Genomic DNA, 57,671 nt, shown 5'->3' with positions numbered 1-57,671 from the left:
ATCATTATGTTACGCAAATTTAAAATTTCAATTGATGGGAAAGAATATTTAGTCGAGATGGAAGAAATCGGTGGCGTCCCACAACCAGCACCTGTTGCGCCACAACCAACAGCGCCAGTTGCTACGACAGAAACACCAGCCCCTGCTGTTGAAGAAGCCCCAGCGCCAGCAGCACAGCCAGCCGCCCCAGCAGGAGCAGATGCAATGCCTGCGCCAATGCCAGGAACTGTGTTAAAAGTATTAGTCAATGTTGGTGATACGGTGTCTGAGAACCAACCATTGTTAATTTTAGAAGCAATGAAGATGGAAAATGAAATCGTTGCAGGAAAAGCAGGTACGGTAACAGGAATTCATGTTACCCAAGGCCAAATTGTGAATCCAGGGGAACCATTAATAACAATTAACTAGAATTAATTTAAGAAGAGGAAGTGATTTGTGTGGAGACACTGATTCAAGGTGTTATAGGAATGGGCCAAGAACCAGGACGCATTGTGATGATGCTGATTGGTGGACTATTAATGTATTTAGGAATAAAAAAAGAGTATGAACCAACACTTTTAGTGCCGATGGGTTTAGGAACGATTTTAGTGAACTTTCCTAATTCCGGCGTATTGAGCGCTGGCGGCGAGCCAGGTCCGTTTAATGTTCTTTTTGATTTTGGAATAAAAACAGAATTATTCCCGTTATTATTATTTATTGGGATTGGGGCAATGATTGATTTCGGTCCATTGTTACAAAATCCGTTTATGTTGATGTTTGGTGCCGCTGCACAGTTTGGGATTTTCTTTACAGTTATTATGGCTGTTTTATTAGGTTTTGATTTAAACGATGCTGCTTCGATTGGGATTATTGGTGCCGCTGATGGTCCAACGTCTATTTTCGTAGCAAATACCTTACATTCAAAATACATGGGGGCCATAATGGTTGCCGCTTACTCCTACATGGCGTTAGTTCCGATTATTCAACCAGTAGCGATTAAAGCAGTGACGACGAAAGCCGAACGTCGTATCCGTATGACTTATCGGGCCGGTGAAGTTTCTCAAACAGCGAAAATTCTTTTCCCGGTTGTTATTACGATTGTCGCAGGGTTAATTGCGCCGGTGTCATTACCATTAGTTGGTTTCTTAATGTTTGGGAACTTATTAAGAGAATGTGGCGTTTTGGATCGTTTATCCATTACAGCTCAAAATGAATTGGTAAATATTATTAGTATCTTGCTAGGACTATCTATTTCCGTTAGCATGAACTATGCAGAGTTCTTAAAAGTCGATACATTGATGGTTATTGGCTTAGGGTTAGTCGCCTTTATTATGGACTCAGTCGGCGGCGTGCTTTTTGCTAAATTCTTGAATTTATTTAGAAAAGAAAAAATCAATCCCATGATTGGTGCTGCGGGTATTTCCGCTTTCCCAATGTCTAGTCGGGTCATTCAAAAAATGGCTACAGATGAAGACCCACAAAACTTTATTTTAATGCATGCTGCTGGTGCCAACGTTTCAGGACAAATCGCTTCTGTAATTGCTGGTGGCTTACTATTAGCCTTTTTAACATAGGACAGAAAGGAGAACGAATACATGTCTGTTAACATGGAAGATTTAAAAATTGCTTTTGAACTGTTAGGTTTTGGTTGGGGCGGCGTTTTCGTTGTTTTATTTATCATTTATCTAGCATCTAAATTACTAACAAAATTATTTCCAATTAAAAAATAAAGGAGGTTATTGCTGTGAGCAGCGTATATACAATGAAAAGAATCTGGTTGCAAAAAGATAAAAAAGCTTATCAAGCTTGGCGCGAATTAATGGAAAAAGCCGAATTGCAAACGACAGAAGCACTTGATTACACCGTTGGCATATATGATGACACAGCATTAATAGCCTCTGGCTCGCTTTCAGGCAAAACGATTAAGTGCGTGGCCGTTTGTAAAAAATATCAATCTGAAAATTTGTTAACCCAATTGGTGGTTCATCTACTTGAAAAACTGAGAGAAGAAAACCAATTACACAGTTTTTTGTATACAAAACCAAAAAATGAACAAATTTTTCAGTCGCTAGGCTTTCAAAAAGTGGTTGCGAATCAAGAGGTGCTATTTATGGAGCAAGGCAAACCAGATTTTGCCGATTATCTTGATTACCTGACACAGCATAAAAAAGCAGGGCCAGCCAGTAGCATTGTCATGAATGCAAATCCTTTTACGAAAGGCCATCAGTACTTAGTCGAAAAAGCAGCCAAAGAAAGTCCGCACGTTTATGTGTTTGTTTTATCTGAAGATAAATCGCTGTTTTCAAAAGAAGCACGTTTCGCAATGGTGCAAAAAGGGGTAGCCCATTTACCCAATGTGACAGTCCTATCTACAGAAGATTACTTAGTTTCGTCTGCGACTTTTCCTACCTATTTTTTGAAAGAAAAAGCGCCATTAGAGGTAGCTGCAATTCAAGCAACGCTTGATGCAACGTTATTTAAAGAAAGAATTGCGCCAATACTTGAAATTCAGCAACGTTATGTGGGAGAAGAGCCTTATTCAGAAGTGACCGATGTCTACAATCAAGCAATGCAACAAGTTTTCGGAAAAACGATAACGCTAACCATTGTCCCGCGATTAGCGATTGGTGGAGAGCTGATTAGTGCGACGAAAGTTCGCAAAGCGATGGCTGAAGGCGACAAAGAGACACTCAAGAAGTTTTTACCAGCAACAAGTTATCAATACTTAGTAGAACACAAGAAACTAATGAGGTGAAGAAAGTGAAGATTATCAAAAATGCTACTGCAGGGACAGTAGAATCAAGTGATATTATGATTACCGTCCAACCCATTGAATCAACAGAAAATACCATTGAATTAGAAAGTAGTGTCGAAAAACAATTTGGCAATCAAATTCGTCAGGTGATTACGACAACTTTGGAACATTTAGATGTCCAAGGCGTTGCGGTCAAGGCGATTGATAAAGGGGCATTAGATTGTACGATCAAAGCTCGGATGATTACAGTTTTACATCGAGGCGCTGAAAAAGAAACATATGATTGGAAGGAGTTGGACTCATGGAACGTTTAAGAAGAACAATGATGTTTGTCCCTGGAGCGAACGCAGCAATGCTAAGAGATGCACCTTTGTATGGGGCAGATTCAATCATGTTTGATTTAGAAGATGCAGTTTCATTAAAAGAAAAAGACTCTGCCCGTGTTTTAGTCCATTCTGCTTTGAAAACTTTCGATTATGGCAATATTGAAATTGTTGTTCGGATCAATGCTTTAGAGGCCGGTGGCGCAGAAGATATTGAAGCAATGGTCTTAGCTGGTGTTGATGTGATTCGTTTACCAAAAACAGAAACAGCCCAAGATATCATTGATGTCGAGGCAGTCATTACAGAAGTAGAACAGCAAAATGACATTCCCGTAGGAACAACGAAAATGATGGCTGCTATCGAATCGGCTGAAGGTGTTCTAAATGCGCCCGCGATTGCCAAAAGTTCAACTCGCTTGATTGGCATCGCGTTAGGCGCCGAAGACTATGTTACCAATATGAAAACACGGCGCCATCCAGATGGCCAAGAACTATTCTTTGCTCGTAGCATGATTTTACATGCCGCTCGAGCAGCTGGGATTGCGGCTATTGATACGGTCTATTCAGATGTAGACAATACGGAAGGCTTTGAAGCCGAAGTTCGTTTGATTAAACAGCTAGGTTTCGATGGGAAATCGGTGATTAACCCTCGTCAAATCCCATTGGTTAATAATATTTATGCGCCAACAGAAAAAGAAATCCAGAATGCTAAGGAAGTAATCTGGGGCATTCGGGAAGCCGAAGCAAAAGGTTCCGGTGTTATCTCCGTAAATGGAAAAATGGTTGATAAACCAATTGTTGAACGAGCTGAACGGGTCATTGCGTTAGCATTGGCGGCTAAATTAATTACCGAGGAGGAAATATAGACATGGTAGTAAATAAAGTAGGCAAAGACATTCCTCAATCTTATGCAGAGCAATACGGCATTTATGAAGGAGAATTAGCACACATTGATGCTTATCAAGAAGCGAGCCGAGCAATTAAACCAGTGAAACCTCGGGAGACAAAACTTTTAGGAAGTATTCGTGAAGCAATTGAAAAAACAGGGTTGAAAGATGGCATGACCATCTCTTTCCATCACCATTTCCGTGAAGGAGACTATGTGATGAATTTAGTTTTAGCCGAGATTGCCGCCATGGGGCTGAAAAACATTTCGATTGCACCTAGTTCAATTGCAAATGTTCATGAACCTTTGATCGAACACATTAAAAATGGAGTAGTCACCAACATTACTTCTTCAGGTTTGAGAGATAAAGTAGGCGCCGCTATTTCAGCAGGTATCATGGAAAATCCTGTGGTGATTCGTTCACATGGTGGCCGGGCACGGGCAGTAGCAGCAGGTGATATCCATATTGATGTAGCTTTCTTAGGTGCACCAAGTTCAGACGCTTATGGAAATGCGAATGGAACCAAAGGAAAAGCTACCTGTGGTTCTCTTGGATATGCGATGGTCGATGCAAAATATGCGGATCAAGTGGTCATCATTACTGACACATTAGTACCATATCCTAATACCCCTATTAGTATTCCACAAACAGATGTTGATTATGTGGTAGAAATTGATGCAATTGGTGATCCAGATGGAATTGCCAAAGGCGCGACACGTTTTACAAAGAATCCTAAAGAATTATTGATTGCTGAATATGCCGCAAAAATAATTACACATTCTCCTTACTACAAAGAAGGCTTCTCATTCCAAACAGGAACAGGTGGCTCTTCACTAGCAGTTACGCGGTTCATGAGAGAACAAATGCTTAAAGATGGCATTAAAGCAAGTTTCGCTTTAGGCGGAATTACGAATGCAATGGTGGAACTTTTGGAAGAAGGCTTAGTAGAAAAAATTATTGACGTCCAAGACTTTGATCATCCATCAGCTATTTCTTTAGGGGAAAATGCCAATCATTATGAAATTGATGCCAATATGTATGCTTCACCGCTTAGCAAAGGGGCGGTTATTAATCAATTAGACACAGCTATTTTATCTGCTTTAGAAGTGGACACAGATTTTAATGTAAATGTCATTACTGGTTCAGATGGTGTCATCCGTGGTGCTTCTGGCGGACATTCCGATACAAGTATGGCTTGTAAAATGAGTCTAGTGATTGCACCACTTGTTCGTGGACGGATTCCAACAATCGTTGAGCAAGTAAATACAGTCGTTACACCAGGTACGAGTGTCGATGTCGTAGTAACGGAAGTCGGCATTGCAATCAATCCCAAAAGAACAGACTTAATTGATTGTTTTAAAACCTTAGATGTTCCTCAGTTTACGTTAGAAGAGTTGAAAGACAAAGCCTACAACATTGTTGGCACCCCGGAACCAATTAAATATGGAGACAAAGTTGTTGCGTTAATTGAATACCGAGATGGTAGTCTAATTGATGTGGTACGCAATGTTTAATGGGGAAAAAGTAACACTTTTAGAGATGTTGGATGCTCGCGAACAAAGAGCTGCCACACAGAAGGAGTTGTTAGAAACAGCACCAGAAGCTAGTCTCTTATCTGCCACAATGAATATTCCTGGAGAAGTAAAAAATTCGCCCACCTTAACGGCTGTTTTTTTAGAAGTAATTGACGAAGTCGAGCAACAATTGCTGGATCAAGTACCGATTGTTAATTTTTACCGGAATGAAAAGACAGGGCCTGAATATTATTTGGCGGTTTCGTTAGCCCCGCAAGAGTTAAAACAAAGAATGGTCAAAATTGAAGAAACACATCCTTATGGTCGTTTAGTGGACCTAGATGTTTTATGGGGAAATGAGGAGCTAAAAAGCTTTCATCGAGGAGATTTAGGCTTGCCACCACGGCGCTGTTTTATTTGCCAAGAAGAGGCGAAAGTCTGTGGACGAAATCGACGTCACAGTCTTGAAGCAATGCAAGAAAAAATAACAGAAATAATTTTGACACGAAAGGAGCAGCCAAGTGAGTAAAAAAATTCGTTTTACAGAAACGGTGCTACGGGATGGACAACAAAGTTTAATTGCAACACGGATGCCAACCTCAGATATGCTGCCGATTATTAAAACAATGGACGAGGCAGGATTTCATGCATTAGAAATGTGGGGCGGGGCAACGTTTGATTCCTGTGTCCGCTATTTAAACGAGGATCCTTGGGAACGTCTTCGCCAAATTCGCAAAGAAGTTAAAAATACCAAACTTCAAATGTTATTACGAGGACAAAATTTACTAGGATATCGTCATTACGCTGATGATGTGGTTCGGGCCTTTGTCGAAAAATCAGTTGAAAATGGGATTGATATTATTCGTATTTTCGATGCCTTGAATGATGTCCGTAATTTACAAACAGCAATTCAAACAACAAAAGAAGCTGGCGGATACTGTCAAGCAGCGATTTCTTATACTACGAGTGAAATTCATACCATCGATTACTTTGTAAAATTAGCCAAAGAATTAAGTCAAACAGGAGCGGACTCCATTTGTATTAAGGATATGGCAGGCGTTTTGACGCCACAAACTGGTTTTGAATTAGTGAGCAAAATGAAAGATGCCATTGATTTACCTTTAGAGGTGCATACGCATGCGACTAGTGGTATTTCTGAGATGACCTATTTAAAAGTCGCTGAAGCAGGTGCGGATATCATCGATACAGCTATTTCTTCTTTCGCTGGCGGTACGAGTCAACCAGCCACAGAATCTGTAGCCATTGCGTTAGAAGATTTAGGCTTTGAAACAGGTTTAAATATGGAAAAAGTAACAGAGATTGCTGACTATTTCAATCCGATTCGTGATCGTTTTAGAAGTGAAGGCATTTTAAACCCTAAAGTTAAAGATACGGAACCGAAAACCTTGATTTATCAAGTGCCTGGTGGTATGTTATCAAACTTATTAAGTCAATTAACGGAGCAAGGTTTGCAAGACAAATATGAAGAAGTTTTAGCTGAAGTACCTAAAGTAAGAGCGGATTTAGGGTATCCACCACTAGTTACACCGCTTTCACAAATGGTCGGAACACAAGCCTTAATGAATGTGATTTCTGGGGAAAGATATTCCTTAATACCGAATGAAATCAAAGATTATGTGCGCGGAGAATATGGCAAATCACCAGCACCTATCGCAGAAGAGATTAAGCAAAAAATCATTGGGGATGAAGAGGTAATCACTTGTCGACCAGCGGATTTATTGAAACCAGAGTTGCATAGTTTAGAAAAGGAAATCCAACAATATGCAAAATCTGAAGAGGATGTCCTATTATATGCGATGTTCCCACAACAAGGAAAAGACTTTTTAGGACGTCGTGAAGATCCTTTTTACGATGTACCGTTACAGAAAGTGACAGTCAAACTTGACTTGCCAGAATAGAACGGGCAAGTGCTCCGCAAATGTATAAAGAAGCAAGGGTTTGAGCGACGATAACGGTTGTTCAAACCCTTGCTTCATCAAATAGAAAAAAGGCAGCCCGTGAAAGGAAGTGACAATGTGTTAGAAGAAGTTCTAGCAATTCATCAAAAAAATATTGGTGTGCTAAGTCTTGAAGCAACAGAAGCGGTATTAAACCATCATGATTTAGCCAAAATGTATACACCTGGTGTCGCAGAATTGAGTTTAATGATTGCCCAAAATCATGAATTAGCGCGCGAGTGGACCATTAGTGGTAAGTTAATTGCGGTTATTACAGATGGATCAGCTGTTCTGGGTCTCGGCAATATGGGCACGCAAGCGGGCTTGCCAATTGTTGAAGGCAAAGCTTTACTTTATAAAAATTTGGCGGGGGTCGATGCTATTCCTTTAGCACTGGAACAAAAATCAGTTGACGAGATGGTTCAAACAATTGAAAATTTACAAAATAGTTTTGCAGGAATCCATTTAGAAGATATTTCTGCACCAAAATGTTTTGAAATTGAAGAAAAACTTCAACAACGTTTGAACATTCCTGTGTATCATGATGACCAAGAAGGAACAGCCATCGTCGTTTTAGCTGGACTAATTAACGCAGCTAAAATTAAAGGAAAACCTTTAAATGAATTACGTGTGGTGATTAACGGAGTTGGTGCTTCTGGTGTAGCGACCGCTAAGTTATGTATTCAAGCGGGGATTACGCATCTCACCTTAGTAGATCGCCAAGGTGTTTTAAGAGAAGAAGACCCGACATTGAATCCTTACCAACGTGCTTTGCTTCGACAGGTAATAAAACCATCAGTAGAAAATAAAGATTTAGCCACAGCTGTCGTCAATCAGGATGTTTTTTTAGGCTTATCAGAAGCGGATGTGCTAACGCCAGCCCTGATTAAATCAATGAACCAAGACCCAATTATCTTTGCTTTAGCAAATCCTAAACCAGAAATTGAACCAGCCCTCGCCCAAGCCAATGGCGTCCGTTTATTAGCAACTGGTTCTTCCAAATATCTGAATCAAGTGAACAACATTTTAGCTTTTCCAGGTCTTTTTAAAGGGTTATTGGCAGCGAAAGGCAGAAAAGTCGATGTCGGTTTGCAAATGACAGTAGCACGAAGCTTGGCCGCTATGATTTCAGAACCCACAGCAGAAAAATTCATACCTAATGTATTTGATGGCGGCGTAGTTGACACGGTTTTTAATGCTGTACTAGACTATATAAAACAAGAAAAGACCACGGCAGAAGAAGGGACGTAAAAGGCAATGACAAAGCAAGCAAGGAGTAAATTAGCGCAGCAAGCACAATTGGCACTACTCTATGAAGTGACCTGTTTAAATAAACCAGGCTTGGTGGATCCAGTCGATGCAGGCGCCCATCAAGATATGGATGTTTTCACTTTTTTAGAAAGTAGTGTGGTTTTGACTCCTTATTTTGAAACCTTCGTTCAAGCTGGGACAGAGCTACGTCATTTGCCGATTGAGGCAACATTTCGCGCAATTCGACAAGTTGGTTTAGAAGCAGAACGAGCGATGTTTGAGGCAACAGAAGGTATCAATACACATAAAGGAGCGATTTTTTCTCTAGGTATTTTTTTAGCTATCTGTGGTCGTTTAATGATTTGGGAGACCCCTTGCACCTTACAATTGTTTCAACAAACGCTTCAAACAATGACGCAAGACTTATTGGCTGACTTTGAAAACCTCGCTACGAATGAGCTAGAAAAACTAACTTGGGGTGAACGACTATTTGTTCAGCATGGCTTGACTGGAATCCGTGGTGAGGCGCAACAAGGTTATCCCGCTGTCTTTGAACAGGGAGTGCCTTATTATCAAAAACATCAAGGCACACAACAACAAAAACTCATTGATACGCTCCTTTATTTATCGCTCTATGTTGAGGATACGAATTTGATTAAACGAAGTCAAAATGTCCAAATTTTTGAAATATATCAACCGTTAATTCAGGAATATTTTGCTTTAGGGGGGACACAAACGTTACGGGGAACCCTTTGTTTAGAAAGATTGAATCACTTATTCAAAGAAAAAAATTGGAGTATTGGTGGCAGTGCAGATGCTTTAATTTTGGTGGTGTTTTTAGATAAACTCATGAAATTAAATTGGCTGACGCCTTAATTAAAAAGATAGTTACAACGCTGATTTGGTCAGTTGTTTTGACCTTATATGCTTATGGAAAGGTCTCAAGAGAATTCAAGAAAGCGATTGACAAATACCACGAAACACAGTATATTTTATTACGAAATCATTCTTATCAGAGTATACAAATACGATGATAAACAGTTGAAGCGAATCTTGATTTGCTTTTCCTAAACCTGATTCTTTTAGAATCAGGTTTTTGTTTATCTAAAAGGCGGCATTCGTTCAAAAACGGCTGGCGCCTTTTTTTATGAAATTTTTTTAATATAAAAAATTTCATAAAAAAAATCTTAAAAACAGAAAAAATTGTTATAGATTAGAGTCATTTTTTTGATGTAAAGTTTTTATGACTTACAGCCATAAAATTGATAAAAACAGTCAAAGAAGCAGAAAAAATAATAGTGGAATTTCTCAAAAAAATAAAAAAATTTTCCGTTATTTAATTATCGATTTATCAAACGATAAGTTATAATAAAATAATTTATTTATCTTTAATGATTGGGGAGAAATGTATAAACTTCCTCATTTTCCTCTCATTGTATAATAACTCACTAATGAATTAGTGAGTTTTTTAACATATCCAGGATGCTTGTTATCAAATGAATTTTTATATAAAAATTCACAGCATTATATTTTGAAAAGCTGAGGAAATGTACTAAACTGCAGGTGTTAAATCCATTTAAATCGCTAAAGGGGGAGATGAACAACTAGGGGAAGCTAATGATCTTGGTATTTATCGTTTATTTTAAAGAAAAGAGGGACGATCAGATGAAAAAGAAAATTGTTGAGGATTTTAATCGGAAAAGTCAGCATAAAAAATGGACAAAACGCAAGATGCTTAATTTAGCAATATCAAGTGGTTTATTATTTACGTCATTAGCAATCCCTGTAAGTATAGCTGTTACCTCTGGCACAATCAGTGCATCAGCAGCGGTCTTGGATATCGAACTATTATCAAATGTTACGTCAAATAATGACAGTGGCACTTCAACGAGTAATCGTTGGACAGCCGCAAACCAAAATCAACCAGTTAATTTCACGGTTTCTGGTGGCGCTTTAGCAGATGCTTCCGCTGTGTTTAGTGGACAAAAACAAGCGGTGTTAGTGGTTCCTCCTGAGTTAAGAGGAAATGTAGCTGCAGCAGGCAGCGCAGCAATCAATACCAATGTCACGATTGATCTTTCAAAAGTTACTTTTTTGACCGCCGTTTTGAATGCAGCCAATGATTTAACCAATGTCATTACTCAAATTACCAGTGGAGCGTTAGGGAATTTAACTGGTGTTGATATTGATTTGACGGAAGTGAATCGTCAGTTGGAATTAGTGAATAACATTGAAAACTTAGGTGCTGCTTCATTTACAGCTCCGGAAACATTAGCAGCTGACGGCTCATACATTAGCGCACCAATTAGTGATGGTTTAGGGTTAGTTTTAGCCCAAAATGTTTCAAACATCTTACAAGATTTGAATGCGGCAGTTCAAGCTTTGGAGGCAAAAGGAACCAGTATCCCAAGTAATCTTGTCGCTACAGCCATAAATGCAGCCTTGCTTCCTGTCAAAGGCACGGTAAACGTGGCTGTTTCAGGTGCTTTGCCTTTATTAGCGGTTGGTGGTTCAGGTGTGAATGAGTTAGTGGATGCTTCTTTACTAGGCGCAACTACGGTTACTTTACCAACTACCGTTTCAACACCTCAAAATTTATCCAATAATTTAGATGCTCGTTTTGTAGGAACAGTCGTTCAAACAGATCTTTTAGACGTTAATTTATTAGCAACAGCAGACGGTGTATCCAACATTTATTTTGCTGCAGGTACTACTAGTGAAGTAACCGCACCTACCGTAACAGGAGTAACAGGCAATTCAACAGCAGGTTACGAAGTTAAAGGAACTGCCGATGCCAATGCCACGGTTGAGATCCGAAATGCAGGAGGTGCCGTGATAGGTACAGGTACCGCTGATGGGACAGGAACGTTTACAGTTACCATTCCCGCAGGTGAAGCAGGTGCCAATGAAACGTTAACGGCTGTAGCGAAAAACGCCAGCGGTACAGAAAGTACGCCAACAACGTTCCAAACACCAGCGGATGAAGCAACCGTAACCGCACCTACCGTAACAGGAGTAACAGGCAATTCAACGGCAGGTTACGAAGTTAAAGGAACTGCCGATGCCAATGCCACGGTTGAAATCCGAAATGCAGGAGGCACCGTGATAGGCACAGGGACCGCCGATGGGACAGGGGCATTTACAGTTACCATTCCCGCAGGTGAAGCAGGCGCCAATGAAACGTTAACTGCCGTAGCGAAAAACGCCAGCGGCACAGAAAGTACGCCAACAACGTTCCAAACACCAGCGGATGAGACAACCGTAACCGCACCAACAATCACAGGAGTGACAGGTAATTCAACGGCAGGTTACGAGGTCAAAGGCACCGCCGACGCCAATGCCACGGTTGAAATCCGAAATGCAGGAGGTGCCGTGATAGGTACAGGTACTGCTGATGGGACAGGAGCGTTTACAGTTACCATTCCCGCAGGTGAAGCAGGTGCCAATGAAACGTTAACCGCCGTAGCGAAAAACGCCAGCGGCACAGAAAGCACGCCAACAACGTTCCAAACGCCAGCGGATGAAGCAACCGTAACCGCACCAACAATCACAGGAATGACAGGTAATTCAACGGCAGGTTACGAAGTTAAAGGAACTGCCGATGCCAATGCCACGGTTGAAATCCGAAATGCAGGAGGTGCCGTGATAGGTACAGGTACCGCTGATGGGACAGGGGCATTTACAGTTACCATTCCCGCAGGTGAAGCAGGTGCCAATGAAACATTAACGGCTGTAGCGAAAAACTCCAGCGGCACAGAAAGTACGCCAACAACGTTCCAAACGCCAGCGGATCCTAATACGCCCGTGGCGACGCCAATTGTTGAGACTGTAACAGGTAGTACAACAAAAGGCTATGAGGTCAAAGGGACTGCTGAAGTTGGCACCACCATTGAGGTTCGCGATGCAGCTGGCACGGTCCTTGGTACTGCAACAACTGGAACTGACGGAAAATATACAGTGACTTTAGATCCAGGAACAGCAACAGCAAATCAAACGCTGAGCGTTGTAGCGAAAAACGCTAGTGGCACGGAAAGTCAACCAGCAACGGCGACAACACCAGCTGATGTCACTGCACCAACAGTTGATAACATCACAGGCAACTCTGGTTCGGGTTATGAAATTACAGGAACAGCAGACCCTAACACAACAATCGAAGTTCGTGATCCAGCTGGGGCAGTTATTGGTACAGGTACCTCTGATGCGAATGGTGAGTTTACTGTAACGCTACCAACGGGAACGACCAATCCTGGGGATACGTTAACAGTGATTGGAAAGGATAACGCGGGAAATGAAAGTCAACCGACTGAAGTCCTTGTTCCTGCTGATGCCACGGTTACAGCACCAACTGTAACAGGAGTAATAGGTAATTCAGTTGCTGGTTATCAGGTGACAGGCACCGCTGATCCGAATGCTACCATCGAGATTCGTGATGCAGATGGGAACGTGATTGCAACAGGGACTGCCGATGGAACTGGTTCCTTTGCTGTGAACCTTCCAGCTGGGACGGCAAATGCGAATGAAACTTTGACAGCGTTAGCCAAAGATCCTGCTGGCAATACAAGTACACCGACAACCTTCCAAACACCAGCAGATGAAGTAGTGGCACCGCCAAGTGTCGACAAAGTAACTGGGAATACAACACAAGGATATCAAGTGACAGGTACCGCTGAACTTGGCACCACCATTGAAGTTCGTGCAACAGACGGAACAGTTTTAGGCACCGCAACAACTGGACCGACTGGCCAATATACTGTGACGTTAGCTTCAGGAAAAGCAACAGCGAAACAAACAGTGAATGTAGTTGCTAAAAATGATACTGGACTTGAGAGTCAACCAACTACAGCTATGACACCCGCTGATGTTACCACACCAACAATTGGTGACATTACTGGAGATTCAACAACTGGTTATGAAATCACTGGGACGGCGGACCCTAATACCACCATTGAAGTACGGAACCCAGATGGAACAATTATTGGTACAACGACAACGGATGATCAAGGAAACTTTACTGTGGACCTTCCAGCGGGAGCCGCTAATCCTGGTGATACATTAACAGTTGTTGGAAAAGACGGCGACGGCAATGAAAGTCAACCAACGGAAGTGACGGTCCCTGAAGATGCAACCGTAGCAGCACCAACTGTGACGACTGTTACAGGAACAACTGCCACTGGGTATCAAGTAACCGGCACGGCAGAGCCAAATGTCACCATTAAGATTCACAATGAAGCAGGTTTAGTTATTGCTACGGGAACGACTGATGGTGCTGGCGCCTTTACAATCACTCTTCCGACGGGCATAGCAACAGCCAACGAAGCCTTAACTGCCATTGCGAAAGATGCTGCTGGGAAAGAAAGTAATCCGACTGCTTTCAAAACACCTGCTGATCCAGATGCACCAGTCGCGACACCTACTGTTGACAAAATCACTGGTAGCACGACAAAAGGCTATCAAGTAGTAGGAGCAGCAGAAGTTGGTACAACAGTTGAGGTGCGTGACGCCGATGGCACAGTCCTTGGCATGGCAACTACTGGAACTGATGGCAAATACACAGTGACTTTAGAGCCGGGGAAGGCCTCAGCTAACGAAACAATAACTGTCGTAGCGAAAAATGCAACAGGAAAAGAAAGTCAGCCGGCTACAGCAACTACACCAGCCGACTTAGCCACACCAACCATTGATTCTATTACCGGAAATTCTGGTAAAGGTTACGAAATTACTGGAACGGCGGAGCCCAAAACCACTATTGATGTCCGTGATGCAGACGGAACCATCATTGCTGCTACAACTGCTAGCGAAACCGGCCAATATACGGTGACTCTACCAGCTGGCGTAGTGACACCAGGAGAAACGATTACGATTATTAGCAAAGATGGCGCTGGCAATGAAAGTCAACCAGCTACAGCCGTTATTCCAGCGGATGTTGTTTTAGCGGCGCCAACTATTACGAAGGTTGAAGGAAACAAAGCCAATGGCTATACAGTCACTGGAACTGCTGATCCAAATGTCACGGTTCAATTTTACAATAGCAGTGAAAAATTATTGGCAAGTGGCAATACAACTACTGGAGGCACCTTCTCCGTTCATATTGCAGCAGGGTTAGCAACAGAAAAAGAAACGTTAACCGCACTAACCACAGATACACAAGGAAATGTGAGTCCTAAAACCACATTTATGACGCCAGCCGATATTACGGGAGAACCAGAAATTAAAATTGCGGCGCCAACTGTTTCTTCAGTTTTAGGAACGTCTAAAGCCGGCTACCTCATCAAAGGAACAGCTGAACCAAACCGAATCATTCAAATTAGTAACCGACTATTAAGAAGTGTGATTGCTGTAGGTGCCACCGATGCTGAAGGCAACTTCGCTATCCAATTAACAGCGGGACAAGCGACTGCTCAACAAAGTTTACTTGCGACAGCTACCGATGGCGCAGGACATTACAGTACGGCTACAACCTTCATGACACCAGCCGACCCAACGAATCCTGGAGGAGGCAATGGTAACACTGGCGGAAATAACGGCAATACAGGCGGCAACACAGGAAACAATGGCGCAACTGGCGGGAATAATGGGAATGGTTCAAACACAGGTTCAAATCCAAATGGGGGTTCTGGTTTAGGCACAACAGGTTCTGGCTTAGGTTCACTAGGCAATGGCCTCGGTACAAATGGTAGTGGCTACCACCCTAAACTAAGTACCATCAGTTATGGCACTGGAAATCACGGGAAAACAGGCTACTTACCTAGTACAGGTGAAAAAGAGTCCTCAGCCGTGACAACAAGTTTGTTTGGCGCCTTTGTCGCACTCCTTGCGAGCATGGGAATCATCAAACGCAAACGTAAAAACTAGCTCTCTCCTTTAATTCCTATAGATGAGAAAACGTATTGTTGAGAATTCCCCACTCAATGATACGTTTTCTCGTTCCATTTAATGAAGAAAAATTGCCAAATAGAATAAAATGTGCTATTCTATTTTCAGAAAATCGAAGGAACAAGCAGTGAAAGTGCTAAATCCAACCTGAATTTTTTAATGCAGGAGGAGTGGGCGCTTTTTTTGTTGTTATGAAGAAAGGAAGCTAATTATGCAATCAGCTACAATGGAATTTGATACAATTGCGGCGATTTCTACGCCGCCAGGTGAAGGTGCGATTAGTATTGTTCGTTTAAGTGGCGAGCAAGCAGTTGCTATTGCAAACAAAGTTTATCGGTCAGGCACTAAAGATTTAGCTAAAGTCCCCACGCACACGATTCATTATGGTCATATTGTTGATCCGCAAAACGATCAATTGATTGATGAAGTCATGCTTTCTGTGATGCGGGCGCCGAAAACATTTACACGAGAAGACGTAGTAGAAATTAACTGTCATGGCGGCATTGTCGTGGTGAACCAATTATTGCAATTACTGTTACGTGAAGGCGCACGAATGGCCGAACCTGGGGAATTCACTAAACGTGCTTTTCTAAATGGCCGAATGGATCTTTCACAAGCAGAAGCAGTGATGGACTTAATCCGTGCCAAAACGGATAAAGCGATGAATGTTGCATTGAACCAATTGGATGGTAACTTGTCGACGTTAATTCGTTCATTAAGACAAGAAATTTTAAATACTTTAGCGCAAGTAGAAGTTAATATTGATTATCCAGAGTATGATGATGTCGAAGAATTAACCACGAAATTACTTTTAGAAAAAGCCGAATTTGTGAAAGCGCAGATTCAACAATTATTAACGACCGCTAAACAAGGAAAAATTTTGCGAGAAGGCCTAAGTACAGCAATTATTGGCCGACCAAATGTCGGGAAATCCAGTTTGTTAAACCATCTGTTACGAGAAGAAAAAGCTATCGTTACAGATATTGCTGGAACGACACGTGATGTCATTGAAGAATACGTTAACGTTCGCGGCGTTCCTTTAAAATTAATTGATACAGCGGGGATTCGCGAAACAGAAGACATTGTTGAACGAATTGGTGTCGAACGCAGCCGCAAAGCGTTAGCAGATTCGGATTTAATTTTGTTAGTCTTAAATCAAAGCGAAGAATTGACAGAGGAAGATCGTCAACTGTTGGAAGCAACGAAAGGCTTAAAACGCGTTATTCTTTTAAATAAAATGGACTTACCGACAAAACTAGATCCTAACGAATTACAAGAATTAGTCCCTGCAGAAGAAATTTTATCCGTTTCGGTGTTGTCAAACACAGGCTTAGACCAGTTAGAAGCGAAAATTGCTGATCTTTTCTTTGGCGGCCAAACAGGCGAAAAAGATGCTACCTATATTTCTAATACACGTCATATTGCTTTGCTGGATCAAGCAGCGATTTCGTTACAAGAAGTGATTAACGGCATCGAAGCAGGTATGCCAGTCGATTTAGTTCAAATTGATATGACCCGTTGTTGGGATTATTTAGGGGAAATCGTCGGCGATAGTGTCCAAGATGAATTAATTACACAGTTATTTAGTCAATTTTGTTTAGGAAAATAAGACAAGAGAGGAATTTTTTATGAATCAATATCAAGCAGAATCATATGATGTTATTGTCGTCGGTGCTGGACATGCTGGCTCTGAAGCAGCCTTAGCAGCCGCACGAATGGGCGTTAAAACGTTACTTTTAACGATTAATTTAGATATGGTTGCTTTTATGCCATGTAACCCTTCTGTTGGTGGACCTGCCAAAGGAGTCGTTGTCCGAGAAATTGATGCATTAGGCGGCGAAATGGGTAAAAACATTGATAAAACCTACATCCAAATGCGGATGCTAAATACTGGTAAAGGTCCAGCAGTGCGTGCGTTGCGCGCGCAAGCCGACAAACATGCCTATGCGACAGAAATGAAACATACCATTGAAAAAGAAGAAAATTTAACCCTTCGTCAAGGGATTGTTGAAGAATTAATCGTGGAAGATGGCGTTTGTCGTGGTGTTGTAACTTCAACAGGTGCCGCATACCGTAGTCAAGCAGTGGTGATTACTGCCGGTACTGCCTTGCGTGGCGAAATTATTATTGGTGAATTAAAATATTCATCAGGACCAAACAATTCGCAACCTTCCGTTGGTTTAGCCAATCATTTAAAAGAATTAGGTTTAGAAATCGATCGCTTTAAAACAGGAACGCCGCCACGAGTAAAATCAAGTACGATTGATTATTCTGTGACAGAGGAACAACCAGGCGATAAAGAACCCAACCACTTTAGTTACAGCACGCCAGATAGTGCCTACAATCAAAACCAAGAACCTTGTTGGTTAACTTATACGAATGAAACAACGCATGAAATTATTCAAAAAAATCTACACCGCGCCCCAATGTTTACTGGGATTGTGGAAGGTGTGGGCGCTCGGTATTGCCCATCCATCGAGGACAAAATTGTTCGTTTTGCAGACAAACCAAGACACCAATTGTTCTTGGAACCAGAAGGGTTGAATACCGAAGAAGTTTACGTCCAAGGCTTATCTACTTCTTTACCAGAAGATGTCCAAACAGAAATGCTTCATTCTATTGAAGGATTAGAAAAAGTAGAAATGATGCGTACAGGTTACGCCATTGAATACGATGTGGTAGTCCCTCACCAATTACGCCCAACATTAGAAACAAAGGTCATTGAGAATCTTTATACAGCAGGTCAAACGAACGGAACTAGTGGCTACGAAGAAGCTGCTGGTCAAGGCTTGATGGCAGGAATTAATGCTGCATTGAAAATTCAAGGCAAAGAGCCTCTTGTTTTAAAACGTAGTGATGGCTATATTGGCGTCATGATTGACGATTTAGTTACAAAAGGCACTAACGAACCTTATCGTTTATTAACGTCACGTGCGGAGTATCGTTTGATTTTACGACATGACAATGCGGACTTACGTTTAACAGAAATGGGTCATGAAATTGGCTTAGTCAAAGAAGAACAATATGCCGCCTATCTAGTCAAAAAAGCGGCTGTTGAAGCGGAAATTGCCCGCTTAGGCAAACATCGGATTAAACCAACCAAAGAAGTGCAAGCATTTTTGGAAACCAAAGGCGCTGCTGGCTTAAAAGATGGTATTTTAGCTAGAGATTTTCTGAAACGCCCAGAAATCAGTTATCAAGAAGTCGCTCAATTTATTCCCGCACCTGAAGAGGCGCTCGATCCAAAAGTGATTGAACAAGTAGAAATTCAAATCAAGTACGAAGGCTACATTAAAAAAGCCATGGAAAAAGTTGAGAAACTAAAACGCATGGAAGCAAAACGCATTCCAGAAAACATTGATTACCAAGCGATTAACGGCTTGGCGACAGAAGCAAAACAAAAACTACAAAAAATCCAACCAGAAACGATTGCCCAAGCAAGCCGTATCAGCGGTGTGAACCCCGCTGACATTAGCATTTTGATGGTCTACATCGAACAAGGAAAAATCGCGAAAGTGCAAGGATAATAAGTGGATATGAACGGATTCTTGAGAATAAATGAATCCTTATCGTATCGACTGACTCCGTTTTTGACTCCGTATATCATGCATTCATGTAGGAGTCGAACAATTCAACTGTTTCTTCTTGTCGATTTTTCGATACTTGGATGTAGATGTCCATGGTTGTCTTAGATGAAGAATGTCCTAATCTATCTTGCACATCTTTTACTTGAGCACCTGCTTCAAAAAGCAATGTGGCATGGGTTTTTCTAAAGCCATGCACTTTGATTATTTTCATATCAGGGAACTTCCTAGCTACTTTACTCATTACATGATTAGGGTAGCCCTTATACAGGAAGTCCCTTTTTTTATTTGCTTTAATAGTGCTGATAACAGGTACATCATCTATATTATCGATTCTGATACCTCGAGAAAGATTCTTTTTTATGACGGTACGTTTCCACTTCTTAAGTATGGTCAAAGTCCCGTCGTCTATTGTAATTGTTCTCTTAGATGACTCTGTCTTTGTAGGATTGACACATAGGGAGCCATCAGATAGTTCTATTAGCGTTTTATTGAATTGTACAGTCTTTTTATCAAAGTCGATGTCTTTCCACGTCAACCCCAGTATTTCTCCTTTTCTAGCTCCTGTATAAGCAGCTAATCTAAAGAACGTTAGAGCACGGTCATCTTTTAATTCTTGTAAGCAATCAAAGAATTGTCGAAGCTCTTCTTTCGTGTAAAACTCTTCTTCTATTTCGTTGAAGCTATGGTTAGATTTAGGTGTAATGGTACGTTCCATTGGATTGGTCTTGATTACACCAATCAAAATACCGTAATTGAATACCTGTGAAGTGTAACTCTTTATTTTCTGATAAGAATGATACTTCGTTGACCACTCAGTTAGTATTTTTTGACATATGGCAGGAGTGATAACCTCTAACCTCATTTTTCCAAAAGAGGGAAGAATCTGATTTGTGAAGTGATTCTTAATACGTTGTTCTGTTGTGTTTCGAATATTTTTAACGTGTTGGTCCATCCATAAATCGTATAACTCACTAAATGTCTTGATAGAGTGATGACTTATTCCAGTAAATTCGATTTCTATCTGGAATCGAGCTAAACCTAAAGAGGCTTCTTTTTTTGTTTTGAATCCTCTACGTGTTGTCCGTTTTTCTTTACCTGTCACTGGGTCTTTACCCATATACACTTTGTAAAGCCAAGCTGTGGTACCGTCACTTTTTTTGTACTGTTGTATAGTTGCCATTAATAATTCCTCCTTGAAAAAGCCATAAAAGCCCGCTGAGAGCTTGTCAGCTATAAAGGATTCAACTCATCGTATCCCACCTTTCAAATCAATATTTTAACTAAGTACGGATGGGCTCTAATAAAGAATTTATTCCTTTTTCTGGTAAATTTTCTTAGTGTATTTTTTCCCAATTGATGAAATCGTTTGCTCTAGCTTGTTTATATTATCGAAAATTTCTGTCACAGCTTCTTCGGGATAAGCCATATCTTCCAATTGACTAGGTAGCCATTCATCTACCATTATTTCTAGGTATTCCTCTATACTGCTAGTGAGGAAAAGAATGTCATTGTCAAATTCTTCTACAATAGCATTGATGAATAATTCTTCTATTTTTAAGATATTGAAAAGACTAATTTTTTCATTTTTAACTTTATTACAAGTCTTGTTAGCAATAAATTCTTGCATCTCTGGTTCTAATTTGAAATATCTATCCAGCCATGTATCTAAATCAGAGTGTACTGGTGGGAACTGTTGGCGAAGATGTTGGAACAGGTTTTTATCTGGAAATGTTATACCATCTAGTACAATGCTATCTCTATAAAGAATAATTCCCAAAATATATTCTTCTACATTGCCACAAACTAATTCCTCTATACTCATATTTCCCAAATCAGCAATTCGAGATAATCGCTCTGGTTTTGGTAAATAGGTTCCTTTCTCCCATTCATAGACAGTTTTTTTGTCAATCAATTGACCATTGTTAATCATAAGACCAAATGCTGGTTGTGTTAATTTTTTACTCTTTCTTATAGCTTTTATTTTTGTTCCGAGTATCTTTTTTCGTTCTAAATAATTTATTGGTGGACGCTTTATCATATTGACCACACCTCCTAAAATTAGTATACACCTAAAAAGGGGTGTTGTAAATAATTTTATATAATATATTGACACCCCTTTTTTATCGAGGTATTATGTGTATGTCGATGAACTGGTAATCATTTTTTATTTGATTAATCGGTTAATAACAACAAAATAGTTTTATTTTGAGCAAAGAATATGAAGATAATTCTTAGAAAATTTGTCCAAGTAATCACGAAAGGAGGGGGAAATATGTCTCTACAAATCATTGATAGCATTGTTTCTATACAAGTTGAACAACAAGTGAAAGAGATAATTACAGTGCTAAAGCCTATGCTAGAAGACATTATTTCTGGAGTTACTCTAGAGTATATGGACTATCAGCAGGCAAGTGAATATCTAGGTGTATCAGTAGGAACGATTAGAAAATATGTTTCTCAATACGGGTTACCTGTCATAAAAATTGATACGGTCATTAGATTCAAAAAATCTGATATTGATAGTTTCATGGAACGGTATAAAGGTTGAGTAAACAAATAAGACTAAAACATATAGTAATAAAGAGTTTGTGTTTATTATCTGTATGTTTTAGTCTTTAACAGAATTTTATAAGGAGGAAACACAAATGGAAACATCAATGATTAATATTCCAATCTATGTGGATAAAGAAAAACTATTAGAGAAACCAGTTACAAAAAAGGAAAAAATTGATGTAAGAGATAGGTGTTTAGATAACTACAGAGAAGTTACAAGAGATGAGTTTGTAGAGATACTAAATTCATCACAATCATTTATTCCAAGCAAGACAAAGAATAAAGGCAACAAAAGTGAAGAGTTTTTAGAAACTAGAGTAATTATTCTGGATGTCGATAACACTGTTAAAGATGAGAAGGGAAATGTAGTAGATTTGAGTAAAGATGATTGTAGATACTTAAGCATAGAAAAGGTTTTATCTATCAATTTAGTTCATAATTCTGCGTTTGCGATACAAAAAAGTATTCGGTACTCTGAAAATCTAGAAAAATTCAAGATTGTCTTTCTATTAAAAGAAGCAATTACTGACTATAGTAAAATGGTTGCTGTTTACGAATACTTGAAAAAGAACATCCCCGGGTGTGATGACAATGTAAATGCTTCTAATAGAATGTTTTTTGGAGGGTATAAGTCAGATGCAGTCATGATAATCAATGAAGACAACATGTTAGATATTACTGAGCTTTCGATTGACTTTACCATGACATGTTCTAAAAATTGTCAAAGTGATTCAGGGAGAGAGTATGAACTAGTCAATGAAACCGATTTTGTTAAGTTGATAAAAAATGACGACAAAGAAGAAATGAAGCAGTGGTTTAAAGACTTCCTGTTTGATTCCTCCGACATGTCTTTTAATGAGATTTATGAAAGATTGTTAACCATTGATATGGATAAATTACTTAAGTCAAGTAAAAACTTAAGATGTTTGTTTCACGACGACCATAATCCCTCTGCTAGTATTTTTACCAGTAAAAATAGGCATTCCATTTTTTATTGTCATTCCAGTAATTGTGGTATCAGTGAAAATTTTATTGGAGTTGTTATGCTAATTTTAAAGAAAGACAGTCGGGTAGAGACCTTTAATTGGTTACTAGAGAAATTAGACTTGTATCCTACACATTTTCGAAAATTGAAAGAGGAATCAAAAGTACTTTTTGACACTCTTGAATCGATGGAAGACAAGCTTTTCAGGACAATAAGGAATTATCTAGAGGAAATGGGACATGTCTATGATGTCTTGCTTTCTGATGTTAATTTTTTTGATGATAGTAAGGAAAGTGTAACTTGTATTTTGTCAGGAGAACAGCTAGCTAAAAAAATGAGTTCTTACTATGGTAAAGCTTATGGCATAGATAAATGTAATAAGTTACTATCATTTATGACATTTATAGGATTGATAAAAAAATTAGATGATGAAGATGTTCCTTTGAAGATGCTCGAATACCTAAATAGGTTAAAGGAAGAGAAAGCGTTAGGAAACTTTAATCATAAGAGAAGCAATGTCTATCGATTAGATGTTTTTAATGCAACTTCTGTAATTCAAAAATTGAATGAAGACATCCTTCCACTTCTGAAAAAATTTCATTTTACATATCAATATTTTTCTTATGCTTGGGTTAAGATATGTTTTAACGAAAAAGAGGCTAAAAGAGTATTTCCTCAAAATTTTCGGTCAGAACTCAGCAAGGAAAAACAATTGATTTTAGATGAGGCACATGAAGTTTTACAGGGCTTATCGTGGCAAGGAACATATATAATGACAGAGAAAGAACTTACTAACACTGTTTGTGAACGTCTACGTAATGTTGGGTATAACAGCGTGAAAAATGCTTTAATAGAAAACAGAGGCTACTTTGTTAAACAAGGATTCACTCTTGAACGAGCTTCTAAGGATATTAAGAGATTATACAATGTGAAAGCAAGTAGTAGTTTTTTAGTCTACCTAGCAAAAGGGGCAGGGATAGATGAAGTAATAAAAGAATTGATATTATCAGGAGTTGAATTAGTTCCTCTTTATCAATTTACAAGTGTAACAAGAGATGATGGACGGAGAGTAAGGAAGAAAAAAGACCCAATTGTATTAAACTAGACAGGTTATCCATAGCTCTTGATCTTATTTCATCTCAATACACCCACCGTTAAAGTTCGGTGGGTTATTTATTTTTCAATCTTTCAATAGCTGATTGCGTTCATTTTCTTGCCTTTTTAATAGCTTCATATAATCAATTGTTCGAACTGCATCTTCAGTGCTAAGAGAGCGATAGAGAGCCAAAAACTCTTCCTCATAATCTACGACAACATTGTCTAGAAAATGGCTTACAGGGGTTCCTAGGGCTCTAGAAAGAGCTGTTAAGCTATCAAGGTTAGGTTCTGTTACAGAATTTTCCCATCTTGCTACTGCCTGTTGTGTAGAGAAGATTTTTTCAGCTAATTCTTTTTGTGTCCACCCAAGAGCTTTTCGTTTCTCTTTAATGACTTTTGCATATTGTTTCTGTTTCATTAAGACACCTCCTCTTCTCAGTAGATTACAACAAGTTGTTGTATTTGTAATGACATTTGAAGTTTTTATATATTTTATGAGTTGAAATACATCATATTGTTGTATATAATAAAACAGGAGGGGAGAATCATGAAAAAAGTAAGTAATCTCAGCCGATACAGAAAAGAAAAAGGCTTTTCTCAAATTGAGTTAGCCAAAAAAATGAATGTTACACAGCAATGTGTAAGTTCGTGGCAAACAGGGAGAACGATTCCTAAACCCTATCAAATGAAGATGCTTTCTGAGATATTAAGTGTACCAATGAATGAGCTGTTTTCTGATGTATTTAATAAAGTAAACAGTTAACTAATAAACAATTGAATGTTTTTAGGAGGAGAAGACATGTATTGTAGAAAATGTGGCAAAGAAATAACAGATGAAAGTAAGTATTGCCAGTTTTGCGGAGCACTACAAGAAACAGATGAGACAACCGGAGCAGACGCAGTAAAGAAAAGTACTGAGCAGACAATTAATGAAATGAAGGAACAAATCGTACATGGACAAGAGACAGGGAAGCTGTATTTGATTATTGGTTGGATTTCTATGGTAGTATCGTTAGCATTTATTCCTGTTGTATTTGGTGCTGTTGCTGTTATTATGGGCTACTTATATCGAGAAAAAGATGAGAAAATGGGTACGATTTTGATGATAGCAGGGGTAGCTGGTGCAATCTTTGGTGTACTTTTAGGGATGTCAATGTACTGATAAGAGGGATAAGAGCAAATTATTTTGGAGATAGGAGATAAAAAGTTGAATAAAGTAAATATGAACAAGAAGTTTGTCATTATAGGTATCGTTGTCTTGGCTATTATAGGTATCATTTTTTCAAAAATGACAGGTACATCTGGATTAGAGAAGTCATCGAAACCATTGGTAACACAGATTTTACAAGAACAGTACAGTTTAAATCGGACATGTGATGATGTGACAATCACTCATGAAAATGGAGATAACACATACCGGGCTAAAGCTATATTAGACAATGGAAGTGCTATTAATATAAATATAGAATACTACCCAAAGAAAGACCGTGTTTATGTAGAGATACCATATACTGAGGTGTTAATGTTAAATTGATTTAAATATATTATGCATACCGTCCAAACAGGAACTCCTAAAGGTGTAAGCTTACTAAGGAGTTTTTTTGATTCCCTGTAAATAATAGTTTAATGATTATTGGGAAAATCTTTACATTAGTCACTGTTATAACAGCAGGATATAGGAGGAAAAATGAAAAAGAAAAAATTATTATGGATTTGTTTGGCAATTTTATTGATGATTGGAGGAATTGAGATATTTACCACATATAGATTAAAAACGAATCAGCCTAAACAATATGTATCATACATGTTAAATATTATTGAAGAAATAGACTCAGAAATGAAAGCTTTCTCAAAAACTTCTATGGATTTGGGAGAAAGATATGATTTTAAGGGTTTTATGGAAGATAAAATGGACGAGGTATCAAGTAGGGAAATTCCAGAAGGCACACCTAAAGCTGTTAGGGACACCAAAGATACTCTTCTTGAAGCGATTGATAACGTGAACACAGCTTTACTAACTAATGATGTAAAATTATTGGAACAAGGCCAGCTTTATTTTAGTATGGCTCAAGCCATATATATAGAGTTTTTAGATGGAAATATAAAAGAGAAGCCACTTAATGAAAAACTTAATTCATTTGTAGAAACATACACAGCTATACCACCTACTTGGAAACTTGTAAATGAAGATAAAGGAATCACGATAAATACTGATACAGAGATTTCTTCAGATGCTCAATTTTTATCAGATTTATTAGCTAATCTAACAGGTATCAGTAATGCAGTGACAGAGCAAGTTGGTAAAGATATTCCACTTAGGTTACTTGAAAATGGGAAAAAAGATTATTCTGTGGTATTTAAGAACGGACAGGTAACTGATTACAACGAAGTATTTAAAAAAGTTATTGAATAATGATTCTTCCATCTTTTTCATTTATTTACCCTACCCCGTTGTTATATGACCGTACTTATACATCTCCAGTAGCTTAGGATAAGCTACTGGGGGTATTTTTTTTTCGGATTTGGAGCCCGACTATATTTATTTGTATCTGAAATGAAACGGAGATAGTTTCATTAAACGTTGATATATAAGTGTTTTAGACTGTTTCAGGTAGTGATTTTAGTGAAAAAATTTTTAAGAAATTTGTATATTTTATACTACTAGACAGTACTGTTTTTTTATGAAAAAATCATATGTAATTGTTTCATATGTATCTGAAATGGTTCTAAAGATAACTATGTAGAAATATAAAAAATAAGTTAACGATCAGTCTAAGTTATATCAAACAACATTAGACTCCTTTCGCGTAGTTTATTAGCAAGAATAAGTTTTTTTCTTTTCTAAAAGGGAGTATGCTAAAATAAAAGGGTATATAGCAACTTTAAATAAGAGATAGGAGTGTATCTTTTTGGGTGCAGAATTAAATCAGAAGTTATTTAGTGCGGCAGATAATCTCCGTAGTAAAATGGATGCGTCAGAATATAAAAATTATTTATTGGGGCTGATTTTCTATAAATATTTATCCGACCGTTTGTTGGAACAAGTGGTTCTTTTAGCAGATGAATCCTTAGAGGAATATGACACAGTAAGCAAACAAACAATGTTGTATCGTGAATTACTTTCAGATGAAGAATCAAAAGAAGATCTGATTGCCACAATCGTTGATATTTTGGGATATGCAATTGCACCAGAGTATCTTTTCAACGTCTTAGCGGATCAAGCAAAACAAGCAACGTTCCAATTGAACGATCTAAACAAAGCCTTTGTGCAATTGGCATCTACCTACAATCAATTTAATGGGTTATTTGATGATGTGGATCTCCAATCAAAAAAACTAGGAACAGATGAGCAACAACGAAATGTGACGATTACCGAAGTTATCAAGAAATTGAATGACGTGGAAGTTTTAGGTCACGATGGGGATGTGATCGGGGATGCGTATGAATTTCTGATCAGTCAATTTGCTTCAGAAGCAGGGAAGAAAGCCGGAGAATTTTATACACCTCACATGGTTTCTGATATGATGGCACAAATCGTGACACTAGATCAAAAAGAACGCCCTTTCTTTAGTGTCTTTGACCCAACCATGGGTTCAGGTTCCTTGATGTTAAATGTACGTAACTACTTAACTCATCCAGATAACGTTAAATATCATGGGCAAGAACTAAATACAACGACATACAATCTAGCAAAAATGAACTTGATTTTACATGGGGTAGATGCCGAAGAAATGAATCTCCGCAATGGGGATACGTTGAATAAGGACTGGCCAACAGATGAACCTTACACATTTGATGCAGTAGTGATGAATCCACCTTATTCGGCTAATTGGTCAGCAGATACGACCTTTTTAGATGATTCCCGGTTTAATCGTTATGGAAAATTAGCGCCAAAATCCAAAGCAGATTTTGCGTTTCTTCTTCATGGTTTCTATCATTTGAAGGAAACAGGGACCATGGCCATCGTCTTGCCACACGGGGTTTTATTCCGTGGTGCTGCAGAAGGGGTCATTCGTCAAAAATTACTAGAAGACGGCAGTATTTATGCTGTGATTGGTATGCCTGCGAACTTGTTCTTTGGTACATCGATTCCAACGACGGTGATTGTATTGAAGAAGAATCGTCAAACTCGAGATGTATTATTCATTGATGCTAGTCGTGAATTTGTTAAAGGGAAAAATCAGAATAAATTATCGGAAGAAAACATTCAAAAAATCCTCGAAACCTACGCTGAAAGAAAAGATGTTGAGAAATACGCTCATTTGGCAACCTTTGATGAAATCAAAGAAAATGACTATAACTTAAATATTCCACGCTATGTAGATACGTTCGAAGAAGAAGAACCAATTGATATGGTTCATGTCGGAAATGACATCAAGAAGATACGACAAGAACAGCAAGTGCTAAAAAAAGAACTTTTAGAAGCTATCTCTTCCCTGCAAACAACACCTGAAAATGAAGCATGGTTGCAAGGCGCGCTGGAGGTGTTCAAACATGAGCAATGATACACTACCAGAAATCCGTTTTCCAGAATTTACGGATGAGTGGGAACAAGTTAAATTAAAAGATGTGGCTACTGTTTTTGATGGTACACACCAAACTCCTAAATATACTGAGTCTGGAGTGAAGTTTGTTAGTGTCGAAAATATAAAGACACTGGAAACAGAAAAGTACATCAGTCAAGAAGCTTACGACAGTGAATATTCAAAAAAGCAAGCTGAAAAAGGCGATGTGTTAATGACACGTATTGGTGACATCGGAACTGCAAAAGTAATTGAAACCGATGAACCATTGGCATATTACGTTACCTTAGCGTTATTGAAGCCAAATGAAATAGATTCAAGCTTTCTTGCTTGGTTAATTCCAAGCCCTGAAGTTCAACGTAATATTTGGAAAAGGACTTTGCACATTGCTTTTCCGAAAAAGATAAATCTTGGTGAGATTAATCAAATTGAGATGAATGTACCATCTCTCGAAGAACAAACAAAAATCGGTACTTTCTTCCAAAACCTCGACCAACTCATCACCCTTCATCAACGTAAGCTAGATTTATTAAAGGAAACGAAAAAAGGATTCTTACAAAAAATGTTCCCTAAAAACGGAGCAAAAGTGCCAGAAATTCGGTTTCCTGGATTTACGGAGGATTGGGAAGAGCGAAGGTTGCAGGAGGTAGTAGATAGATATGATAATTTACGAATACCGATAACTGCATCGAAACGAGTAGCTGGTAATACTCCTTATTATGGGGCAAATGGGATTCAAGGTTATGTTGAAGGATACACACATGATGGAGCATTTATTTTAGTTGCAGAAGATGGAGCGAATGACTTGAAGAACTATCCAGTTCAATATGTAGATGGAAAAGTTTGGGTTAATAATCATGCTCATGTAATTCAAGCAAAAGAAAATTTAGCTGATAATATGTTTTTGATGAATGCCATAAGAAGTATTAATATAGAACCATTTTTGGTCGGTGGGGGTCGGGCAAAACTTAATGCAGATGTTCTGATGAAATTAGAGGTTATTATACCTTTAAAGAGTGAACAACAAAAAATTGGTGCCTTCTTCAAGCAGCTAGATGATACGATCGCTCTTCATCAACGTAAGTTGGATTTACTAAAAGAAACGAAAAAAGGCTTCTTACAAAAGATGTTTGTCTAGGAGGGAAGAAAAATGAAAATTAGTCACCGTGAGGAAGCGGAAGTCGAAGAACAGTTGATTCGTGTACTGGGGGAAGGACATAATCAGTGGACGTATCGTCCGGATCTAAAATCAGAAGAAGATCTTTGGGTCAATTTACGTCAAAAAATCATCTCAAATAATCAAGCAGAACTGAATGATTCTCCTTTGACCGATAAAGAGTTTGAAACGATCAAAACCGAATTATTGCTACGGACGAAAACCCCATTTGATGCTGCGAAATGGTTAAAAGGTGAAAATGGGATGGCTCGGATCACGATTGAACGGGAAGATTCGCAATTGGGTTCTGTCTCACTTATCCTTTATTCCAATCAAGACATTGGTGGAGGAATCTCTACTTATGAAGTGGTTCATCAAATTGCAAAACGTGGAAGTAACATAGAAGCACGGGATCGACGTTTTGATGTTACCTTATTAATCAATGGATTACCGATTGTCCAAATCGAGTTGAAACAAGTAACCGCAAAAGATGGCGTCTATCAGGCGTTTAATCAAATCAAAAAGTATGCAGAAGAAGGCATATTTCGGAACAATATCTTTTCGACCTTGCAGTTGTTTGTGGTTTCCAATGAACAAACGACCCGGTATTTTGCAAATGCCTTACCGAAAGACTTGCACCCTAAGTTTTTATTTAGTTGGCGAACGAAAGACAATGAAAAAGTAGAAAACTTATATGAGTTTTGTAAACAAGTGCTAAATATCCCGGATGCCCATCGCTTGATTGCGGATTATACGATTGTCAGTGAAGATCAAGACAATAAAACCCTCATGGTGTTACATCCTTATCAAGTACATGCGATTCAAGCCTTGTTTATTGCTGCAAATAAACATCAATCAGGGTATGTGTGGCATGCGACAGGTTCAGGAAAGACGTTGACTAGTTTTGTATCTACTAAGCTTTTAGCACGAAAATCGGGGATCGATCGAACGATCATGTTAGTGGACCGCAAAGATTTAGATAATCAAACCACCACAGAGTTTACGAAATTTGCTTCGGAATTTAATACTGGGATTTCTTCCGGGAACGCCAAAGCAAATAGCTTGATCGTTGGAACAGGAAGTGCCAAAGAGTTAAGTGAAACTCTGTTGGCAGATGCCAATGCGAATGTTGTGATTATTACAACCCGTCAAAAGCTAGATGCGGCGTTGAAATATGCAAAGAAACAAGAGGAGAAAAAAGGAACCAATCGCTTCCAAAAATTAATGGGACAACATATCGTGTTTGTAGTAGATGAGTGTCATCGAGCGTTAAGTGCTGAAAATATGGAAGAAATCAAAAAAATGTTTCCGAAATCCACTTGGTTTGGCTTTACAGGTACACCGATTTTCCCTGAGAATCGGAAACAAGCCAAAGGGCAATTAGCACGTACGACCCATGACCAGTATGGAGAGGTCTTACATACCTATACCATCAAGAATGCGCTAGAAGATGGCTCTGTTTTAGGATTTCAAGTAGAGCATGAAAACACTGTTGAGCCGACTTCATTAGAGAATAAAATCTATCGGAAATTAAAAGAAGTAGAAACATATGCAGAGTATTCATCAGAACAGATCAATCGTATGATCGATCAAATGGATCCTGTCAAAAAAGAAAGTTATTTGGACCCTGCTGTTTTTGAAGCAGATGAACATATCCAAAAAGTCATCCATAAAATGTTCCGTCCAGATAATGCCTATACAAAATTTGATTTTCGAAATGGCCGGCCAATGAAATCTGCAATCTTAACCACGAGTTCCATTGACATGGCCAAAAAGTATTATCGGGCTATCAAAGAGATGACGAAAGAGCCTGATTGGATAACAAAAGAGTTTCCCAATCATCCCATTCGTGAAGGACGAACTATGGAGGATCCTGATTTCCCAAGGATCGCTATTACCTATTCATTAGAAGAAAATAGCCGAGATTCAAGTGCCCAACAAGAAGAAATGCAAAAAATTATTGAGGAATATAATCAGTATTATGATACTGCCTGGTTATTAGCAGACATTGAACGTTATAACGGAGATATCAATAATCGTTTGGCACGAAAAAGAGCGGAATTCAAACAATTTGGGAAACAAATTGATTTAGTGATCGTAGTGGATCGTCTATTGACAGGTTTTGATGCCCCTACGATTCAAACCCTATTTGTAGATCGTAATCTAGAGTATGCAGGATTGATCCAAGCTTTTTCACGTACGAACCGTACGTATCCAGAAAAAACAAAAGGACTAATTGTTACTTTCCGAAAGCCAGCGATAATGGAGAAGAATGTCGAGGATGCGACAAAACTGTATTCAGAAGCTAAAGAAGAATCGGGATTAATTTATCCAAGTTATCAGGAATCCAAAAAAAGATTCAAACAAGCATATGGTAAGTTAAAAGAGGTTTCATCCATGGAATCCATTGATGAACATACTCCTCTTGAAACTCGTATCGAATATGTCAAAGCATTCCAAGAATTGAATCGTGCTTATGAATCGTTAGTGACTTATGACGATTACAATGATGACATCGTGCAATCTTCAACTTTGAATAATCAAATTCAACTTTTGGAAGAACAAATTGGTGTGTACGAGACCGTGAAGGGTTCCTTAATAGAGGAAGAACCAGAAAAAGAGGGAGAAGATTTTTCAACGATCGAATTTTATAGTGAAAATACCACGAAGTTGTATGATATTGATTCAACTTATATTGATCAATTACTAGGAACTTATGCTGCGAATAGTTCAGATGCACGAGAAGAAATTGAAAAAGCTTTGGCTAAATTGAATAAAACAGAAGGAGTCAAAGAAGTTTACCGACAAATTTTAAATGCATTTGATGTGGGGACTTTAGATAGTAATGAAGATATCTTTGTCATTAAACGTCGCTATTTTACACAAGCAAGTGATGATTTGATTCATGCCTTTTCCAATGAGTGGTGTGTTTCTGAGAAAGAATTACATGCTTCTAATCTGCAATATATGCCAGGTGAAGATCCAATTCCTAATATGAAAGCAATTATCAACAGTAAGGATTACGAAGGATACAAAGCCAACCATCCAGAAGCGAAGCCATTTAAATACCCACAAGAAATGAAGCGAGCATGGCGTAAAATGTTAGATGATGAGTTGATTCCACTTGAGAATGAATTGAGGTAAATGAGAAGAGTTAAGAAAATTGTACGATTCAAAGATGGTAGTAAAGTGGAAGTGTAGAAAATAGGGATAGATGTCTTTTATTTGTTCACATTTTATAACGAAGTATTTAAGACAGCTATTGAATAATGTTTCCTCCACCTTTTTCATTCATTTACCCCGCCCCGTTGTTATATGACCGTGTTTTGAGAGGAACCAATAAAAAGCATAGGCTAACTAGGGGTTCCTTTTTCTTTTGTTTTTTTGGAATCCGCTTAAGTGAAATGTATCTGAAATGAAACGGAGATAAAGTGATTTTTTGCTGTAATGACAAGGTTTTAGCTGTTTCAGATACCATGTAACCCAAAATAGTTTATTGAGAAAATAGGAGAGTATTTGATACTAACTAGTAGGAAAAAATGAGATAAAAAGTAAATGGAATCATTTCAGGTAATCTCAAATAAAAAATATACAGTCCTGTGGCACTTTACCTATGGGACTGTATATTTTTTACTCTCAGCGGGCTTGTTTTGACTCCGTGTCTGACTCCGTCGTATTGATTTTAAATGAAATTCGATGACCAATTAACAGGTCGTTTTTGAAATTTTTGTCTCTATATGACTCAGTTTGATAATTATTGATAGATCGATTTGGGTCTACATCGAACAAGGAAAAATCGCGAAAGTGCAAGGATAATAAAAATTTGAAGCAGTTGCTTCTTCACGGATGATTGATTGTGAAGAAGCAACTGCTTTTTTGTTTTGAATTAGTCTACTTTTTTTTCTAAACTACAAAAAAAGACTGTCTTAAATAATTTCACAAACTGACCTATACTGAAAGCGCAAACAAATGATAGGAGTGGAACAAATGACAGATTGGTTAGGAATTAAAGGAAAAGTAGTGATTGTTACAGGAGGCTCATCTGGTATTGGTCGTAGCATTGTTGAAAGCTTGTTAGCAGAAGAGGTCTATGTCGCTAATTTTGATATTTCAGCATCAGAAACGCAACATGAGCATTTACTCTTTGTGAAAGTCGATGTAACTTCTCGAGCAGAAGTAGAAGCAGGTGTCGCTCAAGTGGTGGAAAAATTTGGAACCGTAGATGGCCTAGTAAATAACGCCGGAATCAATATTCCTCGTCTATTGGTGGATAAAAATCATCCTCATGGGCCTTATGAATTATCGGATGAGGTATTCGACAAAATTGTAGCCATCAATCAAAAAGGGCTCTACCTAATGAGCCAAGCAGTGGGCCGGATTCTTGTACAAAAACAAGCAGGTGTCATTATTAATATGTCTTCAGAAGCTGGATTAGAAGGCTCCGAAGGGCAAAGCGCCTACGCTGCAACGAAAGCAGCGGTCAGCAGTTATACACGTTCATGGGCTAAAGAGTTAGGAAAATCAAACGTCCGTGTTGTGGGGATTGCGCCAGGCATTATGGAAGAAACGGGCTTGCGCACTTTAGCATATGAAGAAGCATTGGCTTATACACGAAACATTTCTGTGGAGCAATTGCGAGCAGGTTATTCAAAAACAAGTACGATTCCATTAGGTCGTAGCGGAAAACTCCATGAAGTCGCTGACTTAGTATGCTATTATTTATCAGACCGTTCAAGCTATATTACAGGCATCACCACAAACGTAGCTGGAGGTAAAACAAGAGGATAGAGGTGGGAAAACTAAATGACGCTAGTAAGTAGATGGTACCAAGTAATAAAATTACTAGTTGATCACAAAGGAATGAGCTTACTGGAATTGCAAGAAAAATTAGCCGCAAGTCCTCAAACAGTTCGTAAAAACATTGATACATTGAATGATGAATTAATCGGTATCGCCCAAATTATTCAGAAGGAAAATCTCTTTCAGTTAGAAATCAATAACTTTGAAGGTTTTGAAGAGGTTTTGTCTGGACGGCTAAAAAGGGAATCTGATTTTAATTCTTCAAGCAAGCGTGTTTCCTACATTATCAAACGATTAATAGAAGAAGATCAATTTATTTCAACTTATGATTTATCCGAAGAACTCGCCGTTAGTCGCGGCACAGTTAATAAAGACATTAAGCGCATGAAAGAGCTGATTGCTCCTTGGCAGGTTGCGGTTGTAGGTACGCCAAACCGTGGCATTCATTTAGAAGGAAAAGAGTTTGATTTACGCTTACTTCATGTGAATTACGTCCAAGAATATTTTGAAGAACAGTTTCTTCATGAAACTACCAAACAAATGATACAAAAAATAATCAAAGAAACAAGACTAGCAAAACAAGATAGTTTTCTTTTACGAAGAGTGGTTTCAATTGTTTTGCAGCGTGTTTTAGCTGGAAAACTCATTACGGAACTACCACCAGAATATGTTGATTATGTTCGTCATAACGAGCAGATTGAAGAACTGATGTATCACTTGGAAATAACCTATAATGTAACGTTAAGCCAATGGGAACGTTCCTTTATCAGCTTTCCTTTTAACATCAACACAAACCATATTCGTAATTCTTTATTGGCTGATGAAGGACTCTTAGCTGACTATTTTCAAAAAATGATGAAAAAAATTCATCATTCAGTTGTTGTTGAATTTGATGAGGACTTCTTGTTTTCAGAAATGAAAGATCATTTAAGAAACGTGATGAATCGACTCGTTTTTCATGTGGAGTGTCACGATTTATTTTACGGAGAAATTGAACGACAATATCCTTTGGCCTATGAATTAGCCAAGATTGGCTTGCAAGAATTGGGCCGTTTGTTAAATCGTTGTGTGCCGACGGTTGAATTTGGGTATCTCGCTTTGTATTTTGAGCTAGCATTGAGAGGGAACTATGAAGCGGGAGCCAAAAAAGAAATCGCTGTAATCTGCAGTACAGGTCATGGAACGGCCTTGATCATTCAGCGGCAATTGGAAAAAGTTTTGGGTCCAGACGTCCAGATTGCCCATTTTTCTGAAGAAGAGGCAGAGAGAAGAGAATTGAATCAATATTTTGCTATTTTTACAACCATTCCCTTAAAAAATATTCGACCACAAACACCGATGATCCATTTAACTAATTTATTTAACGATACTTGGCTCAGAAATGAGTGGCAGAGGGCAAAAGAAATTCGTTCCGTGGAATCTCAAAATATTCATATGACCTATCAATTATTAGAGAATACTCAAGGTTACCGAGCGAATATCCAGAAAATGATTGCTGATTTAGAAGCAGAAAAATTAGTAGATTCCCAATTTATCGAACGAATTTTTACTAGAGAAGATCAACAAACAACTATTTTTGAATCGGGGATTGCCTTTCCCCATACAATTAATCAAGCCTTACCAACGATTATTTTATCGATTGGGGTTTTTGAAGAATCACTGGTTACACCAGAAGGTAAAGTTGATGTTATTTTGCTGTTGGGTATTCCAGAAGAGCTGACGGCCACTGTTGAAGCAGAGTTACTACAACTATATGACCGCTTGTTTACAATCGCAGGAGACGAACGTTTACGTAATGAGTTACGGAAGCAACGAGATGTTTTAGCAGTTAAAGAGTGGATGCAAAGGAAGGGGATTATCATATGAGCTTTATCTACGTATTCGGAGCGCTTTTTTTAACAGCTTACTTCGTTCAGATAGCTATGGGAATGAAACAGATTAAACACTTTAATCAAAACTACCAAGAATTGCGACAATTAGGGAAAGTCGCGATTGGTCGACGTGCAGGGAAGTTAAAAGCAGGCACGATTATCTTGTTTGCTGTGGATTCACAAGGGAAAATCTTAGCCGCTAGAAAGATGCAAGGTGTCACCGTTCTAGCTAAATTTCATCCCTTACCTCAGTACGTGAACGAGGATATTCATTATATGGATCATTACCATCCACTCGTACAAAAGGAAAATAAATTAACCCAACAAGCGATGGAAAATGCACGAGAAATTTACTTACGTGTTGAGCTTGGCAATTATCAAGAAACACAACCATTAACGCCGCTTAATGGAGCCAAAATTCAATGGCAATTATGGAAAAATAAAGTACAAACAAAATTGAAAGGAAGTGTCGAGTAATGTCTTATATTACAAAATTTGCGGAAGGATTTATGCACCTTTTCCAAACAGGAGCAGAAACATTTATTTCTTGGATGACAGGCATCGTACCTGTTGTTTTGATGTTAATGGTAGCTATGAATACTTTAATTGCTTTTCTAGGAGAAGAAAGAGTAACCAAGGTAGCCAAACTTTCTGCCAAAAATCCTGTTACGCGGTATTTAGTGTTGCCTTTTTTATCCGCTTTTATGTTAGGCAATCCAATGTCCTTTACGATGGCTCGATTTTTACCAGAATACTATAAACCTAGCTATTATGCTGCACAAGCGCAATTTTGTCATACCAGTAATGGAGTTTTTCCTCATATTAATCCTGGTGAATTGTTCGTTTGGTTAGGGATTGCGCAAGGGATTGATACGTTAGGACTAAATTCGATGGACCTAGCGATTCGCTATATGTTTGTAGGGATATTAATGAATTTTATTGGCGGTTGGGTTACCGATTTCACTACCGCCTATGTTTGCAAACAACAAGGAATTACCCTTAGTAAAACAGTAGAGATTGCTGTGGATTAGAAAGGAGCAAGGTGAGATGACGTACAATAGTATTAAGGTAGTTAAAGGAAATGGCGGTTATGGTGGGCCCTTAGTGATTACACCGACAGAAGAAAAACATAAATTTATTTACATTACAGGTGGCGGCGAGAAACCCGCAATTGTTGATAAAATCGTAGAATTGACAGGAATGGAAGCGGTCAATGGTTTTAAGACATCGATTCCAGATGATGAAATCGCATTAGCCATTATTGATTGTGGAGGCACTCTTCGTTGCGGAATTTATCCTAAAAAAGGAATTCCTACTATTAACGTTGTTCCAACTGGCAAAAGTGGTCCCTTAGCACAATACATTAATGAGACAATTTATGTTTCCGCTGTAGGCCCGAAACAGATTACATTGACATCAGAAGAAGCTGCTGCTGATACAGAAAAGCCCACCTCGAAAAAAACAGAATTTAAATATGATACAAGTAAAAAAATTACTGAACAAAAAGCGGAACAACAAAGTTTTGTTGCGAAAATTGGTATGGGTGCAGGAAAAGTTGTAGCGACATTCAACCAATCAGCCCGTGAAGGCGTACAAACGATGATCAACACAGTGATTCCGTTTATGGCATTTGTTTCTTTATTAATTGGTGTGATTCAAGGTTCAGGAATTGGTGAATTTTTTGCCAATATCATGGCGCCGTTGGCAGGAAACATTGTGGGGTTAACAATTATTGGTTTTATTTGTTCTCTGCCGTTTCTTTCTCCTCTATTAGGTCCTGGAGCAGTAATCAGCCAAGTAATTGGTACGTTAATTGGTGTGGAAATTGGGAAAGGCAACATTCCGCCACAACTAGCTCTACCAGCATTGTTTGCTATTAATACACAAAACGCGTGCGACTTTATTCCCGTGGGTTTAGGCTTGGAAGAAGCTGAAGCTGAAACCGTTGAAGTCGGGGTCCCTTCTGTTTTATATTCTCGTTTCTTAAATGGTGCCCCTCGAGTACTAGTTGCTTGGTTAGCAAGTTTTGGATTGTATAGTTAAAAAATTTTTTTTGGAGGATGGGAAATGTCAGTATTTACAACAAAGGTTCAGTCTATTGGGCCAGAAGCCGAATTATTTAAAGAAGAAAAAATGGTCATCTTATTTGGAAAAGATGCACCAGATGCTTTAGCAGATTATTGTTATAACATTGAGGTTCAGCCAGTCACAGAAGCGATTACGGACAAGCAAACGTTAGTGATTGATGAACAAACTTACCAGATTACCGCTGTAGGCGAGGTAGTATTAACTAATTTAGACACATTGGGTCACATTACTATTAAATTTGATGGCGCAACAACACCTGAATTACCAGGTACATTATATGTTGAAGAAAAAGCTATTCCTGAAATAACTGTTGGTACAACAATCACTATTCTATAATTATCGTTTAAGGGAGGAACGTAAAAGATGGAATTTATGCTAGATACAATTAATCTTGAGGCTATTCGAAAGTATCAGAAAATTTTACCACTGGCAGGCGTAACGTCTAATCCTAGTATTGTTAAGCAAGCAGGAAAAATTGACTTCTTTGCGCAGATGAAAGAAATCAAAAAAACGATTGGACAAGCGAGTTTGCACGTCCAAGTGGTCGGTCAAACGACAGAAGAGATGCTAGAAGATGCCCAAACCATTGTACAACAATTAGGCCAAGAAACATTCATTAAAATCCCAGTCAATGAAGCAGGCTTGGCAGCCATCAAACAACTAAAGCAGGCAAATTATCGGATAACAGCAACCGCTATTTATACAGAATTTCAAGGTTATCTAGCGATTGCGGCAGGTGCAGATTATTTAGCGCCGTATTATAATAGGATGGAGAATTTAACAATTGATTCTCAAAAGGTTATTGAGCATTTAGCTGCAGAAATTAAACGGACGAACGCAAAGAGTAAGATCTTAGCTGCTAGTTTTAAAAACGTGGCACAAATTAATCAAGCCTGTCAAATGGGGGCGCAAGCGGTCACTATCGCACCAGAACTCGTGACACAAGGCTTGGCAATGCCCGCCATTCAAAAAGCAGTAACTGATTTTCAGGAAGATTGGGTTGCTGTTTTTGGAGTAGAAACGGTAAACGAATTAACATAAAAAGAACGAGAAGAAAAAGCGGCCATTTTTCTTCTCGTTCTTTTTTTGTTTCACATGAAACATCTACGATTATTCACTTGCTTAAAAATTAGACAATTTTCTTTATTTGTCAAAGAATTTCTTAAAAAAAAGGGTTATCTTTTGGGTATTTTTTTTGGTAGCAGTATGATGAGGGTATCAAATGATAGGAGGAAACGAGAATGAGATACACAAATGGAAATTATGAAGCATTTGCTCGACCAAGAAAACCAAAAGGTGTAGATGACAAGAGTGCCTATATCGTTGGTGGTGGCCTAGCAGGTTTAGCAACGGCTGTTTTCTTAATTCGTGACGGTCAAATGAAGGGCGAAAATATTCACATTTTTGAAGAACTCACGCTGTCTGGCGGTTCTTTAGATGGTAAATTTATTCCCCATGATGGCTTTGTCACTCGCGGCGGACGCGAAATGGAAAACCATTTCGAGTGTTTGTGGGATCTATTTCGTTCGGTACCATCATTAGAAGTAGAAGATGCCTCTGTCCTAGATGAGTTTTACCGGTTAGATTTAGATGATCCAAATTCTTCAAATTGCCGCATTATTCATAACCGTGGCGAACGTGTCCCAGATGATGGACAATTTACTTTATCCAAAAAAGCACAAAAAGAAATCGTTGATTTATTTATGACTTCTGAAGATCAATTAATTGGCAAAAAAATTGAAGATGTTTTCGGCGAAGAATTTTTTGAATCCAACTTTTGGATCTATTGGTGTTCAATGTTTGCTTTTGAAAAATGGCACTCTGCCATTGAAATGCGCCGTTACATCATGCGCTTTATCCACCACATCAAAGGGTTGCCTGACTTTACAGCCTTGAAGTTTACCAAATACAATCAATACGAATCGTTAGTGAAACCATTACTAAGCTTTTTAACCAATCAAGGGGTAGACTTTCAATATGAAACAACGATCAATGATATCCAAGTCGACATCAAAGGAGCTACTAAAGTTGCTCGGCGATTATTGCTGACACAAGCGGGCAAAACCAAAGAAATTCCTTTAACTGAAAATGATTTAGTCTTCGTAACGAATGGCTCAATTACTGAAAGTTCGACGCAAGGAGATCATCATACACCAGCACCAATTACTCATGAACTAGGGGGAAGTTGGAATCTCTGGAAAAACTTAGCAAAACAATCCCCAGAATTTGGGCACCCAGAAGTTTTCTGTGAAAATTTACCAGATGAAAGTTGGTTTGTCTCAGCAACGATTACGTGGGAAAATTTCGATATTGAACCGTATCTTTCTCGGTTAACACATCGTAAATTACGGACAGGAAAAATTGTCACAGGTGGTATTATTACTATTAAAGACTCTAATTGGATGATGAGTTTCGCTATGCATAGACAACCGCATTTTAAAGAACAAAATGATCAACAATCTATAACTTGGGTATATGGATTACTTTCTAATAAACCAGGAAATTATATCAAAAAACCAATCGAACAATGTACCGGCCAAGAAATTACGCAAGAGTTACTTTATCATTTAGGGGTCCCAGAAGGGGAAATTGAACGTATTTCAGAAGAATCGGCTACCACTATTCCGGTTTATATGCCGTTTATCACTTCTTACTTTATGTTAAGAGAACCAGGCGATCGACCATTAGTTGTACCAAACGGCTCTAAAAATCTTGCTTTCATTGGGAACTTCGCAGATACTGAACGAGATACGGTGTTTACAACAGAGTATTCTGTACGGACAGCGATGGAAGCTGTTTATCAATTGCTAGAGGTTGAACGCGGAGTACCAGAAGTGTTTGCTTCTGCATACGACTTGCGCGTCTTAGCAAACTCTGTTTATTATTTATCTGACAAGAAAAAATTAACAGAAATGGATATGCCGTTCGTGGAACGCAAAATGGTTGAACACTTTGTGAAGAAATTTGAGGATACGTATATTGGTGATATTTTAAGAGAAAATCATTTAATTTAGATGAAAAAGCGAGTGTAAATCACTCGCTTTTTTGGTTGTTTTATTAACCGTTGGATAAATATTCATTATTGTGTATATTTATTTTATGATTTTGTGGATATTAAATATATAATATGTTGAATGAGGGTAGCCAGTGGGCAACTTCGCAAAAAAATCTTAATTTCTGAAGAGACTTTTTCAAAATTTTGTTGAAAAGAAGGCGCATTTTTACCATAGTTTCTTCACATTTAACGGCTATTATTTAAACATACCCGATAAACAAAACCCTAACAAAACACTTTTTCATTTTTTAACTCCTCCGCCCGCCCTTCCCCAAAGGGCGGGTTGTTTTTTTGCGTTAAAGCAGTTGGCATTTTGCGGGGAAAGGATTATCATTATAGAAGAAGTATATAGAAAAAGGCGGCGAGAAGATGGGACGTTGGCAAGAATTACAACAAGCAATGAGTGCTGGTGTAGAGGCGGCGATTGACGCTGGCTGGGACCGCCAAGCTGTTTATGGATTAGTGGAAAGCGCCATAAAAGACACGCGTTTCTTGCCACTTGAGCAAGCGAAAACAGCAGTCGCGGAACTGTTTTCTGAAGTGGAAGAAGTGGGCTCTTCAGCGTATGAGCGATTATTTCGCTTTTCGGCTTATCGTCCGCAAGAAAAGCTCTCGTTACTGTTATGGCAATTAGGTGCAGTGTTGGATCAGCATGGCATGTTGCAATTAGTAGGGCCTTATCGTTTCTCGAAGACGATTGCACCGCATGCGACGTTTTGGCATTTGTTGGCAAAAACAGTTCAAAAAGCCTATCCGTTAGGTCTTCTTGGGAGCTTTAACCAAGAGAAAGCGAAAAAGATACATCAATTAAGAATGTATATTGATCGTCAAAATATCACGTATATCCGCGATTTTTTTAAACAAGAAGGGGACACCGATGAACAGGCATTAAAACGTTATGTTTTTGCGGCCAAGCCGCAAGGGATGGGCGGGCGGAAGCTGAAAAAAAGCTCTGCTCGTTTGCACAACAAATACCCTGAGGGGGCATCTTATTCTTTAATTAATAAGAAACGATTGACGCCTAATTTTCACAGTGAGTTTATTTTGAATGAAGAAGGGACCTTTGAAACCCAGTGGGATGTGTTAGTTGAGGACTGGCGAGGCAGATTAATTAGTAATCCAGCCTATTATCAAGCGGCCAAAAACAGTGAATACCAGGAAAAAGTCTTGAATGGTGAATCGTTTAATTATGCAAATCGGAATAATCGTACCCATGAATTACTAGATAGTTCACCACCAGGGAGATTTGATCATCAATTACGAAAAACAGCCAAAAAAGGTTGGTTAAGTCCCCGTATCCAAGAATACGACTACCGCAGAGAACGACAAATAAAGTGCGATGATTATAGTAAGTAAAACAAGCCAATGTTTCACATGAAACATTGGCTTGTTTTACTCTTAGAGAAAGGCGGTTTTCGTTGTCGCCAATTGAACATTTTGGCCCGTGGCTAGAGACTTTTTACTACATAAAAAAGCGGGTTTTTCTTTTATCATTCAGTCAAAAATCTTCCGAAAAGCATTGCAAGAAATTGCTATTTGCGTTAAAGTAGGAAAAGATGATTGTGAAACATTTTTCTGTTTCACAAAAAAGGAAGGAGTCTTTATGCTACCCGAAGAATTTAGACAACTATTAGCCGCAAAAGGCATTGAATTGACAGACCAACAGATGACACAATTTGACCAATATTTCCATTTACTAGTAGAATGGAATGAAAAAATGAATTTAACAGCCATTACAGAAGAAAAAGAAGTTTATTTGAAACATTTCTATGATTCTGTTTCGTTGGCATTCTTTGAAGACTTTGCCAGCGATAAAGCCATTTGTGATGTCGGCGCAGGCGCAGGATTTCCAAGTATTCCTTTGAAAATTGTTTTTCCTTCATTAAATGTCACAATTGTTGACTCTTTAAATAAACGAATTACTTTCCTAACAGAGTTAGTGAATCAACTAGGTTTGGCTAATGTTTCTTTGTATCATGATCGTGCAGAAACATTTGGTCAAAAAGCAGAATTTCGTGGCGCGTTTGATTACGTTACAGCGCGAGCAGTTGCACGATTAAATGTTTTAAGTGAACTGTGTTTACCCTTAGTTAAAAAAGAAGGCTATTTTTTAGCCTTAAAAGCATCGAAAAGTGAAGAAGAAATTAATGAAGCAAAACCTGCAATCGCTACATTAGGCGGTCAATTTCAAAAAGAAGTTGGTTTTACTTTGCCGATTACGGCAGACGAACGTCACATTGTCGTGATTCAAAAGAAAAAAGAAACCCCTAAAAAATATCCCAGAAAACCTGGATTACCAAATAAACAACCGATTAAATAAGATGGAGGCACACACATGACACGAATTATTTCTGTAGCGAACCAAAAAGGCGGCGTTGGTAAAACAACGACCACTGTAAATTTAGGCGCATGTTTAGCAAACTTAGGCAAAAAAGTCTTACTGATCGACATTGATGCACAAGGAAATGCTACCAGTGGCATGGGTGTCCCTAAACCAGATGTCGCACACGATGTGTATGATGTCCTTGTAAATGAAGAACCAATCACTAGCGTGGTTCAACATACCAGCCGTGAAAATTTAGATATTGTCCCTGCAACTATTCAATTAGCAGGCGCTGAAATTGAATTAACTTCAATGATGGCTCGAGAATCGCGCTTGAAATTAGCAATTGATGAAGTAAGAGACATGTATGATTTCGTTTTAATTGATTGCCCGCCTTCTCTAGGGCATTTAACAATCAATGCTTTTACAGCAAGTGATTCGATTCTAATTCCTGTTCAATGTGAATATTACGCATTAGAAGGCTTGAGTCAATTGCTAAATACGATTCGCTTGGTTCAAAAACATTTTAACCCTGAATTGAAAATTGAAGGGGTCTTGTTAACCATGTACGATGCTCGGACCAATTTAGGTGCCGAAGTCGTTGAAGAAGTCCGTAAATATTTCCGTGAAAAAGTCTATGACACGATTATTCCAAGAAATGTCCGTTTATCCGAAGCACCAAGTCATGGTTTACCAATCATTGACTATGATATTCGCTCAAAAGGTGCCGAAGTGTATCAAGCACTAGCAAAGGAAGTGTTGGAGAATGAATAAAGGCAAAGGTTTAGGCAGAGGCATCGATGCCTTGTTTCAAGATATCGCAAAGCTAGAAGATGTCGACGTTAAGAACGAACAAGTGACAGAAATTCTATTAAACGAACTTCGTCCCAATCCTTACCAACCGCGGAAAACATTTGATGAAACCTCTTTACAAGAACTTGCAAACTCGATTCTACATTCCGGTGTGTTTCAACCGATTATTGTTCGTAAATCGGCAGTTAAAGGCTATGAAATTATTGCAGGTGAGCGTCGATTCCGGGCTTCTAAATTAGCCGGCAAAGAAAAAATTCCCGCAATTATTCGCGAATTTGATGAAGAATCCATGATGCAAGTTGCTGTTTTGGAAAACTTACAAAGGGAAGATTTAAATCCGCTAGAAGAAGCAGAAGCCTATGAAATGCTAATGAAAAATTTGAAATTAACACAAGCGGAAGTCGCAGAACGATTGGGCAAAAGTCGCCCGTATATTGCCAATTATTTACGATTGCTAACCTTACCAGATGCGGTCAAAGCAATGGTTCAAAAACAAAGCATGTCAATGGGTCAAGCACGGACGTTATTAGGCTTGAAGAACAAAGAACAGCTATTGCCATTAGCTAATCGTTGTATTAAAGACAATTTAACGGTTCGACAATTAGAACAACTTGTCGCTGAATTAAACGAAACACAAGGCAAAAAGGGCAAAAAAGCGAAAAAAGCCATCAAAGAAAAACCCATTTATATTCGTGAAAGTGAAGACCGCCTAATGGATAAATTTGGGACAACCGTAGCAATTCAAGAAAAAGAAGGCAAAGGAAAAATTGAAATTGAGTACTTGTCCTCTTCGGATTTGGCTAGGATTTTAGATATTTTAGATATTCATTTTGACGAGGAATAAAAAGCAAAGTGAGAAAGTAAGACAGAAAGTCACAAATCCTTTTGCTAGTTTCGGTAAAAAATGGTATTGTAATCATGGTATTTTTATATAAGTAAGAGAAGAAAGAAGGCTTGGAACATGTATGATTTAGGCGATATTGTCGAAATGAAAAAGCCGCATGCTTGCCAAGCAAATCGTTGGCAAATCATTCGCATGGGCGCTGATATCAAAATCAAGTGCACGAATTGCGGGCATATTGTCATGATGCCGCGTCGTGATTTTACTAAAAAATTAAAAAAAGTAATCGAGAAAAAAGCAAACTAATGCTTTGATGCCTCTAATAGAAAAGAGAATAGACTGAGAGAAAGAGTGGAAAACAAATGGCACTAACAGCTGGAATTGTCGGCTTACCAAACGTTGGTAAATCGACCCTATTTAACGCAATTACAAAAGCAGGAGCAGAAGCTGCAAATTATCCCTTTGCAACGATTGATCCGAACGTCGGCATGGTTGAAGTACCAGATGCCCGTTTACAACGCTTGACAGAACTAGTAAAACCGAAAAAAACAGTTCCCACAACGTTTGAATTTACAGACATCGCCGGAATTGTTAAAGGTGCCAGTAAAGGAGAAGGGCTAGGAAATCAGTTTTTAAGTCACATTCGTCAAGTAGATGCAATCTGTCACGTGGTTCGTTGTTTTGATGACGAAAATATCATGCGTGAACAAAATCGAGATGCGGATTTCGTTGATCCTTTAGCAGACATTGATACAATTAATTTAGAGCTAATTTTAGCAGATTTAGATTCAATCAATAAGCGCTATACTCGCGTGGCTAAAATGGCGAAAGCAAAAGATAAAGAAGCGGTGGAAGAATTAGCTGTTTTAGACAAAATTAAACCAGTTTTAGAAGAAGGTTTATCTGCTCGTACGATTGAATTTACGCCAGAAGAAGAGAAAATTGTTAAATCTCTTTTCTTATTAACCACAAAGCCGGTCCTTTATGTAGCAAATGTTTCAGAAGATGAAGTGGCAGACCCAGACAACAATGAGTATGTACAACAAGTTCGTAATTTTGCAACCAGCGAAAATGCGGAAGTAATCGTGGTTAGTGCGCGAGCAGAAGAAGAAATTGCTGAATTAGATTCTGAAGAAGACAAGGCTGAATTTTTAGAAGCAATGGGCATTGAACAATCTGGCTTAGATCAATTGATTCGTGCGGCGTACGATTTGTTAGGCTTAGCTACCTACTTTACAGCTGGTGAACAAGAAGTTCGTGCGTGGACGTTCCGTAAGGGAATCAAGGCACCTCAAGCAGCTGGGATTATCCACAGTGACTTTGAACGAGGCTTCATTCGTGCGGAAACAGTTTCTTATGAAGACCTAGATAAATATGGCAATATGCAAGCTGCCAAAGAAGCGGGCCGTGTTCGTTTAGAAGGAAAAGACTACGTCGTTCAAGATGGCGATGTTATGTTGTTCCGTTTTAACGTTTAAAAAAAATGTGCCCAACAAGCAATTTGTTTTGGGCTAAGCCCACATATTTAAGGCCATTCAGCCGTTTAGAAAGAGGTTCCCTCTACATGAGGGTGAGGAGGATACAACTATGGAAGCAGAAGCATTACGAGCAATCGTGGCTGAGAATCGTCAATTAGAACAGAATTTGACTAAAAGAAATGAACAATACATTTTTGACTTAAAAAAATCATTAAAAGCGGCTAATTTATCAGAAGAAGAGTTAGCATTGGCTCTACACGGTATTTTACCAGAATTAGTAGCCGGTCAAAAAACAGGCAAAACAGCCCGTCAGTTATTTGGCACTGTTTCAGAACGGACGGAAGCAATTTTAAATAAACCAGCAGAAGTCAAAGAACCAGCGGGCTGGATGATTTGGCTCGACAATACCTTACTATTACTTGGTTTATTAACAATCATGTTAGCGGCGATGTCTCTATTTTCAAAAGGAACCGCACAACCTCTCGGATTAACCACATATATCTTAGGTGCGATGGCTGGGGGTTATGTTTTCTATCTAATGCACAAATATGTTTACCGTTTTGATCGTCAAGGTGGCGACAAAAGCAAACGTCCTGGTTGGTTAAAAACGACCGCCATTCTATTTGGTGGGATGTTCTTGTGGATTGCAGTTTTCGCTGGTTCAGCGATGCTGCCACCAGTGATCAATCCCATTTTAGATCCGATGATTGCTTTAGTAATCGGTGCGTTAGCCTTTGTAGCACGCTATTTCTTCAAGAAAAAATACAATATTCAAGGTAGTTTCATGACACGTCAATAAACGGCGCGCGCTCAATTGTGAATGCGCTCGGCTGACGCAGAAACTGCAACAAGCAAAGTCGCTCTCTCAATAGAGCGTTTTAACAGTTAAAGCCTGGGGGATTAGTCGAAAAAACTAGTGTCCCAGGCTTCTGTTTTCAGAAGTTTGTAAAGAAAGGAGCCTCTTATGGGACAACAAGTGAAGTCTTGGTGCCGTCAACACGAGCGGCTACTCATTTTTATTAGTTTTCTCTTATTAAGTGGACTTTCTCTCTATTTTGTCTATTTTCAAGAGAATTTTTTACGAGCAAGTGATTTCCGCTTTCATCAAAATCGGGTGGAAGGTCTCGCATTAGCAATTAAAAACAACGACTGGTTTCCTAAAATCAATTATTTTTTCTTGGGAGGCTATGGCTATGCCTCTAGTTTGTTTTATCCAGATGCGTATCTTTATTTACCTGCGCTTTTGCGTGTTCTGGGTTTTTCCTTTGTCGCTAGTATGGCGATTTTTGTGTTTGCGGTAAATTTGGCAACATTCAGTCTTACTTATTATGCAGGCCGATTCATGGCGCTCTCTAAAAAAAGAAGCTATCTCTTTGCCATCTTGTATGGCTTATCTATTTACCGCATGCAAGACTTGTTTAATCGCCAAGCGTTAGGAGAATTTTTGGCGCTAAGTTTTTTTCCGTTGGTCTTAGCGAGCCTGTTTTTATTACGAAAGGGAACCACGAAATGTTGGCCGTTGTTAACGTTGGCGATGACTGGGATTGGGTTGGCTCACTTTATTTCTATTGAAATGGTTTCTATTTGGATTGGGTTATACATTCTGTTTTATTGGCAGCAGTTTTTTAAAAAGGAGGTCCTGTTGGCATTAGCGAAGGCTGCAGGTTTGACGCTGCTTTGGCTGGCCTTTTATCTTTTACCAGTTGCTGAACAAATGAAAAATCAAGTGTTTAAAGTTACATCCAATCCACTCACTTATATTTCCGAAAGAAGTTATCCCATTGATTCTCTTTTCATTAATAGTTTAAAGAGCAGTGTTTTTCACGCGAAAACAGCGAATCTAGGAACCCTTTTGTTTGTGGGACTTGTTGTAGCAGTGGTTTCGCTTGCCAGCAAAAAAATTCAGAACAAACGGTTTATTGGTTTGACGCTGGTACTCTTATTGATGGTTACCACGCTTTTTCCTTGGCACTGGCTGAACCACACGCCTTTAAATACGATTCAGTTTCCTTGGCGGTTTTTAGGGATTCTTTCCGTAATGCTCGCTTTTTTCATTGCTCAAGACGAATGGGGCGTTTTCCGTAAATCTTGGACTGTGGCTTTGTTGGTTTTCCTTGCCATCAGCAATTTAGGCATTTATCAATATCAAAGTATTCAGTCACAACAAGGACGCCTGTTAACAAAAGCTGAGTATGAGCAACCAATGCCTTTTTATATCGGTGCGGGCCATGAATATTTGCCAGATGAAATCAATTATCAGGAATTATTGAAACAGAAAAAACGACAACTTGATTATTCGGCAGCACAAGTAACCATTACAAATGTTAGAATGCCTTATGGGAAAATTTCATTTGACTACCAAGTGGTGAAGCAATCAGCGAAGGTGACCGTTCCTTTTATTTATTACTTAGGCTATCAAGCCACGATTCAAATGAAAAACCAAACGGGCGCTAAAAAAATGAGCCTAACCAACCAAGGAGGCTTAGCCGCTCTTTCTTTATCTGGTACAGGACATGTCGACATCCGTTACCAAAGAACAAAAGTGCAAAAAATAGGGACAATGATTACCTTGCTTTCTGTCGGCGGTTTTGGATTTAGCCGATTTTTACAACAAAAAAAGAAACACAAGATAAAAGAACAACGATGAAAGTAGGACCTTAATTAGGAAGAGTTGAATAGAGGACAAACCGATTTCGGCATTTTGTCCTTTATTCCTCATTGATTATTTAAACAAATCTAGTTGACTTCCTTAGTATTATCTGTTATTTTCATATATAAAATTAAGTCGAGGAGTGGACAAAAAAATGTCAAATTGGGAAACAAAATTTGCGAAAAAAGGTCTTACATTTGATGATGTGCTATTAATCCCTGCAGAAAGCCATGTCTTACCAAATGATGTAGACATGAGTGTACAATTAGCTAAAAATATCAAGTTAAATATTCCATTGATGAGTGCCAGTATGGATACTGTTACAGATAGTAATATGGCAATTGCGATGGCTCGTCAAGGTGGACTAGGTGTCGTACATAAAAATATGACTGTCGCCCAACAAGCAGACGAAGTACGTAAAGTCAAACGTTCTGAAAGCGGCGTTATCATTGATCCATTCTTTCTAACACCAACAAACTTAGTAGCGGATGCAGAAGAATTAATGAGTCGTTACCGTATTAGCGGTGTGCCAATTGTAGAAACAATGGAAAACCGTAAATTAGTCGGAATTATTACAAACCGTGATATGCGTTTTGTAACCGACTACCAAATCAAAATCGAAGAAGTCATGACAAAAGATCATTTAGTCACTGCGCCAGTTGGCACATCTTTAAAAGATGCAGAAAAAATCTTACAAAAACATAAAATCGAAAAATTACCAATCGTTGATGAAGCAGGTCGCTTAAGTGGCTTAATTACAATTAAAGACATTGAAAAAGTGATTGAATTCCCAAATGCTGCCAAAGACGAACACGGTCGTTTACTTGTGGCGGCAGCAGTCGGTGTTACTAGTGATACGTTCGAACGTGCGGAAGCATTATTAGAAGCAGGTGCCGATGCGATTGTTATCGATACTGCACATGGCCATAGTGCCGGCGTTATTCGCAAAATTAAAGAAATTCGTGAAACGTTCCCTGAAGCAACATTAATTGCTGGTAATGTTGCCACTGCTGAAGCAACCAAAGCATTGTATGATGTCGGCGTTGACGTTGTCAAAGTTGGTATTGGACCTGGTTCAATTTGTACAACACGTGTCGTTGCTGGTGTTGGTGTTCCTCAATTAACAGCGATTTATGATGCTGCTTCTGTAGCTAGAGAATATGGTAAAGCAATTATCGCTGATGGCGGTATTAAATATTCTGGTGATATCGTGAAAGCCTTAGCTGCTGGTGGCCATGCTGTAATGCTAGGAAGTATGTTAGCTGGTACTGATGAATCTCCAGGCGAATTTGAAATTTATCAAGGCCGTCGTTTCAAAACTTACCGTGGCATGGGCTCATTGGGCGCAATGGAAAAAGGATCAAGTGATCGTTACTTCCAAGGAAGTGTCAATGAAGCAAACAAATTAGTGCCAGAAGGAATCGAAGGACGTGTTGCTTACAAAGGAAGCGTTTCTGATATTGTCTTCCAATTAATCGGTGGCTTGAAATCAGGGATGGGTTACGTCGGTGCAGCAGACCTGAAAGCGTTGCGTGAAGAAGCACAATTTGTTCAAATGAGTGGTAACGGATTGAAAGAATCACATCCACATGACGTTCAAATCACAAAAGAAGCACCAAACTATTCTGTTCAATAAAATAAAAGCTGATTTTTTTGAAATTTAAAAGAGGCAGACGTCATTTCGACGTCTGCCTCTTTTTCTGTAGAATGAAGGATTTGCTTCTGTTTCCGCCGTTTATCAATTTTTAAGCCTGTAACAAAAATCCAAAGTGATTTTTGTTACAGGCTCCTTTTCCTATAGAATAAAAGCCGTTATCTGATATCAGACAACGACCTTCATCTTCCCTTTATTTAATAACTGTTAGGTTACCCATGTAAGGAACTAGGACTTCTGGTACAGTCACAGAGCCATCTTCGTTTTGGTAGTTTTCTAAAATAGCAGCGACTGTCCGTCCTACGGCTAAACCAGAACCATTGAGTGTATGCGCATATTGGACTTTATCATTTTCATCACGGTAACGAATCATCGCACGGCGCGCTTGGAAATCTTCACAGTTTGAGCATGAACTGATTTCACGGTATGTCTCTTGAGCGGGAATCCAAACTTCCAAGTCATAAGTTTTCGCAGCTGAGAAGCCCATGTCACCTGTTGAAAGAGCCATGACACGGTAAGGTAATCCCAGTTTTTGCAGAATTTCTTCAGCATTATTCGTCATTTTTTCTAATTCCTCATAAGAATGCTCTGCATCACTAAATTTAACCATTTCGACTTTATTAAATTGGTGTAAACGAATTAACCCACGTGTGTCACGACCAGCACTACCAGCTTCAGAACGGAAAGAAGGGCTCAAGGCCGTAAAGTAAATTGGTAAATCCTTGCCATCTAAAATTTCATTGTTGTAGTAATTGGTTAGAGGGACTTCCGCCGTTGGGATTAACGTTAAATCCGTATCTTGTAATTGGAAGACATCTTCTTTAAACTTAGGAAATTGGCCAGTTCCGAACATGGCGGTGTCATTAACGATATAAGGCGTAATCATTTCTGTATACCCATGTTCATAAACATGTAAATCTAACATGAAGTTGTATAACGCACGTTCTAAGCGAGCACCTAAGCCTTTGTAATAAACAAAACGGCTACCAGCTACTTTGGCACCACGTTCAAAATCTAGAATGCCTAAGTTTTCAGCGACTTCCCAGTGTGGTTTTGGTTCAAAAGCAAAAGATCTTGGTTCACTCCAACGACGTACTTCTACATTTTCTTCTTCACCAGCACCAACAGGCACAGAATCATCTGGCAAATTCGGTAAAGTAGTTGTGATCCCACGTAGCTCTTCGTCAATAGCGTTAATTTCTGCATCTAATGCTTTAATATTACCGCCGACTTCTTTCATTTCCGCGATTTTGGCCGTTGCATCTTCTTTGTTTCGTTTTAATTGAGCAATTTCAGCAGACACATCATTCCGGTATTTTTTCATTTCTTCGACTTTGACTAATAAATCACGGCGACTTTCATCTAAACGCAGAAATTCCACTAAGATTTCTTCTTTCACGCCACGGGTTTGTAGCTTTGCTTTTACTTCGTCAAAATTTTGACGCATCATTTTTACATCTAACATATTTTTTCCTCCTTAAAATTAGTACATAATCAATAATAACTGTTGTAGAAAACAACAAAAAAGCCATCTCACCCCAAAAATAAATATTCTTGGGACGAAATGACTGGAAATCTCGCGGTACCACCCAAGTTCAGTAATGTTACTGCCCTTGATTTGCAGATAACGGCTGCAGACCGTTCCAACTTATTTCGCTGGACACCTGGAAGAGACGGACTTCTTTATAGATGAATGTTTGCTCGCACCCCCGCAAACTCTCTGGAATTCAGTGCCATAAATACTTTTTCTCTTAGTTTTCTCTTTTCTATAGAATACCGAAAAAGTTCAGGGATGTCAATTAACTCTCTGATTTCTTGTTGGTACGCTGTAAGGGTAGATGAATAATAAAGGAAGTCCACTTTTGATCAGACTTCGCATAAATATATCCACCATGTAAAGCGACAATACTTTGTGCAATAGCCAGACCTAAACCAGTACCCCCCGTTTCTTGTGATCGGGATTCTTCGACACGATAGAAGCGGTCAAACAACTGATCTAAAGAATGTTTAGGGATAGCTGGTCCATCATTGCGAACAGCGATAATTGCTTCGGTGCCGACTTTGTCTACTTCCATTACAATATGATGGCCGCCTTTGCCATATTTCAAAGCGTTTGAAAGAAGGTTGTTAAAGACTCGGACTAGTTTTTCCGTATCGCCTTCCATCATTAAAGAAGCTGGATTGGCTTTTACTTGGATTTGCATATTAATCTTTTTCGCTTCCAATTCAAAATCGGCAGCAAGCTGTTCAATTAATTGTGCCATATCAAAAGTCGTCGTATGAATCGGTACACTTGGTTGACGGACTTTTGTATATTCAAAAAGATCATCAACTAATAATTTCATTTGTTTCGCTTTGACGTAAGCGGTATGCGTATATTTCAGTAAATCTTCTTGGCTATGAAATTGACGATCTTCAATCAATCCCAGATAACCAATAATAGAAGTTAACGGTGTCCGAATATCATGACTGACATTCGTAATTAATTCATCTTTTGATTTTTCAATTCGCCGTTCATCTTCAATGGCTGCGACAGTACTATCCACCAGACCGTTAATACTCGTCACGACTTTTGCTAAATCACCACTTAATTCAAACGGAATGCGGTGATTGTAATTACCATCAGCGATGTAATGTAACTCACTGATAATATGACGCAATTGCATTTGGTGGTAGCGACGAATTAAGCGCCAATAGAGAACAGCTGCATCTACTAAAAAGAAAATGGGTAAGACAAATTTATTCCAGCTCCAAAACAAATCAGTATTTAATTCTTTAGCGACCGCATCCTTAGTGGCCCAGATGACACCAGCTAAGGGCGAGTTTTCACTAAGTAGTTGTCCTAAAAGGAACATAATTGAGACATTTAATAGTAGTAATAAAACAATTGTCACAATTGCTTCTGCTAATAACTCGCTGATTTCTTTAGAAGTTAAGGTAATTCGTTTTTGTTTTTCAATCTTTTTAGGTTTAACGAGCATCGATCTTATATCCAACTCCCCACACTGTTTGAATGACTTTTTCTCCACCAGTTGCTTCTTCAATCTTATCTCTTAAATGACTGACGTGAACCATCACGGTTTTAGCAGAAACAATACTTTCTTGTTGCCACACACGCTCAAAAATTTCATCCGCACTAAACACACGATTTGGATGACTAGCTAATAGATAGAGGATACCAAACTCAAGAGCGGTTAATTGAATTTCTTTTCCTTCTATTGTTTTGACTTCGTGAGAGTCCTTATTAATCATTAATGGGCCGACTTCTAATTCATCGGGTTCTTCTTTGGTTAATTGCATTTGGCTTCTACGTAAAATAGACTTTACCCGAGCCATTACTTCTAAAGGATTAAAAGGCTTGGTGACATAATCGTCTGCACCAGCAACTAAGCCTTTGATTTTATCCATATCGGTTGTTTTTGCTGTTAACATAATAATTGGAATTTGCGATTCTTTTCGAAGTTCTTTCACTACTTCCATTCCATCCATAATTGGCATCATAATGTCCAAGATTAATAAATCGATATCTGGTGTTGTGTGCAATTTGGATAATGCTTCTTTTCCATCATAAGCTTTCACGACTTCGTATCCTTCATTATGAATATAAATACTCAATAGTTCTACAATTTCTTTATCATCATCTGCAACTAAAATTTTCATAAGCGTTCATTTCCTCCATATATAAAAAAATCTCTTTTCCATATTTTAACAAATAATTGCTAAAAAGGACAAAATCCTTGATATATTACGATAAATTTAGAAGATTTTGCTAAAAGTTAATAAACTATAGCCAAAAAAGGATGAAAGGGGGTAAAAAACGAACGAAAATACCTATACCAATCATAATAATCGGTATTGAAAAAAAGTTTAAAAAAAGTGAAAATAATGATTGACCAATGCTTGAAATCTTGGTATATTATTACATGTCGCAAGGCGAGTCACACAGCTGAGCGATTCAGAAATCAATAATTAAATAACAATTCTTGATTTCGAATCTCTCGAAAAAAGTTTGAAAAAACAACAAAAAAGTTGTTGACAAATAACAAACGAGATGATAAGATATAGAAGTTGTCACAACAGACAACAACAACCAAGCAAAACAACTTAAAAAAACTTTTTTAAAAAAGTTCTTGACATTCAAACGAAAGTTTGTTATGATATAAAAGTTGCTGCGAGGTAACGTAGACCTTTGAAAACTGAACAAAGAATAGACGAACCAAATGTGTAGGGCGTCTTGATTCAATTCAAGACAACAAACATTTTTAACAAGCAAGCAATATGCTAGCAAACAAATTGAGCTTAACAATCGTAAGATTGTTCTAACTTTTATTATGAGAGTTTGATCCTGGCTCAGGACGAACGCTGGCGGCGTGCCTAATACATGCAAGTCGAACGCTTCTTTCCTCCCGAGTGCTTGCACTCAATTGGAAAGAGGAGTGGCGGACGGGTGAGTAACACGTGGGTAACCTACCCATCAGAGGGGGATAACACTTGGAAACAGGTGCTAATACCGCATAACAGTTTATGCCGCATGGCATAAGAGTGAAAGGCGCTTTCGGGTGTCGCTGATGGATGGACCCGCGGTGCATTAGCTAGTTGGTGAGGTAACGGCTCACCAAGGCCACGATGCATAGCCGACCTGAGAGGGTGATCGGCCACACTGGGACTGAGACACGGCCCAGACTCCTACGGGAGGCAGCAGTAGGGAATCTTCGGCAATGGACGAAAGTCTGACCGAGCAACGCCGCGTGAGTGAAGAAGGTTTTCGGATCGTAAAACTCTGTTGTTAGAGAAGAACAAGAACGTTAGTAACTGAACGTCCCCTGACGGTATCTAACCAGAAAGCCACGGCTAACTACGTGCCAGCAGCCGCGGTAATACGTAGGTGGCAAGCGTTGTCCGGATTTATTGGGCGTAAAGCGAGCGCAGGCGGTTTCTTAAGTCTGATGTGAAAGCCCCCGGCTCAACCGGGGAGGGTCATTGGAAACTGGGAGACTTGAGTGCAGAAGAGGAGAGTGGAATTCCATGTGTAGCGGTGAAATGCGTAGATATATGGAGGAACACCAGTGGCGAAGGCGGCTCTCTGGTCTGTAACTGACGCTGAGGCTCGAAAGCGTGGGGAGCAAACAGGATTAGATACCCTGGTAGTCCACGCCGTAAACGATGAGTGCTAAGTGTTGGAGGGTTTCCGCCCTTCAGTGCTGCAGCAAACGCATTAAGCACTCCGCCTGGGGAGTACGACCGCAAGGTTGAAACTCAAAGGAATTGACGGGGGCCCGCACAAGCGGTGGAGCATGTGGTTTAATTCGAAGCAACGCGAAGAACCTTACCAGGTCTTGACATCCTTTGACCACTCTAGAGATAGAGCTTTCCCTTCGGGGACAAAGTGACAGGTGGTGCATGGTTGTCGTCAGCTCGTGTCGTGAGATGTTGGGTTAAGTCCCGCAACGAGCGCAACCCTTATTGTTAGTTGCCATCATTTAGTTGGGCACTCTAGCGAGACTGCCGGTGACAAACCGGAGGAAGGTGGGGATGACGTCAAATCATCATGCCCCTTATGACCTGGGCTACACACGTGCTACAATGGGAAGTACAACGAGTCGCTAGACCGCGAGGTCATGCAAATCTCTTAAAGCTTCTCTCAGTTCGGATTGCAGGCTGCAACTCGCCTGCATGAAGCCGGAATCGCTAGTAATCGCGGATCAGCACGCCGCGGTGAATACGTTCCCGGGCCTTGTACACACCGCCCGTCACACCACGAGAGTTTGTAACACCCGAAGTCGGTGAGGTAACCTTTTTGGAGCCAGCCGCCTAAGGTGGGATAGATGATTGGGGTGAAGTCGTAACAAGGTAGCCGTATCGGAAGGTGCGGCTGGATCACCTCCTTTCTAAGGAATATTACGGAAATACACATTTCGTCTTTACTTTGTTCAGTTTTGAGAGGTCTACTCTCAAAACATTCGTTCATTGAAAACTGGATATTGAAGTAAAAAGAATCAAAACAAACCGAGAACACCGCGTTGAATGAGTTTTTTAATAAGTTCAATTGCTTATTTATTGATTAACCTTCTATCGCTAGAAGAAGTGATCAAGACCCAACCGTAAGGTTGATAAGGTTAAGTGAATAAGGGCGCACGGTGGATGCCTTGGCACTAGGAGCCGATGAAGGACGGGACTAACACCGATATGCTTTGGGGAGCTGTAAGTAAGCTATGATCCAGAGATTTCCGAATGGGGGAACCCAATATCTTTTATAGGATATTACTTTTCAGTGAATACATAGCTGATTAGAGGTAGACGCAGAGAACTGAAACATCTTAGTACCTGCAGGAAGAGAAAGAAAATTCGATTCCCTGAGTAGCGGCGAGCGAAACGGGAAGAGCCCAAACCAACAAGCTTGCTTGTTGGGGTTGTAGGACTCCAATATGGTAGTCTGTTAGTATAGTTGAAGGATTTGGAAAATTCCGCTAAAGAGGGTGAAAGCCCCGTAGACGAAATGCTGACAACACCTAGGAGGATCCTGAGTACGGCGGAACACGAGAAATTCCGTCGGAATCCGCGGGGACCATCCCGCAAGGCTAAATACTCCCTAGTGACCGATAGTGAACCAGTACCGTGAGGGAAAGGTGAAAAGCACCCCGGAAGGGGAGTGAAAT

At 39.1% G+C, this 57,671-nt stretch carries 47 protein-coding genes, 2 rRNA genes and 1 other annotated feature (2 of these 50 cut by a window edge); of the genes, 43 read left to right on the top strand and 6 right to left on the bottom strand.

The annotated features are described in order from the left end of the window. The 15 genes from IGI97_RS13010 to mnmG form a co-directional block, all read left to right on the top strand. On the top strand, positions 1–23 hold the 3' portion of the coding sequence (locus IGI97_RS13010; RefSeq protein WP_002356004.1) for a hypothetical protein. The gene continues 340 nt to the left of window position 1, outside the view; only the last 23 of its 363 coding nucleotides appear in the window; its start codon lies beyond the left edge, outside the window; it ends in the stop codon at positions 21–23. Next, positions 7–408 carry an acetyl-CoA carboxylase biotin carboxyl carrier protein subunit gene (locus tag IGI97_RS13005; RefSeq protein WP_002363547.1) on the top strand — a complete coding sequence of 134 codons (402 nt, stop codon included), beginning with the start codon at positions 7–9 and terminating at the stop codon, positions 406–408. The genes IGI97_RS13010 and IGI97_RS13005 overlap by 17 nt, the downstream gene beginning before the upstream one ends. A gap of 29 nt (positions 409–437) precedes the next feature. Continuing rightward, positions 438–1,553, top strand: coding sequence for a sodium ion-translocating decarboxylase subunit beta (locus IGI97_RS13000; protein WP_002383526.1), 1,116 nt, complete (start codon positions 438–440; stop codon positions 1,551–1,553). Positions 1,554–1,574: 21 nt separating this feature from the next. Continuing rightward, positions 1,575–1,709: an OadG-related small transporter subunit gene (locus tag IGI97_RS12995; RefSeq protein ID WP_002356001.1), complete on the top strand. Its 135-nt coding sequence runs from the start codon at positions 1,575–1,577 to the stop codon at positions 1,707–1,709. A gap of 32 nt (positions 1,710–1,741) precedes the next feature. Further along, positions 1,742–2,734, top strand: coding sequence for a [citrate (pro-3S)-lyase] ligase (gene citC, locus IGI97_RS12990; protein WP_438738824.1), 993 nt, complete (start codon positions 1,742–1,744; stop codon positions 2,732–2,734). Between the two features lie 5 nt (positions 2,735–2,739). Further along, positions 2,740–3,048: a citrate lyase acyl carrier protein gene (gene citD, locus IGI97_RS12985; protein ID WP_002355999.1), complete on the top strand. Its 309-nt coding sequence runs from the start codon at positions 2,740–2,742 to the stop codon at positions 3,046–3,048. Continuing rightward, positions 3,036–3,923, top strand: a complete 888-nt coding sequence (gene citE, locus IGI97_RS12980; RefSeq protein WP_438738768.1) for a citrate (pro-3S)-lyase subunit beta — start codon at positions 3,036–3,038, stop codon at positions 3,921–3,923. The genes citD and citE overlap by 13 nt, the downstream gene beginning before the upstream one ends. Positions 3,924–3,925: 2 nt before the next feature. Next, complete coding sequence (gene citF, locus IGI97_RS12975) at positions 3,926–5,458, top strand: citrate lyase subunit alpha (protein ID WP_002355996.1); 1,533 nt, start codon at positions 3,926–3,928, stop codon at positions 5,456–5,458. After that, positions 5,451–5,987 (top strand): citrate lyase holo-[acyl-carrier protein] synthase, encoded by a 537-nt coding sequence (citX, locus tag IGI97_RS12970; RefSeq protein ID WP_438738822.1) that lies wholly within the window; start codon positions 5,451–5,453, stop codon positions 5,985–5,987. Before citF ends, citX begins: the two co-directional genes overlap by 8 nt. Beyond that, positions 5,980–7,377, top strand: coding sequence for an oxaloacetate decarboxylase subunit alpha (locus tag IGI97_RS12965; protein WP_002368659.1), 1,398 nt, complete (start codon positions 5,980–5,982; stop codon positions 7,375–7,377). The genes citX and IGI97_RS12965 overlap by 8 nt, the downstream gene beginning before the upstream one ends. Before the next feature lie 117 nt (positions 7,378–7,494). Further along, the gene (locus IGI97_RS12960) at positions 7,495–8,667 is read left to right on the top strand and encodes an NAD(P)-dependent malic enzyme (RefSeq protein WP_033656082.1); all 1,173 of its coding nucleotides are present in this window, start codon (positions 7,495–7,497) and stop codon (positions 8,665–8,667) included. A gap of 6 nt (positions 8,668–8,673) precedes the next feature. Beyond that, the gene (gene citG / locus IGI97_RS12955) at positions 8,674–9,543 is read left to right on the top strand and encodes a triphosphoribosyl-dephospho-CoA synthase CitG (protein ID WP_002355991.1); all 870 of its coding nucleotides are present in this window, start codon (positions 8,674–8,676) and stop codon (positions 9,541–9,543) included. Between the two features lie 741 nt (positions 9,544–10,284). Next, positions 10,285–15,519 carry an Ig-like domain-containing protein gene (locus IGI97_RS12950; protein WP_438738765.1) on the top strand — a complete coding sequence of 1,745 codons (5,235 nt, stop codon included), beginning with the start codon at positions 10,285–10,287 and terminating at the stop codon, positions 15,517–15,519. Positions 15,520–15,751: 232 nt separating this feature from the next. Beyond that, positions 15,752–17,149 carry a tRNA uridine-5-carboxymethylaminomethyl(34) synthesis GTPase MnmE gene (mnmE, locus tag IGI97_RS12945; RefSeq protein WP_438738764.1) on the top strand — a complete coding sequence of 466 codons (1,398 nt, stop codon included), beginning with the start codon at positions 15,752–15,754 and terminating at the stop codon, positions 17,147–17,149. A gap of 19 nt (positions 17,150–17,168) precedes the next feature. After that, positions 17,169–19,067 (top strand): tRNA uridine-5-carboxymethylaminomethyl(34) synthesis enzyme MnmG, encoded by a 1,899-nt coding sequence (gene mnmG, locus IGI97_RS12940; protein WP_002355988.1) that lies wholly within the window; start codon positions 17,169–17,171, stop codon positions 19,065–19,067. A 76-nt stretch (positions 19,068–19,143) separates the two neighbouring features. On the opposite strand, the gene IGI97_RS12935 is transcribed toward mnmG, so the two are convergent. Then, the gene (locus tag IGI97_RS12935; RefSeq protein WP_438738761.1) at positions 19,144–20,307 is read right to left on the bottom strand and encodes a tyrosine-type recombinase/integrase; all 1,164 of its coding nucleotides are present in this window, start codon (positions 20,305–20,307) and stop codon (positions 19,144–19,146) included. A 129-nt stretch (positions 20,308–20,436) separates the two neighbouring features. Next, positions 20,437–21,165, bottom strand: coding sequence for a helix-turn-helix domain-containing protein (locus IGI97_RS12930; protein ID WP_438738759.1), 729 nt, complete (start codon positions 21,163–21,165; stop codon positions 20,437–20,439). Positions 21,166–21,399: 234 nt separating this feature from the next. Between IGI97_RS12930 and IGI97_RS12925 the strand changes: the two genes are divergently transcribed. Both IGI97_RS12925 and IGI97_RS12920 read left to right on the top strand, forming a co-directional pair. Continuing rightward, a complete protein-coding gene (locus tag IGI97_RS12925; RefSeq protein WP_002287723.1) occupies positions 21,400–21,675 on the top strand; it encodes a helix-turn-helix domain-containing protein in 276 nt (91 codons plus the stop codon). Positions 21,676–21,772: 97 nt separating this feature from the next. Continuing rightward, the gene (locus IGI97_RS12920; protein ID WP_438738757.1) at positions 21,773–23,770 is read left to right on the top strand and encodes a hypothetical protein; all 1,998 of its coding nucleotides are present in this window, start codon (positions 21,773–21,775) and stop codon (positions 23,768–23,770) included. Positions 23,771–23,845: 75 nt separating this feature from the next. Here the strand turns inward: IGI97_RS12920 and IGI97_RS12915 are convergent, their stop codons facing one another. Next, the gene (locus tag IGI97_RS12915) at positions 23,846–24,181 is read right to left on the bottom strand and encodes a helix-turn-helix domain-containing protein (protein WP_438738755.1); all 336 of its coding nucleotides are present in this window, start codon (positions 24,179–24,181) and stop codon (positions 23,846–23,848) included. Between the two features lie 129 nt (positions 24,182–24,310). On the opposite strand from IGI97_RS12915, the gene IGI97_RS12910 reads away from it, so the two are divergent. From IGI97_RS12910 to guaB, 24 genes are all read left to right on the top strand, one after another. Beyond that, a complete protein-coding gene (locus tag IGI97_RS12910) occupies positions 24,311–24,526 on the top strand; it encodes a helix-turn-helix transcriptional regulator (RefSeq protein ID WP_002301910.1) in 216 nt (71 codons plus the stop codon). A gap of 36 nt (positions 24,527–24,562) precedes the next feature. Beyond that, positions 24,563–24,925 (top strand): zinc ribbon domain-containing protein, encoded by a 363-nt coding sequence (locus IGI97_RS12905; protein WP_002324258.1) that lies wholly within the window; start codon positions 24,563–24,565, stop codon positions 24,923–24,925. Between the two features lie 45 nt (positions 24,926–24,970). Continuing rightward, the gene (locus IGI97_RS12900; RefSeq protein ID WP_010783646.1) at positions 24,971–25,297 is read left to right on the top strand and encodes a hypothetical protein; all 327 of its coding nucleotides are present in this window, start codon (positions 24,971–24,973) and stop codon (positions 25,295–25,297) included. A gap of 153 nt (positions 25,298–25,450) precedes the next feature. Then, positions 25,451–26,176, top strand: coding sequence for a hypothetical protein (locus IGI97_RS12895; RefSeq protein ID WP_438738752.1), 726 nt, complete (start codon positions 25,451–25,453; stop codon positions 26,174–26,176). Positions 26,177–26,672: 496 nt separating this feature from the next. After that, on the top strand, positions 26,673–28,268 hold the full coding sequence (locus IGI97_RS12890; protein ID WP_438738750.1) for a type I restriction-modification system subunit M: 1,596 nt from the start codon (positions 26,673–26,675) through the stop codon (positions 28,266–28,268). Next, positions 28,258–29,424 carry a restriction endonuclease subunit S gene (locus IGI97_RS12885; RefSeq protein WP_438738748.1) on the top strand — a complete coding sequence of 389 codons (1,167 nt, stop codon included), beginning with the start codon at positions 28,258–28,260 and terminating at the stop codon, positions 29,422–29,424. The genes IGI97_RS12890 and IGI97_RS12885 overlap by 11 nt, the downstream gene beginning before the upstream one ends. 12 nt (positions 29,425–29,436) lie before the next feature. Next, entirely contained in the window at positions 29,437–32,586 is a 3,150-nt protein-coding gene (locus IGI97_RS12880; protein WP_438738746.1) for a type I restriction endonuclease subunit R, read from the top strand. A gap of 843 nt (positions 32,587–33,429) precedes the next feature. Next, entirely contained in the window at positions 33,430–34,230 is an 801-nt protein-coding gene (locus IGI97_RS12875) for an SDR family oxidoreductase (RefSeq protein WP_002376273.1), read from the top strand. Between the two features lie 15 nt (positions 34,231–34,245). Continuing rightward, complete coding sequence (locus IGI97_RS12870; protein WP_142956717.1) at positions 34,246–36,108, top strand: BglG family transcription antiterminator; 1,863 nt, start codon at positions 34,246–34,248, stop codon at positions 36,106–36,108. Next, complete coding sequence (locus IGI97_RS12865) at positions 36,105–36,590, top strand: transcriptional regulator GutM (protein ID WP_002355985.1); 486 nt, start codon at positions 36,105–36,107, stop codon at positions 36,588–36,590. The genes IGI97_RS12870 and IGI97_RS12865 overlap by 4 nt, the downstream gene beginning before the upstream one ends. Then, positions 36,590–37,144, top strand: a complete 555-nt coding sequence (gene srlA / locus IGI97_RS12860) for a PTS glucitol/sorbitol transporter subunit IIC (RefSeq protein ID WP_002355983.1) — start codon at positions 36,590–36,592, stop codon at positions 37,142–37,144. The genes IGI97_RS12865 and srlA overlap by 1 nt, the downstream gene beginning before the upstream one ends. A gap of 16 nt (positions 37,145–37,160) precedes the next feature. After that, on the top strand, positions 37,161–38,156 hold the full coding sequence (srlE, locus tag IGI97_RS12855) for a PTS glucitol/sorbitol transporter subunit IIB (RefSeq protein ID WP_002355982.1): 996 nt from the start codon (positions 37,161–37,163) through the stop codon (positions 38,154–38,156). Between the two features lie 24 nt (positions 38,157–38,180). Next, a complete protein-coding gene (locus tag IGI97_RS12850; RefSeq protein ID WP_002355981.1) occupies positions 38,181–38,537 on the top strand; it encodes a PTS glucitol/sorbitol transporter subunit IIA in 357 nt (118 codons plus the stop codon). Between the two features lie 27 nt (positions 38,538–38,564). Further along, a complete protein-coding gene (locus IGI97_RS12845; RefSeq protein WP_061100812.1) occupies positions 38,565–39,242 on the top strand; it encodes a fructose-6-phosphate aldolase in 678 nt (225 codons plus the stop codon). Between the two features lie 200 nt (positions 39,243–39,442). Continuing rightward, positions 39,443–41,215 carry an oleate hydratase gene (locus IGI97_RS12840; RefSeq protein WP_002361446.1) on the top strand — a complete coding sequence of 591 codons (1,773 nt, stop codon included), beginning with the start codon at positions 39,443–39,445 and terminating at the stop codon, positions 41,213–41,215. 410 nt (positions 41,216–41,625) lie between these two features. After that, positions 41,626–42,612 (top strand): DUF3114 domain-containing protein, encoded by a 987-nt coding sequence (locus IGI97_RS12835; RefSeq protein ID WP_438738743.1) that lies wholly within the window; start codon positions 41,626–41,628, stop codon positions 42,610–42,612. A gap of 247 nt (positions 42,613–42,859) precedes the next feature. Then, on the top strand, positions 42,860–43,576 hold the full coding sequence (gene rsmG, locus IGI97_RS12830; protein WP_002355977.1) for a 16S rRNA (guanine(527)-N(7))-methyltransferase RsmG: 717 nt from the start codon (positions 42,860–42,862) through the stop codon (positions 43,574–43,576). A gap of 15 nt (positions 43,577–43,591) precedes the next feature. Further along, positions 43,592–44,353 (top strand): ParA family protein, encoded by a 762-nt coding sequence (locus IGI97_RS12825; RefSeq protein WP_002355976.1) that lies wholly within the window; start codon positions 43,592–43,594, stop codon positions 44,351–44,353. Continuing rightward, complete coding sequence (locus IGI97_RS12820) at positions 44,346–45,236, top strand: ParB/RepB/Spo0J family partition protein (protein ID WP_002355975.1); 891 nt, start codon at positions 44,346–44,348, stop codon at positions 45,234–45,236. The genes IGI97_RS12825 and IGI97_RS12820 overlap by 8 nt, the downstream gene beginning before the upstream one ends. Positions 45,237–45,353: 117 nt before the next feature. Further along, complete coding sequence (locus IGI97_RS12815; RefSeq protein ID WP_202255257.1) at positions 45,354–45,539, top strand: DUF951 family protein; 186 nt, start codon at positions 45,354–45,356, stop codon at positions 45,537–45,539. A 56-nt stretch (positions 45,540–45,595) separates the two neighbouring features. Further along, a complete protein-coding gene (gene ychF, locus IGI97_RS12810; protein WP_002355971.1) occupies positions 45,596–46,711 on the top strand; it encodes a redox-regulated ATPase YchF in 1,116 nt (371 codons plus the stop codon). 109 nt (positions 46,712–46,820) lie between these two features. After that, positions 46,821–47,510 carry a DUF1129 domain-containing protein gene (locus tag IGI97_RS12805; protein ID WP_002363563.1) on the top strand — a complete coding sequence of 230 codons (690 nt, stop codon included), beginning with the start codon at positions 46,821–46,823 and terminating at the stop codon, positions 47,508–47,510. Positions 47,511–47,675: 165 nt separating this feature from the next. Beyond that, the gene (locus tag IGI97_RS12800) at positions 47,676–49,358 is read left to right on the top strand and encodes a 6-pyruvoyl-tetrahydropterin synthase-related protein (protein ID WP_438738740.1); all 1,683 of its coding nucleotides are present in this window, start codon (positions 47,676–47,678) and stop codon (positions 49,356–49,358) included. 157 nt (positions 49,359–49,515) lie between these two features. Beyond that, on the top strand, positions 49,516–50,997 hold the full coding sequence (gene guaB / locus IGI97_RS12795; RefSeq protein ID WP_002355966.1) for an IMP dehydrogenase: 1,482 nt from the start codon (positions 49,516–49,518) through the stop codon (positions 50,995–50,997). A gap of 211 nt (positions 50,998–51,208) precedes the next feature. Here the strand turns inward: guaB and serS are convergent, their stop codons facing one another. From serS to IGI97_RS12780, 3 genes are all read right to left on the bottom strand, one after another. Further along, entirely contained in the window at positions 51,209–52,480 is a 1,272-nt protein-coding gene (serS, locus tag IGI97_RS12790; RefSeq protein ID WP_016633385.1) for a serine--tRNA ligase, read from the bottom strand. Between the two features lie 87 nt (positions 52,481–52,567). Next, positions 52,568–52,774: a binding site (T-box leader), on the bottom strand. A gap of 40 nt (positions 52,775–52,814) precedes the next feature. Beyond that, positions 52,815–53,996, bottom strand: a complete 1,182-nt coding sequence (locus IGI97_RS12785) for a sensor histidine kinase (RefSeq protein ID WP_002363566.1) — start codon at positions 53,994–53,996, stop codon at positions 52,815–52,817. After that, a complete protein-coding gene (locus IGI97_RS12780; protein WP_002355963.1) occupies positions 53,986–54,675 on the bottom strand; it encodes a response regulator transcription factor in 690 nt (229 codons plus the stop codon). Before IGI97_RS12780 ends, IGI97_RS12785 begins: the two co-directional genes overlap by 11 nt. 667 nt (positions 54,676–55,342) lie before the next feature. On the opposite strand from IGI97_RS12780, the gene IGI97_RS12775 reads away from it, so the two are divergent. Continuing rightward, positions 55,343–56,903: ribosomal RNA gene (locus IGI97_RS12775) — 16S ribosomal RNA — on the top strand. A gap of 226 nt (positions 56,904–57,129) precedes the next feature. Continuing rightward, positions 57,130–57,671, top strand: a 23S ribosomal RNA gene (locus IGI97_RS12770) (it continues 2,371 nt past the right edge of the window). Together the 16S and 23S rRNA genes form the textbook arrangement of a ribosomal RNA operon.

Origin of the sequence: Enterococcus sp. DIV2419, from assembly GCF_051711865.1 — a bacterium.
Taxonomy (GTDB): Bacteria; Bacillota; Bacilli; order Lactobacillales; family Enterococcaceae; genus Enterococcus; species Enterococcus faecalis.
This window is presented reverse-complemented; position numbering and strand designations above follow the sequence as displayed.

Bases quoted from the DNA above. Each gene is read 5' to 3' on its own strand.
- IGI97_RS13005 (WP_002363547.1), top strand. From the start codon at position 7: ATGTTACGCAAATTTAAAATTTCAATTGATGGGAAAGAATATTTAGTC.
- IGI97_RS12995 (WP_002356001.1), top strand. From the start codon at position 1,575: ATGTCTGTTAACATGGAAGATTTAAAAATTGCTTTTGAACTGTTAGGT.
- citC (WP_438738824.1), top strand. From the start codon at position 1,742: ATGAAAAGAATCTGGTTGCAAAAAGATAAAAAAGCTTATCAAGCTTGG.
- citE (WP_438738768.1), top strand. From the start codon at position 3,036: ATGGAACGTTTAAGAAGAACAATGATGTTTGTCCCTGGAGCGAACGCA.
- citF (WP_002355996.1), top strand. From the start codon at position 3,926: ATGGTAGTAAATAAAGTAGGCAAAGACATTCCTCAATCTTATGCAGAG.
- citX (WP_438738822.1), top strand. From the start codon at position 5,451: ATGTTTAATGGGGAAAAAGTAACACTTTTAGAGATGTTGGATGCTCGC.
- citG (WP_002355991.1), top strand. From the start codon at position 8,674: ATGACAAAGCAAGCAAGGAGTAAATTAGCGCAGCAAGCACAATTGGCA.
- IGI97_RS12950 (WP_438738765.1), top strand. From the start codon at position 10,285: ATGATCTTGGTATTTATCGTTTATTTTAAAGAAAAGAGGGACGATCAG.
- mnmE (WP_438738764.1), top strand. From the start codon at position 15,752: ATGCAATCAGCTACAATGGAATTTGATACAATTGCGGCGATTTCTACG.
- mnmG (WP_002355988.1), top strand. From the start codon at position 17,169: ATGAATCAATATCAAGCAGAATCATATGATGTTATTGTCGTCGGTGCT.
- IGI97_RS12935 (WP_438738761.1), bottom strand. From the start codon at position 20,307: ATGGCAACTATACAACAGTACAAAAAAAGTGACGGTACCACAGCTTGG.
- IGI97_RS12930 (WP_438738759.1), bottom strand. From the start codon at position 21,165: ATGATAAAGCGTCCACCAATAAATTATTTAGAACGAAAAAAGATACTC.
- IGI97_RS12925 (WP_002287723.1), top strand. From the start codon at position 21,400: ATGTCTCTACAAATCATTGATAGCATTGTTTCTATACAAGTTGAACAA.
- IGI97_RS12920 (WP_438738757.1), top strand. From the start codon at position 21,773: ATGGAAACATCAATGATTAATATTCCAATCTATGTGGATAAAGAAAAA.
- IGI97_RS12915 (WP_438738755.1), bottom strand. From the start codon at position 24,181: ATGAAACAGAAACAATATGCAAAAGTCATTAAAGAGAAACGAAAAGCT.
- IGI97_RS12910 (WP_002301910.1), top strand. From the start codon at position 24,311: ATGAAAAAAGTAAGTAATCTCAGCCGATACAGAAAAGAAAAAGGCTTT.
- IGI97_RS12905 (WP_002324258.1), top strand. From the start codon at position 24,563: ATGTATTGTAGAAAATGTGGCAAAGAAATAACAGATGAAAGTAAGTAT.
- IGI97_RS12895 (WP_438738752.1), top strand. From the start codon at position 25,451: ATGAAAAAGAAAAAATTATTATGGATTTGTTTGGCAATTTTATTGATG.
- IGI97_RS12885 (WP_438738748.1), top strand. From the start codon at position 28,258: ATGAGCAATGATACACTACCAGAAATCCGTTTTCCAGAATTTACGGAT.
- IGI97_RS12880 (WP_438738746.1), top strand. From the start codon at position 29,437: ATGAAAATTAGTCACCGTGAGGAAGCGGAAGTCGAAGAACAGTTGATT.
- IGI97_RS12875 (WP_002376273.1), top strand. From the start codon at position 33,430: ATGACAGATTGGTTAGGAATTAAAGGAAAAGTAGTGATTGTTACAGGA.
- IGI97_RS12870 (WP_142956717.1), top strand. From the start codon at position 34,246: ATGACGCTAGTAAGTAGATGGTACCAAGTAATAAAATTACTAGTTGAT.
- IGI97_RS12865 (WP_002355985.1), top strand. From the start codon at position 36,105: ATGAGCTTTATCTACGTATTCGGAGCGCTTTTTTTAACAGCTTACTTC.
- srlA (WP_002355983.1), top strand. From the start codon at position 36,590: ATGTCTTATATTACAAAATTTGCGGAAGGATTTATGCACCTTTTCCAA.
- srlE (WP_002355982.1), top strand. From the start codon at position 37,161: ATGACGTACAATAGTATTAAGGTAGTTAAAGGAAATGGCGGTTATGGT.
- IGI97_RS12850 (WP_002355981.1), top strand. From the start codon at position 38,181: ATGTCAGTATTTACAACAAAGGTTCAGTCTATTGGGCCAGAAGCCGAA.
- IGI97_RS12845 (WP_061100812.1), top strand. From the start codon at position 38,565: ATGGAATTTATGCTAGATACAATTAATCTTGAGGCTATTCGAAAGTAT.
- IGI97_RS12840 (WP_002361446.1), top strand. From the start codon at position 39,443: ATGAGATACACAAATGGAAATTATGAAGCATTTGCTCGACCAAGAAAA.
- IGI97_RS12835 (WP_438738743.1), top strand. From the start codon at position 41,626: ATGGGACGTTGGCAAGAATTACAACAAGCAATGAGTGCTGGTGTAGAG.
- rsmG (WP_002355977.1), top strand. From the start codon at position 42,860: ATGCTACCCGAAGAATTTAGACAACTATTAGCCGCAAAAGGCATTGAA.
- IGI97_RS12825 (WP_002355976.1), top strand. From the start codon at position 43,592: ATGACACGAATTATTTCTGTAGCGAACCAAAAAGGCGGCGTTGGTAAA.
- IGI97_RS12820 (WP_002355975.1), top strand. From the start codon at position 44,346: ATGAATAAAGGCAAAGGTTTAGGCAGAGGCATCGATGCCTTGTTTCAA.
- IGI97_RS12815 (WP_202255257.1), top strand. From the start codon at position 45,354: ATGTATGATTTAGGCGATATTGTCGAAATGAAAAAGCCGCATGCTTGC.
- ychF (WP_002355971.1), top strand. From the start codon at position 45,596: ATGGCACTAACAGCTGGAATTGTCGGCTTACCAAACGTTGGTAAATCG.
- IGI97_RS12805 (WP_002363563.1), top strand. From the start codon at position 46,821: ATGGAAGCAGAAGCATTACGAGCAATCGTGGCTGAGAATCGTCAATTA.
- IGI97_RS12800 (WP_438738740.1), top strand. From the start codon at position 47,676: ATGGGACAACAAGTGAAGTCTTGGTGCCGTCAACACGAGCGGCTACTC.
- guaB (WP_002355966.1), top strand. From the start codon at position 49,516: ATGTCAAATTGGGAAACAAAATTTGCGAAAAAAGGTCTTACATTTGAT.
- serS (WP_016633385.1), bottom strand. From the start codon at position 52,480: ATGTTAGATGTAAAAATGATGCGTCAAAATTTTGACGAAGTAAAAGCA.
- IGI97_RS12785 (WP_002363566.1), bottom strand. From the start codon at position 53,996: ATGCTCGTTAAACCTAAAAAGATTGAAAAACAAAAACGAATTACCTTA.
- IGI97_RS12780 (WP_002355963.1), bottom strand. From the start codon at position 54,675: ATGAAAATTTTAGTTGCAGATGATGATAAAGAAATTGTAGAACTATTG.